The organism is Desulfomicrobium escambiense DSM 10707 (assembly GCF_000428825.1).
GTDB lineage: Bacteria > Desulfobacterota > Desulfovibrionia > Desulfovibrionales > Desulfomicrobiaceae > Desulfomicrobium > Desulfomicrobium escambiense.
On record NZ_KE386803.1, the window covers coordinates 74,542 to 131,003 of the forward strand.

At 65.0% G+C, this 56,462-nt stretch carries 53 protein-coding genes (1 of these 53 running past the window's edge); 25 read left to right on the plus strand and 28 right to left on the minus strand.

Going from position 1 to position 56,462, the window contains the following annotated elements; all coding sequences use genetic code 11:
- Positions 1–211: 211 nt before the first annotated feature.
- The 10 genes from cas2 to G394_RS0116425 all read right to left on the minus strand — a co-directional run bounded on the left by cas2 (position 212) and on the right by G394_RS0116425 (position 10,368).
- The gene (cas2, locus tag G394_RS0116380; protein ID WP_028578568.1) at positions 212–502 is read right to left on the minus strand and encodes a CRISPR-associated endonuclease Cas2; all 291 of its coding nucleotides are present in this window, start codon (positions 500–502) and stop codon (positions 212–214) included.
- Between the two features lie 4 nt (positions 503–506).
- Complete coding sequence (gene cas1c / locus G394_RS0116385; protein WP_028578569.1) at positions 507–1,538, minus strand: type I-C CRISPR-associated endonuclease Cas1c; 1,032 nt, start codon at positions 1,536–1,538, stop codon at positions 507–509.
- A complete protein-coding gene (gene cas4, locus G394_RS0116390; RefSeq protein WP_028578570.1) occupies positions 1,535–2,155 on the minus strand; it encodes a CRISPR-associated protein Cas4 in 621 nt (206 codons plus the stop codon). The genes cas1c and cas4 overlap by 4 nt, the downstream gene beginning before the upstream one ends.
- A 53-nt stretch (positions 2,156–2,208) precedes the next feature.
- A complete protein-coding gene (locus tag G394_RS0116395) occupies positions 2,209–3,084 on the minus strand; it encodes a HEAT repeat domain-containing protein (protein ID WP_028578571.1) in 876 nt (291 codons plus the stop codon).
- 71 nt (positions 3,085–3,155) lie between these two features.
- The gene (gene cas7c, locus G394_RS0116400; protein WP_028578572.1) at positions 3,156–4,016 is read right to left on the minus strand and encodes a type I-C CRISPR-associated protein Cas7/Csd2; all 861 of its coding nucleotides are present in this window, start codon (positions 4,014–4,016) and stop codon (positions 3,156–3,158) included.
- Positions 4,017–4,018: 2 nt separating this feature from the next.
- Positions 4,019–5,764: a type I-C CRISPR-associated protein Cas8c/Csd1 gene (cas8c, locus tag G394_RS0116405; RefSeq protein ID WP_028578573.1), complete on the minus strand. Its 1,746-nt coding sequence runs from the start codon at positions 5,762–5,764 to the stop codon at positions 4,019–4,021.
- Positions 5,761–6,426 carry a type I-C CRISPR-associated protein Cas5c gene (cas5c, locus tag G394_RS0116410; RefSeq protein ID WP_028578574.1) on the minus strand — a complete coding sequence of 222 codons (666 nt, stop codon included), beginning with the start codon at positions 6,424–6,426 and terminating at the stop codon, positions 5,761–5,763. The genes cas8c and cas5c overlap by 4 nt, the downstream gene beginning before the upstream one ends.
- Positions 6,427–6,440: 14 nt before the next feature.
- Positions 6,441–8,639, minus strand: a complete 2,199-nt coding sequence (locus G394_RS0116415; protein WP_028578575.1) for a CRISPR-associated helicase/endonuclease Cas3 — start codon at positions 8,637–8,639, stop codon at positions 6,441–6,443.
- Positions 8,629–9,600 (minus strand): helix-turn-helix transcriptional regulator, encoded by a 972-nt coding sequence (locus G394_RS0116420; RefSeq protein ID WP_028578576.1) that lies wholly within the window; start codon positions 9,598–9,600, stop codon positions 8,629–8,631. Before G394_RS0116420 ends, G394_RS0116415 begins: the two co-directional genes overlap by 11 nt.
- A gap of 558 nt (positions 9,601–10,158) precedes the next feature.
- Positions 10,159–10,368 (minus strand): hypothetical protein, encoded by a 210-nt coding sequence (locus G394_RS0116425; RefSeq protein ID WP_028578577.1) that lies wholly within the window; start codon positions 10,366–10,368, stop codon positions 10,159–10,161.
- Between the two features lie 330 nt (positions 10,369–10,698).
- Between G394_RS0116425 and mfd the strand changes: the two genes are divergently transcribed.
- From mfd to G394_RS0116495, 13 genes are all read left to right on the plus strand, one after another.
- Positions 10,699–14,163, plus strand: a complete 3,465-nt coding sequence (mfd, locus tag G394_RS0116430) for a transcription-repair coupling factor (protein ID WP_028578578.1) — start codon at positions 10,699–10,701, stop codon at positions 14,161–14,163.
- Positions 14,164–14,315: 152 nt separating this feature from the next.
- Positions 14,316–15,236 carry a SurA N-terminal domain-containing protein gene (locus G394_RS0116435; protein ID WP_028578579.1) on the plus strand — a complete coding sequence of 307 codons (921 nt, stop codon included), beginning with the start codon at positions 14,316–14,318 and terminating at the stop codon, positions 15,234–15,236.
- A gap of 37 nt (positions 15,237–15,273) precedes the next feature.
- Positions 15,274–16,209, plus strand: a complete 936-nt coding sequence (locus G394_RS21765; protein ID WP_043776316.1) for a helix-turn-helix domain-containing protein — start codon at positions 15,274–15,276, stop codon at positions 16,207–16,209.
- 33 nt (positions 16,210–16,242) lie between these two features.
- A complete protein-coding gene (recO, locus tag G394_RS0116450) occupies positions 16,243–16,986 on the plus strand; it encodes a DNA repair protein RecO (protein ID WP_028578581.1) in 744 nt (247 codons plus the stop codon).
- A 33-nt stretch (positions 16,987–17,019) separates the two neighbouring features.
- A complete protein-coding gene (locus G394_RS0116455; RefSeq protein WP_028578582.1) occupies positions 17,020–17,889 on the plus strand; it encodes a glycine--tRNA ligase subunit alpha in 870 nt (289 codons plus the stop codon).
- 37 nt (positions 17,890–17,926) lie between these two features.
- On the plus strand, positions 17,927–20,008 hold the full coding sequence (gene glyS, locus G394_RS0116460) for a glycine--tRNA ligase subunit beta (RefSeq protein WP_028578583.1): 2,082 nt from the start codon (positions 17,927–17,929) through the stop codon (positions 20,006–20,008).
- A gap of 110 nt (positions 20,009–20,118) precedes the next feature.
- The gene (rpsT, locus tag G394_RS0116465) at positions 20,119–20,379 is read left to right on the plus strand and encodes a 30S ribosomal protein S20 (protein WP_028578584.1); all 261 of its coding nucleotides are present in this window, start codon (positions 20,119–20,121) and stop codon (positions 20,377–20,379) included.
- 262 nt (positions 20,380–20,641) lie between these two features.
- Positions 20,642–21,781 (plus strand): ABC transporter substrate-binding protein, encoded by a 1,140-nt coding sequence (locus G394_RS0116470; protein WP_028578585.1) that lies wholly within the window; start codon positions 20,642–20,644, stop codon positions 21,779–21,781.
- 62 nt (positions 21,782–21,843) lie between these two features.
- Positions 21,844–22,725, plus strand: coding sequence for a branched-chain amino acid ABC transporter permease (locus G394_RS0116475; protein WP_028578586.1), 882 nt, complete (start codon positions 21,844–21,846; stop codon positions 22,723–22,725).
- 1 nt (position 22,726) lies between these two features.
- Positions 22,727–23,707 (plus strand): branched-chain amino acid ABC transporter permease, encoded by a 981-nt coding sequence (locus tag G394_RS19675; protein ID WP_245578368.1) that lies wholly within the window; start codon positions 22,727–22,729, stop codon positions 23,705–23,707.
- Positions 23,700–24,473, plus strand: coding sequence for an ABC transporter ATP-binding protein (locus tag G394_RS0116485; RefSeq protein WP_028578587.1), 774 nt, complete (start codon positions 23,700–23,702; stop codon positions 24,471–24,473). Before G394_RS19675 ends, G394_RS0116485 begins: the two co-directional genes overlap by 8 nt.
- 5 nt (positions 24,474–24,478) lie before the next feature.
- Positions 24,479–25,207, plus strand: coding sequence for an ABC transporter ATP-binding protein (locus G394_RS0116490; RefSeq protein WP_028578588.1), 729 nt, complete (start codon positions 24,479–24,481; stop codon positions 25,205–25,207).
- Between the two features lie 150 nt (positions 25,208–25,357).
- A complete protein-coding gene (locus tag G394_RS0116495; protein ID WP_028578589.1) occupies positions 25,358–26,644 on the plus strand; it encodes a phenylacetate--CoA ligase family protein in 1,287 nt (428 codons plus the stop codon).
- 169 nt (positions 26,645–26,813) lie between these two features.
- Here the strand turns inward: G394_RS0116495 and G394_RS0116500 are convergent, their stop codons facing one another.
- Entirely contained in the window at positions 26,814–27,338 is a 525-nt protein-coding gene (locus G394_RS0116500) for a universal stress protein (protein ID WP_028578590.1), read from the minus strand.
- Between the two features lie 237 nt (positions 27,339–27,575).
- On the opposite strand from G394_RS0116500, the gene G394_RS19680 reads away from it, so the two are divergent.
- Both G394_RS19680 and G394_RS0116510 read left to right on the plus strand, forming a co-directional pair.
- Complete coding sequence (locus tag G394_RS19680) at positions 27,576–28,613, plus strand: polysaccharide deacetylase family protein (protein WP_051307270.1); 1,038 nt, start codon at positions 27,576–27,578, stop codon at positions 28,611–28,613.
- A 130-nt stretch (positions 28,614–28,743) separates the two neighbouring features.
- Complete coding sequence (locus G394_RS0116510) at positions 28,744–29,097, plus strand: response regulator (protein ID WP_028578591.1); 354 nt, start codon at positions 28,744–28,746, stop codon at positions 29,095–29,097.
- A gap of 124 nt (positions 29,098–29,221) precedes the next feature.
- On the opposite strand, the gene G394_RS0116515 is transcribed toward G394_RS0116510, so the two are convergent.
- From G394_RS0116515 to G394_RS0116545, 7 genes are all read right to left on the minus strand, one after another.
- Positions 29,222–30,913, minus strand: coding sequence for an FAD-dependent oxidoreductase (locus G394_RS0116515; protein ID WP_028578592.1), 1,692 nt, complete (start codon positions 30,911–30,913; stop codon positions 29,222–29,224).
- Between the two features lie 108 nt (positions 30,914–31,021).
- Positions 31,022–31,456, minus strand: a complete 435-nt coding sequence (locus G394_RS19685) for a hypothetical protein (RefSeq protein ID WP_051307271.1) — start codon at positions 31,454–31,456, stop codon at positions 31,022–31,024.
- Positions 31,449–32,423 carry a 4Fe-4S dicluster domain-containing protein gene (locus tag G394_RS0116525; RefSeq protein ID WP_028578593.1) on the minus strand — a complete coding sequence of 325 codons (975 nt, stop codon included), beginning with the start codon at positions 32,421–32,423 and terminating at the stop codon, positions 31,449–31,451. The genes G394_RS19685 and G394_RS0116525 overlap by 8 nt, the downstream gene beginning before the upstream one ends.
- A gap of 67 nt (positions 32,424–32,490) precedes the next feature.
- Entirely contained in the window at positions 32,491–32,994 is a 504-nt protein-coding gene (locus G394_RS19690) for a universal stress protein (protein ID WP_043776323.1), read from the minus strand.
- Positions 32,995–32,998: 4 nt separating this feature from the next.
- Positions 32,999–34,003 (minus strand): arsenic resistance protein, encoded by a 1,005-nt coding sequence (locus tag G394_RS0116535; protein WP_028578594.1) that lies wholly within the window; start codon positions 34,001–34,003, stop codon positions 32,999–33,001.
- A gap of 15 nt (positions 34,004–34,018) precedes the next feature.
- Entirely contained in the window at positions 34,019–34,240 is a 222-nt protein-coding gene (locus G394_RS0116540; protein ID WP_028578595.1) for a hypothetical protein, read from the minus strand.
- 13 nt (positions 34,241–34,253) lie between these two features.
- Positions 34,254–34,538: a hypothetical protein gene (locus tag G394_RS0116545; protein WP_028578596.1), complete on the minus strand. Its 285-nt coding sequence runs from the start codon at positions 34,536–34,538 to the stop codon at positions 34,254–34,256.
- A 218-nt stretch (positions 34,539–34,756) separates the two neighbouring features.
- Here G394_RS0116545 and G394_RS0116550 point away from each other — a divergent pair, with 218 nt between their 5' ends.
- The 3 genes from G394_RS0116550 to G394_RS20440 all read left to right on the plus strand — a co-directional run bounded on the left by G394_RS0116550 (position 34,757) and on the right by G394_RS20440 (position 37,956).
- Positions 34,757–36,121, plus strand: coding sequence for a sigma-54 interaction domain-containing protein (locus G394_RS0116550; RefSeq protein ID WP_028578597.1), 1,365 nt, complete (start codon positions 34,757–34,759; stop codon positions 36,119–36,121).
- A gap of 142 nt (positions 36,122–36,263) precedes the next feature.
- Positions 36,264–37,163: a damage-control phosphatase ARMT1 family protein gene (locus G394_RS19695; protein WP_051307272.1), complete on the plus strand. Its 900-nt coding sequence runs from the start codon at positions 36,264–36,266 to the stop codon at positions 37,161–37,163.
- Positions 37,135–37,956, plus strand: coding sequence for a Rossmann-like domain-containing protein (locus G394_RS20440; RefSeq protein ID WP_084435774.1), 822 nt, complete (start codon positions 37,135–37,137; stop codon positions 37,954–37,956). Before G394_RS19695 ends, G394_RS20440 begins: the two co-directional genes overlap by 29 nt.
- A gap of 349 nt (positions 37,957–38,305) precedes the next feature.
- On the opposite strand, the gene G394_RS0116565 is transcribed toward G394_RS20440, so the two are convergent.
- From G394_RS0116565 to G394_RS19710, 7 genes are all read right to left on the minus strand, one after another.
- Positions 38,306–40,690 (minus strand): FAD-dependent oxidoreductase, encoded by a 2,385-nt coding sequence (locus G394_RS0116565; RefSeq protein ID WP_028578598.1) that lies wholly within the window; start codon positions 40,688–40,690, stop codon positions 38,306–38,308.
- A 14-nt stretch (positions 40,691–40,704) separates the two neighbouring features.
- Positions 40,705–42,339, minus strand: coding sequence for a glutamate synthase-related protein (locus tag G394_RS0116570; protein WP_028578599.1), 1,635 nt, complete (start codon positions 42,337–42,339; stop codon positions 40,705–40,707).
- On the minus strand, positions 42,303–43,433 hold the full coding sequence (locus G394_RS0116575; RefSeq protein ID WP_028578600.1) for a class II glutamine amidotransferase domain-containing protein: 1,131 nt from the start codon (positions 43,431–43,433) through the stop codon (positions 42,303–42,305). Before G394_RS0116575 ends, G394_RS0116570 begins: the two co-directional genes overlap by 37 nt.
- A 731-nt stretch (positions 43,434–44,164) precedes the next feature.
- Positions 44,165–44,452, minus strand: coding sequence for a helix-hairpin-helix domain-containing protein (locus tag G394_RS0116580; RefSeq protein WP_028578601.1), 288 nt, complete (start codon positions 44,450–44,452; stop codon positions 44,165–44,167).
- A gap of 3 nt (positions 44,453–44,455) precedes the next feature.
- Complete coding sequence (locus tag G394_RS19705) at positions 44,456–45,508, minus strand: lytic transglycosylase domain-containing protein (protein WP_051307274.1); 1,053 nt, start codon at positions 45,506–45,508, stop codon at positions 44,456–44,458.
- Positions 45,505–45,882 (minus strand): DnaJ family domain-containing protein, encoded by a 378-nt coding sequence (locus tag G394_RS0116590; protein WP_028578602.1) that lies wholly within the window; start codon positions 45,880–45,882, stop codon positions 45,505–45,507. The genes G394_RS19705 and G394_RS0116590 overlap by 4 nt, the downstream gene beginning before the upstream one ends.
- Positions 45,879–46,346, minus strand: coding sequence for a TlpA family protein disulfide reductase (locus G394_RS19710; protein WP_051307275.1), 468 nt, complete (start codon positions 46,344–46,346; stop codon positions 45,879–45,881). The genes G394_RS0116590 and G394_RS19710 overlap by 4 nt, the downstream gene beginning before the upstream one ends.
- Positions 46,347–46,497: 151 nt before the next feature.
- Between G394_RS19710 and aroL the strand changes: the two genes are divergently transcribed.
- On the plus strand, positions 46,498–47,154 hold the full coding sequence (gene aroL, locus G394_RS19715) for a shikimate kinase AroL (RefSeq protein ID WP_169725583.1): 657 nt from the start codon (positions 46,498–46,500) through the stop codon (positions 47,152–47,154).
- 62 nt (positions 47,155–47,216) lie between these two features.
- Here the strand turns inward: aroL and G394_RS0116605 are convergent, their stop codons facing one another.
- The 3 genes from G394_RS0116605 to G394_RS0116615 all read right to left on the minus strand — a co-directional run bounded on the left by G394_RS0116605 (position 47,217) and on the right by G394_RS0116615 (position 49,628).
- Positions 47,217–48,524: a 4Fe-4S binding protein gene (locus G394_RS0116605; protein WP_028578603.1), complete on the minus strand. Its 1,308-nt coding sequence runs from the start codon at positions 48,522–48,524 to the stop codon at positions 47,217–47,219.
- Positions 48,521–49,150, minus strand: coding sequence for a 4Fe-4S dicluster domain-containing protein (locus G394_RS19720; RefSeq protein ID WP_051307277.1), 630 nt, complete (start codon positions 49,148–49,150; stop codon positions 48,521–48,523). Before G394_RS19720 ends, G394_RS0116605 begins: the two co-directional genes overlap by 4 nt.
- 97 nt (positions 49,151–49,247) lie before the next feature.
- Complete coding sequence (locus G394_RS0116615) at positions 49,248–49,628, minus strand: hypothetical protein (protein WP_028578604.1); 381 nt, start codon at positions 49,626–49,628, stop codon at positions 49,248–49,250.
- A 105-nt stretch (positions 49,629–49,733) separates the two neighbouring features.
- Between G394_RS0116615 and G394_RS19725 the strand changes: the two genes are divergently transcribed.
- The 6 genes from G394_RS19725 to murI form a co-directional block, all read left to right on the plus strand.
- Entirely contained in the window at positions 49,734–49,931 is a 198-nt protein-coding gene (locus G394_RS19725) for a SlyX family protein (RefSeq protein ID WP_169725584.1), read from the plus strand.
- Between the two features lie 16 nt (positions 49,932–49,947).
- Entirely contained in the window at positions 49,948–52,680 is a 2,733-nt protein-coding gene (locus G394_RS20445; RefSeq protein ID WP_051307278.1) for an HDOD domain-containing protein, read from the plus strand.
- Between the two features lie 23 nt (positions 52,681–52,703).
- The gene (locus G394_RS19735; RefSeq protein ID WP_051307279.1) at positions 52,704–54,101 is read left to right on the plus strand and encodes a P-loop NTPase; all 1,398 of its coding nucleotides are present in this window, start codon (positions 52,704–52,706) and stop codon (positions 54,099–54,101) included.
- A 129-nt stretch (positions 54,102–54,230) separates the two neighbouring features.
- Positions 54,231–55,532: a pyridoxal phosphate-dependent aminotransferase gene (locus tag G394_RS0116635; protein WP_028578606.1), complete on the plus strand. Its 1,302-nt coding sequence runs from the start codon at positions 54,231–54,233 to the stop codon at positions 55,530–55,532.
- A gap of 4 nt (positions 55,533–55,536) precedes the next feature.
- On the plus strand, positions 55,537–56,166 hold the full coding sequence (locus G394_RS0116640) for an NUDIX hydrolase (protein ID WP_028578607.1): 630 nt from the start codon (positions 55,537–55,539) through the stop codon (positions 56,164–56,166).
- Positions 56,167–56,187: 21 nt separating this feature from the next.
- Positions 56,188–56,462, plus strand: the 5' portion of a protein-coding gene (gene murI, locus G394_RS0116645) for a glutamate racemase (RefSeq protein WP_028578608.1). 544 nt of this gene lie beyond the right edge of the window; 275 of the gene's 819 nt are visible here — the first part of the coding sequence; its start codon is at positions 56,188–56,190; its stop codon lies off the right edge, out of view.

Genomic DNA, 56,462 nt, shown 5'->3' on the forward strand with positions numbered 1-56,462 from the left:
GGTTTCAATCCACGCCCTCCGCACGGAGGGCGACCGTGAGTTGCGAAATATGTTGGCATCATTGCGTTCCCCAAGACTATTCCGCGAACCATGTCGGAGAAAATACAACCCTTCCGTCCGCCAACAACTCAAATCAATATTAGTCCAGCAAAACCGATTACTCCCGTAATCGCGAACCTCCCAGACAAACCGGGACAGCTTGGGGTTCGCGCTATAAAATCAGGGGGCCTTCCGGGTCGTACTCGGGCTTGGCACCGACATGCTCGATTTTTCGTTTCCAGTTGGCGCCCAGATAGTAGAAGCGCAGGCTGTCCTTCCGCTCATCCATTTCGGTCAGCAGCCGGTGTTTGAGCCTCGCCCATTGCGCCGGATCAACCACGCATTCGAACACGGAGTACTGCACCCGCTGCCCGTAATCCTGACAGGCTTTGGCGATGCGCCGCAGACGTCTCTCACCCCCCGGGTCCTCGAAACTCACGTCGTAGCTTATGAGTACCAGCATGTCGTCATTTTCCCACAAACGGAGGATATCCATCCACGTCGCCGCGAAGCCATCTCGCCATGAGCATGGCCTGTACATGGAAGACGAGCCCCATGGAAATCCGCTCATTCAAAAACGGATGCACGATCTCATCCTGTTTGCGTTTCTGGTAAGCGACCAGCAGCGTTTTTCGGGCGTCATTGGTCATCCTGACCGCACCGGTTTCCAGAATCTCGAAGTCGTCTTTCTTGATCTGTCCCAGATTGATGAGCGAAAGTGCCAGACGGTCACCGACGAAGGCCCTGAACTCTTCCATGACGTCGAGCGCCAGTCCATGGCGTCCGGGCCTGTCCCGGTGCAGGAATCCCACCTCGGAATCCAGTCCGACGCATTCCAGGGCGCTACGCACGTCATGGGCCAACAGGGTGTAGATGAATGACAGCAGACAGTTGACCCGATCCAGAGGCGGACGGCGACTGCGCCCTATAAAGCGGAATTCCGGTTCCCCCGAGAGGATCAGATGGTCGAACACGCCGAAATAGCCGTTGGCCGCTTCGCCCTCGATGCCGCGGGCGACATCGAGGCTGACCGGCTGCTGCAGACGCTGCAGGCAATCCTTCAGATGCGACACCTCTTTGTCCAAGGGCGAACCGTCAATCTTGCCGCCATGGTCTCTCAGGGCCCGCTGGACTATCCGTCGAGCATTGATGATCTTGGCGCTGATGATGGATCTGGCCACCTCGGCGCTTGCCTCTGGAGAATCCGCCCGGCGATACTGCTCTCGTCGAAGCAGGACATTGCCGGAAACAGGCCCCTGCACCCGGGCCAGAAAGCGCCCGTTCTCGGTCAGAAAACTGAAGCCCAGCCCTCGCTCGGCGGCAAATCCCATCAAAAACGGGCTGCACGAGACCTGCCCGAAACAGACGATACCGCCAAGGGTATGCACCGGCACACGCAGCCTGACTTCGTTGTCCATGCGCACGGCCACGCATTCCCCGTCCTTGGCCAGATATGCGCCCTGAGTCGTCACGTAGAGCGTATTGAGCAGCTTCTTCATTCGGTGTCCGCCATGGCAGCCAGATACTTCCTGACGGTCTTGCCCCGTGGAAGTTCCGGCATGCACAGATCGATCAGTGAACAGGCATCGCACTTCGCCTCGTAGAGAGCCGCAGGGGTTTTCCCCGACGCGACAAGCTCATGCAGACGCGCAGAGGCTCCGATCGTTTCCTCACGCAAGACGGCGTCGAATGCGACCACCTCCCTTCGTCTGGTCTTTCCGTAAAAGAGCGCCCCTTGAGCGATGGCCACGCCGAGCATCTCCTCCAAGGCCATGGCCTGGGCGCAGAGTTGAATCCTGTCCCAGTTGGCGGCCTTGCTGCGGCCCCGTTTGTATTCGATGGGGTAGACATCCCCCCTTTCAGGGCCGAACTCGACCACGTCGGCCAGACCGGACAACCCGAGGCGCAAGGAACGCAAGGGCAGACTGCGTGCGATGCGCCGTCCCGCACGCACAAGGTCCACTCCAGCATCGACCTTCTCGTGAAGTATGCGGCCTTCGGCCGTGAACAGATTTTCCTCCCAGACCCGCTCGATATGGATGAGCGCACATTGCCGCTCGCAATAGAGCAGATGCTGCAAGGCTGATATGGGGAGAAGGTCGTCTTCCGTATACACAGGAGCTGACTCCGTTTGCGCTTTGCGACGTCGCGACTCGGCAGGGAAGCGAGTCAACGGCAGCGCCTCAGCTTGCCCATAAGAATTTCACGCATGCTCGGTTTGTCCTCCGGATACAGGGAGATGAGCCGCTTACCCTGCTGCTGATACAGTTGCTGCTTCTTGAGCATGCCGATCTTGTAGTCAGCGGTGTCCATGCCCCAATACTCAATATAGACATCGAACTCGGGCAGATAGAAATCCGGCCGGATGGCGTAGCCGTCGAGGATGCGAAAACGCTCGTCGTACCGATAGCGGATACCCTCGGCGCTCAGAGCCTCGCAGACAAGCCGTTCGCCCTCGGACTGCACCCAACTGCCGTCCTTGGCGCGGATGGTCTTCTGCAGTTCGATTTTGGTCTCGTAGTTGCGGCGCTCCAGAAAGACTTCGTCGAAGCAGTGGTCGCAGAACGGTCTCTGAAAGGCCTTGTGACTGCGCACATATTCGTCGGCCGCCAGTTCCACGCCGCAACGCTGACAGCAGTGCACAACCGCACGGTCCGCGATATCCGAAGCCGCACGGATCAGCTTGCCCGCAGCCAGCACACTGCGCTTGACGTAATCGCGCTCGGCCGGATTGGCATAGAGATCGCGCAGGTCCGACAGCACCGCCCGGGCAGCGGCCCCGTAAGAGCCAAGGGCCTTGGCCGCGTACTGTCGAACCTGCGGATGTTCGTCACGTAACAGTGGATGCAGCGCCTCCACCGCTGGAGCCGACGTCACGATGCCCGCCAGTTTGCCCAGGCCTGAGGCCGCAAGTCTGCGCACCAGCGGCGACACGGATTTGGACAGTTCCAGCAACTCCGGCAGGGCTTGCGGGTCCGCGCTGTTGCCGAGTTCCGTGGAGCGCCGGGCCAGCGTCTTTTCGGTGGAGGCGTTCATGTGTTTCATGACTGATTTCGATTCCGGGGAATCTCCATGGCGTCGCGACAGTGTGTACCGGCGCGATGCCATGTGTGCGGTTAGAGTTTTTCGATAACCTCGACGCCGGAGGGAGCCTGGTCGACTGCCACCGCGTAGTCGGCAAAGGAGCGTGCCGGGCCGGCGGAGCCTTCGGCGCGCCTGACTTGCACCAAATCGAAGAGCTTATGCGCCGGGGCGTTGCCGAGCTTGTTCTCGTGCCGGAAGACAATAAGCTTGCGGCTGCTCATGAGGCCCCGGGCAGCCGAGCGGTCATGTTCGAACATGTTCGCCAGGGCATCCCAGAGCAGATTCAGGTCGTCCTCGGAAAAGCCGGTCTTTTCCGCTAGCGGGGCAGAGACAAAGCCGTGCGCCACATACAGTCCGTAGGGCACGATGTGCTTGCGGCCCATGGTGCGTTCCTTTTCGAGATCCTTCTCGTTGGTCACGGCCATGCGGGTGATGCTGACTTCCTGCGGAATGATCGGCTCAACGCTTTTGGCAAAGGCGAGCTGCACCGGGCCGCGCACTTGGCCGCAGTTGACCTCGGTGGTCATGACCGCGCCGAATGTACGGATGTCGAAGAAGTTGGCGCACATCCAGTCGGTTACTTCTTTCGCCTTTTCGGCATTCTTGGGCAATTTTTTCGCTTCATGAGTCAGTTTGGCTTCAGTGTACGCTTCCAAATGGCTGGTATTCAATACCGCTTTCTCCTGAATATAAATGCGAAAACCCTTAGCGCCTTCCTTGGCCAGGGTCACATGGTTCCTGATCTTGCGCTTCAGGCACACATCCGTGACCAGACCATGCCCTGTTTCCGGGTCGATGCGCGGCATGTTGCCCGCGTCCGGGTCGCCGTTGGGGTTGCCGTTCTCGACGTCAAAAAGCAGCACGAATTCGTAGCGGTTGGCGATGGCGGTCATGGTTAGTTCTCCTTGCTCTTCTTGGTGAAAAAGTCTCTGCGCTGGTGGTAGTAGCCGATCATGAACAGGCCTTGCTCCTCGGATGCCATGGTAGTCGGGAAGTCGCTGAAGGCGCTGATAATGTCCTGCATCATGGCTTCGTAATGGAAGGCCATCCCTTTCTTCTCGGGGTCCTTGCGAAGTTTGGCCGTGTGGTTGGCCGCATTCTTGAGCAGCATGTGGAAGACCTGTCCCGGATTGGCTGACGCGGAGGCCAGATAGCGGTCCTTGATGGTCGCGCCGGCTCCGGGAATCGCCTCTTCCTGGGCTTTTTCCAGGACGGCGAAAAGTCGGCCAAGCAGATACGGGCGGTCTGTTCTTGCGGGGTCGAGTGACACGGGTACCTCCAACTGTTTGTTTCGCGTGAGAAATGCCTTGATGAGTGCGGCCCGGTAATACGTCACCGCGTGTTCGGCACGGATGCGGCCGAGCACCGCCGGCAACAGGCTCTGCGGGTACTGCCCACCGGTGAGCATGGCCCTGGCCACGCCTCCGGCCAGCACGGGCGAGATGTTCTCGCTCTTGTTCAGCGTCGCGGTCTGGCGAAGCAGGAGCCAGAGCGGCGGAAACTCGGGCTCGTTGTCGTACTGCCGGATGATTTCCAGATCCCGGAAATGCCTGCCGATCTTGTGCAGCAGACCGCCTACGGTATCGACCTCCCAGAAACGTATGGACAGACGGGCCGCGTTTGGGGCCAGGGCCAGCACATAGAAGCGAACGGATTCATCCAGATCGGGCACGATATCGACGGCGTGCTTGCCGGAACGGATAGCCTGGAGCAGGTCGTGCAGCTTGATTGCGGTCTGATGGTCGACAGTGGTTTCCGGCTGCGACGATTGTGATGAAGGGTCAAAGAGATCAGCCAGGAAATCTTCCGCAGGGCTGGTGCACTCGGCCCAGAAGACGATGGTGGCGTCGCCGATGGTGATTTTTTGGCGACTGCCGCGTGTCAGCAATGCGTTGAGCGCCGTGGTGTAGGCAAAGGCGGATATTTCCCCGACATCCGCCTTGTCCTTGTCATAGGAGACAAAGGCGCTGGCATTGTATGAAACGATGTAGCCGCCTGATGTCTGACCGCCTGCGACACCCTTGATGGGAGTATGCACCCGCGCCTGGGCGACATCTTGCTCACCCGTGATCAGACACTGCACTCGCGGGGCGGCGTCGGACTTGCCGCAATGCGTGAGCCATACCTTTTGAATCGGCAACCGATTGTGAATGAAGCCCTTGGTTCCTTCGAGGCGAAAGACGAGATTTGCTGCAGCGATATCGTGCCAGTTCAGAAAAGCGGCGACATTCTTTTCCGCCTGCTCCGGGTCCCAGCTGTCCAGAAATCTTTTTATCGCCAAGAGCCCGGCGTCATCGAGATCTTCGCAAATTGAGCAAAGCAGCTCTTTGAAGGCGGCAAAACGCTCCGCATTGTCTTTTGCCCCGTTCTTGTCATTACCCAGGGCGTACGCCGCTTTGTCCCAGCAAAAGTTGGCCTTTACGCCGGAAGTCCTTGTCACAGCGGCAGGAACGGCCATCTTCCGAGGCCGCAACTTCCTGCCATCCTGCTCCCGCAGGTCCTCGATGCCCCGCAAATTCCCATCCCCATCCAGCACCAGTGCAAAAGAGATGTTCTCCAGGCTGGTGCCATACGGCGGCATGCCTGAATCCGGGTCCTCGCTCATGCGTTCGTAATATCCGTGCAGTGCTTGCAGAATCATGTCCGCACCTCCGGGGACAGGCGTGACGGCGGAGCTATCACCCCGTCCTGCATGATGGCATTGAAGAAGAGTGGGGTCATGTCGCGCTCGAAATCGATGTCCAGCAGCATGTAGCCCAGTTCTCGCTTTTCCCCGGCGTAGCAGGACGGCGGGACATCGCCTTCAAGCAGTTCGAAGGACGCCGGGAACTCACGGCAGCCCAGACACGGCTGGTGGAAGAACTGTCCGCTGCGCGCGCGGCGGTTGAAGATGTCCAGATGCTTGCCCTCGTTGTCCGCCGCTCCGGCCTTGTCGGTCAGTTCGAAATGGGCCTCGATGACGTACTCGACGTTGCGCAGCAGGGTTGCGGCACGCTGCTGGCGGTTGCCGCCGTCATCGACCAGAAAATAGAGCGGCTTTCTGTCGCGCATGGCCGTGACCGGGTTGGGTTTGGGGATCTTGGAACTGACCTCGTTGCGGCGCACGTTGTCGAAAACGATGGGCCGCAAGACATGGATTCTGTCCACCACCCAGCGGATGGCCGGTTTCCAGTGAATGGCCTCCAGAATGCCCCGGGCGGCGGACGGGGTCATGACGTCATAAGACACCCGCTCCACCTTCATTTCCGGCCTGGTGAAGCAGGCATAGTCGCCCCAGACCCGCAGTTTGATGCCAAATGCCATAGGCTCCTCCTTATTCAGGCTATTAAACCTTCAGCTTCCCAAACCCCGCCAGCATCCACGCAGAGGCCGACATTGTCGCTGTACGCAGCCATATTGCGCAGCACGGGGTACGTGTCCCGGATCATTTCGATGGCGCCATCGGACCTGAGCCGTGCCAGATCCCTGCTTCTGGCCGTCACGGAATACTGTTGCAGCCTGCGCAGGACAGGACGCGGGAACTCGGTGAAGCGCAGTTGTCGGACCAGTTCTTCCGCCTCGTCTTCCTTGGGGACGATCAGGGCGGTTCCTTCATCCTCGATGAAGCGGAACTCCCCCGCGATCTCCCTGAACGGAAAGAGCAGATCCTTGCCCACGGAAGCGTTCAGGCGTTTGACGATCTGTTTTTTGTCCAACTCCTGCACGTCATAGAGCAGCCCAAAATACCGGCGCATGGCCGTCAGCCCGAGCGGATCCTCTTCAGGCAGGGAGCGCAGGGTTTCGCCCGCGCGGCTGGCGCAACGCTGCAGCCACGGCATCCTGGGCGGATTTTCGGGTTCGTACACGACAACCATGCCCAGTCCGTCCAGTCGCCCCTCGCGGTTGCAGCGCCCGGCGGCCTGGGCGATGGAATCAAGCCCAGCCATGGCCCGATACACGACCGGAAAATCCACATCCACCCCGGCCTCGATGAGCGAGGTCGATATGACGCGGCAGGGGCGGTTGTCCTTGAGCCGCCGCCTGATGTCGTCAAGCGTGCGCCGCCGGTGTTCGGGATACATGTTCGTTGACAGATGGAACGCGCCTTCCCGTTCGTGCAGCAGGTCGAACACCGCTCTGGCCTGGGCCTTGGTACCGACAATGCAGAGTACCTGCGTCAGGCCGTCGAGTTGTCCGGCCAGCGCCGCGTCGGTCAGTCTGCCCGCAAAAGTGACTTCGGTTCGTCTGAGATCGGTGTAGAGCATTGACGGGTCGGCGATGATCTCGCGCACATCCGGCAAGCGGGTGCGCAGACTTTCGTCATCCACGGCGGGCTGGGTGGCCGTGCACAAGACCACCGAACACCCGTAGTGATCCACCAGCTCTCGCAGGGCGCAGAGGCAGGGTTCCAGATACTCCGTGGGTATGGCCTGCGCCTCGTCGAGGACGATGACGCTGCGGGTGATGTTGTGCAGCTTGCGGCAACGCGACGGTTTGTTGCTGAACAGGGATTCGAAGAACTGCACGTTGGTGGTCACGACCACCGGCGCGTCCCAGTTTTCGGCGGCCAGGCCGCGCCACCTGTCATACCCGCGCTCTTCGGGCTCGTCCTTGCCCATGTAGTTGCAGTGATGCTCCAGCACATTTTCCTTTCCCAGCAAGGCGCTGAAGACACCGGCGTTTTGTTCAATGATGGAAGTGAACGGAATGGCATAGATGATCCGTCGAAGACCGTGCGTCACGGCATGATCAAGGGCGAAGGCCATGGACGAATAGGTTTTGCCCCCGCCAGTCGGCACGGTCAGGGAAAAGAACCCCGGCTCGTCGCCGGCCCTGGTCCGACAATCGGCAAGAACTGTCTGGCGCAGTCTGTTCACCCGGGACGGCGCTGCGTCGCGGGCAAGTTCAGCAAGCCGTCCATTCAAGGCATCGCGCAAAATCCCGAGGTCGGAACGATGGTTGCCGCTGCGCACGCAGGACTGGCCTGGGTTACAGAATGCCTCGGTATCCAGAAAATCCGCGTCCGTAAGGCAGGAAAAAAGCATGCGGGTAAAAAAAGACAGAGAAAAACCGGGATTCGCCGGCCGTTTTGAAAAAGGCAATTGCAACGCGGCGGGGCAGGTGACACCAGGCAGAATCGCGACATCCGCCGGAATCCGCTCATGCCGGAGGCGATAGTGAAGTTGGCCGTCCTGTATCCCGCCGTCGGGAAGGCCGCCGTGGTGCCCGGCGATGATGTACGATAACATTTGGCCGAGCCTGCCGCCCTCATCCCGGCCAAGCCTGGCTCCGAAAATGGAATGATTGACCCTCAGTGGTTTGCCTTCGAGGCGCCAAATGAATTCTTGAGAGGCCTTTCCGGCGTCGTGCAAAAGGCCGGCAGCCTTTCCCCAGTCGCTTGCGCCGAAGGCTCCGGCAAACCCTGAAGCCAGGCTGGCCACGTTCCGAAGATGCTCCTCCAGCCCCTGCCAATCGGACTTGTCCGAATTGTCCGTCGAGTGGGCGTAGTATTTCATCTTTCCGCGCTCATATCCCATACCTCCCCATCATCCCCCTCACCTTCTCCATCGCCTCCGCCCTCAACCACCCCGGTTCCAGCACCTCGAAATCCGCGCCCCAGCGCATGGCCCACCAGAGCACTTCTTTGGGTTCCGTGGCCCGAACTTCGTAGACCAGCGAGCCGTCGGGGTTGTCCGTGAGGCGCTGGCTGGGGTTGTGGTACTCCTCGCGGATGTACGGGGCCGCGAAGGGCGAGAACCAGATCCGCACCGTCTCTGGCTCGCGGTCCACGGCGAAGACGCGAAACGAGTTCTGGCGGCGCTCGTCGTAGGCGTAGCCCCGGTTGTTGGTGAACGTGATCCCCGTGAGCCTGGCCCTCGCGATGCGGCACGCCTTGAAGCATCGCACGGCTCTGCGCCCCCAGTGGTAGCCGTCCAGGTACAGGGCCCCGTCCAGGACGTAGAGTTGGTACGGGTCCACCTCGAACTCCTCGGGTTCTGCGTGGGGCTTGGCGTAGGAGACCTCGACCCGTCGGCGTTCGGTGACCGCCCGGAACAGGGTGTCCACGACTTGACCCCGGCCGCCGACGTGCGCCGGCATTTCTGGCCCGCTCAAGAGGGCCGAGCAGGCGGCGGCGACCGGCGCCTCGTTCACGGCCAGGAGCTTGGTCGCAGCCTTTCTTGCCCGCGAGGCCAGGAAAGACTCCTGCAGCCCGCCGAGCCGGCCCACCGCCAGGATGATGGCTAGGCGCTCGTCAAGGGTCATATCCGGCGCGGTCAGGAAGGCGTCCTTCTCGATGATGTGCCGGCGGGCCTTGCGGTCGAAGCGGAACTCCACGCCGAGCCCCTTGAGCAGCGCGCAGTATCTGCCGTAGGCCGATTTTTCGATCCCCAACTCCTGTCGAAGCGCGCCCGGCGATATTGCGGGAGTCGCCTTGATCGCCATGTAGAGGTGGAGAATCCGCTCCAATTTCGAGGAGTCAAAGACCTTTGCGCCCATCTTCTGCCCCTTTGATTCGTTATCAGGCAAGTGCAGTGACCGGGATCTTCCCCGACAGTGGGGAAGATCCTTGAACGTGATGCGTTGTGCTGCAACAAAATTTTACAGCCGTTGTTGCCGAATATTTCCGGGGAAAACAAGGAAGAAGAACTGTAAGACAAAAAACAATCTTTTGAGTAAGAGGTATTCGTCAAAAAATCAGTGCGGTTGTATATAAGATGCTGATTTTTGTATGGCAGGGTCGACAGTACTGTAGTGAAGCGTGTGGCGATCAGTCTTTCGGGCCGGGAGGGGTGATGGATTGATCGGATCGAAGGCTGTCCGGCGGCGCAAGAGTGCAGGTCTGCTTCGGAGGGTTGGAATCCGGTGATGAACGCTGCGGATGCGGGGATGTCGGTGCGTGGATGAGACGGCATCCAGGCCGGAGCGGGCCGGAATCCGGGCGGCAGAACTGAAAAATCCTCCCGGCTGAGGAGGCGGGAGGATTTTTGCGTTGGCGCCGTCTGTTCGGAGCCTGGCGGACCGGGCGGGCGTTTTGGCGCTGAGTATGCTTGGGTGCTAGATGCGGCCCATGGAGTGGCGCAGTCTGAGTTCGTTCAGGATGGCGTTTTCGTAGTGGGCCGAGGGCGGGCACTCGTGTTCGGGGGTTTCGAGGTACTTGTCGAGCATCTGGCTTTCTTCCCAAAAATCGAGCAATTCGTCGTTGCCGAGGATCTTGAGCTGGTCTTCCAGGGTGAAGGGATCCTCATTGGGAAGGAATCGTGCCATCGAGTATGCTCCTTGGACAGGGTTACGGGGGCCGCAAGCCCAGTCCTTACCCATACCAACCTGGGCTGTCCATCCTTTTTCAGGGTGTCCCGGAGGGCGACGGAGCGCAGGGAGAGGCCGCGGAGTCCCGCCCCGGGAATGGACTCGGAGAGGCCCTTCATCGCGAGGGGCGTTTCCCTGCGCATGCTTGACCTGAGGCGTCTTTTGGGCAACGTAGGGTTGCCGCAGCTTGGGCCCAGCCCGGCCGCGCATGGCCGAAACCCGATGCACAAGCCGCCTCCCGACGGGGGGCGGCCTTTCCCCGTTCCTCCAACCCGTGACCGGTACCGCGTGTTCATTCCCCCCGCCCTGCAGAAGCTCGTTTCCGGCGCCGACCGACAGCAGCGCATTTTCAAGAGCGGCCCCGCGGCCCAGATGTACCTGGCGCACGCTTTCATGGAACAGGGCCAGAACGTCGTGCTTGTCCTGCCGCCAAGCGCCGACATGCCCCTGTACGCCTCCCTAGCCCGCATCCTGTCTCCGGGCGATCAGGAGCGGAACTTTTGGGAGCGCCGCTGGCTGCGCTTTCCGCACTACAACATCGAGGACCCGCGTCGCTCCCCCTGGCCCGACCGCTGGCGGGCCCTCTTCACCCTGGCCCACAAGGGCAAGGGCAGAGGCGTTCTCCTGCCCCTGGAAAACCTGATCCAGAAATGGCCGCATCCGGACCTGCTGCAGCGTGAGCACCTTTCCGTAGCGCAGGGTGACGAGATCGACCAGGATGACCTCCTCGAAACCCTGGTCAACTGGGGGTACACCCGGGTGTCCATGGTCACGGCCATGGGCGAGGCGTCCCTGCGCGGCGACATCATGGACATCTTCTGCCCGGGCTACGAGCATCCCCTGCGCCTGGAGTTCTTCGGCGACGCCCTGGAGCGCATCCGTCTCTTCGAGCCCATGACCCAGCGTTCCCGGGCAGAGCTCAAGTCCGCCGTGGTCCTGCCCGTTGCCGGCTGCATCGGCGCCGAGACCTACCGTGAGGCGGCGCGGGGCATGTTCGACGGGTGGATGCGTCTGGGTGAAATTTCCAAGGGGACGCGTGCCGATCTGGAAAAGGAACTGCTGCAGCCCCACCCGCACCTGCCCCCGAGCATGTACTATCCCGACACCGTGGGCCTGGAGTCCTGGCTGCCCGAGGGGTGCGTCTTCCTCATGGCCGAGGCCCAGGACCTGCGCACCAAGCTGGAGGAGACGAGCTGGGCCTGGCAGAACCATTTTCGCGACGAGGAGCGCCTGTGGCCCCGGCACGGCCTGATCCAGACCCCCGGCGACGTGCGCCGGATCTGGGAGCAGGGCCGGCAGATCTTGTGCGAGAGCCTGGTCATGGGCGTCAGGGAGGAGGGCGCGGATCTGCCCGAGGAGGCGGTCAACGCCTTCGAGGACCTGTTCTGGACCCCCGAGAGCCGCAACCGCCCCTGGCGGGCCCTGATGCAGGAGGTCGACGCCTGGCGGCGCGAGTGGCGCCAGACCCTGCTGTGCTTCCATTCCGAACAGTCGCGCCGCAAGTTCATGCAGCTCGCGGCCCAGGACGACCAGGTCTTCAAGACGGCCTACGCGCCCGGCGAGTCGGGCATCTTCGCCCTGGTCGGCTCTCTTGGCCACGGTATGCGCCTGCCCTGGGCCGGCGTGCAGCTCCTGCCCGAGTCCGTGCTCCAGCCCGGGGCGCCCAAGGCCCAGCGCGCGGCGAGCAAGGCCTTCAAGGGTCTCGACGCCTTCGACGAACTGGAGCAGGGCGACCTGCTCGTGCACCGCGACTACGGCCTGTGCCGTTTCGGCGGCCTGCAGCGCATCAAGTTCGGCGACGTGGCCAACGACTATCTCCTGTTGCAGTACGACGGCGAGGACCGCCTCTACCTGCCCGTGGACCGCCTCGGCCAGGTCCAGCGCTACAAGGGTCCCGACGGCGCGGCCCCGGCCCTGGACCGTCTGGGCGGCACGGCCTGGTCCAAGGCCCGCGAGCGCACGCGGCAGTCCATCGCCAAGATCGCCCGCGACCTGGTCGAGATGTACGCCTTCCGCAAGATCGCCAAGGGCTACCGTTACAAGCCCGTCTCGGAGCTGTACTGGGAGTTCGAGGCCAGCTTCGGCTTCGAGGAGACGCGCGACCAGGAGAAGGCCATCGCCGACGTGCTGGCCGACATGGAGAAGGCCGAGCCCATGGACCGCCTGGTCTGCGGCGACGTGGGCTTCGGCAAGACCGAGGTGGCCCTGCGCGCGGCCTTCCGCGCCGTCCTGGACGGCAAGCAGGTGGCCCTGCTGTGCCCGACCACGGTCCTGGCCGAGCAGCACTACCAGACCTTCCGCCAGCGCATGGAACCCTTCTCCATCAACGTCGGCCTGCTGAGCCGCTTCGTCCCGGCGGCGGGGCAGAAGCGGGTCCTCGAAGCGACGCGGCGCGGCCAGGTGGACGTGCTCATCGGCACCCACCGCATGCTTTCCAAGGACGTGGAGTTCGCCAACCTGGCGCTCATGATCCTCGACGAGGAGCAGCGCTTCGGCGTCAAGCACAAGGAGCGCCTGAAGAAGATGCGCTCGACCATCGACGTGCTGACCCTGACGGCCACGCCCATCCCGCGCACCCTGCAGCTGTCCCTGTCGGGCATCCGGGGCTTGAGCGTCATCGAGACCCCGCCCCGCGACCGCAAGCCCGTCGAGACCTCCCTCATGGAGCGCGACCCCGAGCAGCTGCGGGCCATCCTGGAGCGTGAGCTGGCCCGCGGCGGCCAGGTCTTCTGGGTCTACAACCGCGTGCAGGGCTTGGAGCGGGTGGCGGAGTTCGTGTCCGGCCTGGTGCCTGGGGCGCGGGTCGGCATGGGCCACGGCCAGATGAAGGCCCACGACCTCGAGGAGACCATGCACAAGTTCTGGCACGGCGAACTCGACGTCCTGGTCTGCACGGCCATCGTCGAGTCTGGGCTGGATTTTCCGCGGGCCAACACCCTCATCGTCGACCAGGCCCAGCTCTTCGGCCTGGGCCAGCTCTACCAGCTGCGCGGCAGGGTGGGGCGCTCCAGCGAGCAGGCCTACGCCTATTTCATCATCCCCGACCTGGACCGCCTGCAGGAAACATCGCGCAAGCGCCTGAAGATCATCCTCGACATGGACTACCTCGGCGCCGGCTTCAAGGTGGCCATGGAGGACCTGCGCCTGCGCGGGGCCGGCAACATCCTGGGCGAGGCCCAGTCCGGGACCATCGGCAAGGTCGGCCTGGACCTGTTCCTCGAAATGCTCGAGGAGGAGGTCACGAGGCTCAGAGGCGGCAAGGTCGAGACCGAGATCGAGCCGGAGCTCAACCTCGGCTTCCAGGCCCTCATCCCCGAGGAGTACGTGTCCGACCCCAAGGAGCGCCTGCACTACTACAAGGCCCTGTCGTCCTGCCGCGACGAAGGGGAGATCGCCGAGATCGTGGACGACATGCGCGACCGCTTCGGCTCCCTGCCCGACGCCCTGAAGACCTTCGTGGCCGTGCTGATGATCAAGATCGACGCGCGTCGGCTGGGTGCGGTGCGCATGGACCTCTTCGAGGACCGGGCGCTGGTGCACTGGGACGAGACACGGCACAACCTCGACCCGGTCCGCCTCATGGCCTGGGTGGGCGAGAACGCAGCGGCGGCCAGGATCCTGCCGCCGGCCAAGCTGGAACTGCGCATGCCGGGACATGGTGCCGTCACGGCGGCCATGCAGGCCCTCAAGGACATGCTCCTGGGCCTGCGGGACAGGTTGGGTGCCGGCGCCGCGGAGGCGGGACAAGATTGAACTGGACTCGGCCTGCGCTCAAGGTTAGTACCGTGAACGCGTTTGACGTTCGCGCGCCCTGGCCCCGCGCTCTTTTCGATGCGCCGGTTGGGCCGTGCGCGTTCGTCGAAGACGTGCCCTTCAGCGACATATTCAAAGGATAAGAGCTTCCGATGATCAAAAAAACGTGTTTCCGTGTTCTTCTGGCCCTGTCTCTTCTGCTCGCCGTCATCGGCCAGGCGCAGGCCGCGCAGGTCCTGGACCGCATCGTCGCCGTGGTCAACGGCGAGATCATCACCTACGTCGACCTGCAGCAGCAGATCCGCCTCATCGCGGGTCAGACCCCGCCGGCCGAGGAGGCCGCCAAGATCGCCCCCCAGGTGCTCGACGGGATGATCGACGACATCATCATGCGCCAGGAGGCGGCCAGGCTCCAGGTCGAGGTCTCCGACTCGGAAGTGGACAACGAGATCCGGCAGTTCAAGGCACGGCACCGCATGACCGAGGACGACTTCGAGCGTTCCCTGCGCCTGCAGGGGCTGACGGCGGAGCAATTCAAGGAACGCAGCCGCCAGGACATCGTCAAGCACAAGATCATCAACTACATGGTCCGGCGCAAGGTGGTGGTCACGCAGGAAGAGATCGACGCCTACAAGGAGCGCAACAGTGCCGAACTGACCACGGAGCGCACCGTTGACCTGCAGATCCTGGCCGTGATGGACTCCGCCCAGGCCGAGGAACTCTGGACCAGGATCGGTGCGGGCGAAATCGGTTTCGCCGAGGCTGTGGACCGGTATTCCGTGGGTCCCAAGGCCGACGACGGCGTCATGGCCGGCGTGCGGTGGCGCGACCTGGCCGAGCCCTGGCGTCAGGCCCTGCGGGACCTTTCCGTTGGCGACATGAGCCGTCCCGAGCTGATTCAGGAGCGCTGGGTCATCCTCAAGCTGCTGGACCGCAAGGACGAGGCGCGGCAGGAGCAGGGCACCGTCGAAGATGAGGTGCGCGAGGCCATCATGCGTCCCAAGCTCGAAGAGCGTTTCAAGGAATACATGGCCGGGCTGCGCGCCAAGGCCGTGATCGACAAGCGGCTCTAGGCCTCTTTTTCCAATCCACGACGGAGTGACGCGGAATATGGATCTGATCGAAATCGGAACGTTGCTGCGCGAAACGCGGGAGCGAAAGGGCCTGAGCATCGAGGCGGTCGAGGAGAAGACCAAGATCGCTCCCTCGGTCATTTCCGCCCTCGAAGAGGGCAACCGTGAAAGATTTCCCCACCCGGTCTACGCCAGGGGCTTCGTGCGGAGCTACGCCCTGCTGCTCGGCCTCGACGCGCAGGACCTGTGCGCGCATTTCAGCCGCGAGTATCCCGTGCCCACTGAGGCAGACCACCCCGAGCACCATGCGCCCAAAATCAGGGTCCGGACCCATGATGCGGACCACGTGAACACCATCGTGCGCGTGGTCGCCATCGCCGGCATCCTGGCCCTGGGGGCGCTTGGCTGGTACGTCTTCGACGTCTACCGTTCGCGCCAGGTCACAGAGTCCGCGCCGGCCGTTCAGGAGCCCGCGCCCGCCCCGGCGCCGCAGGCCCAGACCCTGCCGCCCGAGAATGTGCCCGCCCCCCTGACGCAAATGCAGGAGGTGGCCGCCGAGCCGCAACTCCCGGCAGGAGCCGAGGCCGTGCAGAACGCCTCTCCCGCCGATGCCGGCAATGCCTCCGCCGCCCCCGCCGCCGGGCAGGTTCCGGCGCCTGCGGCCGCGAAACAGCCCGAGGCCTCCGTCGTCGCCCCCGCGGTGACCCGCGAGCAGGCGCCAAGCGCTCCCGCGGCCACCGGCGGCGAGCGGACGCTGCGCATCAGCGCGAGCTCGGCCAGTTGGCTGCAGGCTCGGCCCGACGACAAGGTCGTGGACTATTTCTTGCGCAAGGGGGAGTCGGCGACGATCACCTTCCGCGACTCCCTGAGCGTCAAGTTCGGCAATGCCGGCGGCGTGGCCCTCGAACTCGACGGCAAACCCTACCCCTTCGAGGCCAAGCTCGGGGAGGTCAAGACGCTGGTCGTGCAGTAGGCCGGCGCCGGAAGCGTCGGCGAGGATCGGAGCGTGGAATTTTCCGAACAGGTTCTTGTGCTGCGGGTGGGCACGTTTCGTGAAGCGGACTGCTGGGTCCGTTTTTTTTCACCCACCCACGGCCTGCTGACGGGCTTCGCTTTTGGCGGACACCGCAGCCGCCGGCGCTTCTGCGGCTGTCTGGACCACCTGAGCGTGGTCCACTTCCGGGTCAGCCGGGGCCGTCAGGAGTATTACTGCCTGGAGGAGGGGACCCTCATCAACGGCTTCCCGACCCTCAAGCGGGACCTCAAGAAGTTGGGGATGATCAGCAACTGCGTGCGTTTCTTCGAGTCCCTGTCCTTCACCCCGGACGGGTACGCGCCGGCCTACGCCCTGCTGCGGGAGACCCTGGAGGCCCTGGACCGGGAAGAGCCGGGGTCGTGGTTCATCCCGCTGCTGTTTCGGGCCAAGATGGCCTTTTCCCAGGGCTACCAGCCGGACCTGCGGCGCTGCCGCCAGTGCGGCGGCCCCCTCGACGCCCATCACCGCTCGGTCTTCGCCGTGCAGGAGGGCGGGCTCTATTGTCTGCGCTGCCCGTCTGGGGGCGGCGCCAAGATTTCCACCTCCCGCGAGACCCTGGGGCTGCTGGACCATCTGGCCCGCACGGGCCCCAAGGAATGGGCCGGCCTCATGCCGCCGGCCAGGGTGCGGGAGGAATGCGCCCACCTCGTGGACGCCTTTGTCCAATGCCATCTGGGCCTGACCTGCGAGGGCAACCGCTTCGTGCGGTGCTGACGCGGCCGGGCATATCGTTCTAAGGAGCTTCGCATGAATTTTCAGGACGTCATCAGCAACCTGCAGCGTTTCTGGGCCGGACAGGGCTGCGTGCTGCAGTTTCCATACGACATGGAGGTCGGGGCCGGGACCTTCAACCCCTCGACCTTCCTGCGGGTCCTGGGCCCCGAGCCCTGGAAGGTGGCCTACCCCGAGTCCACCCGCCGCCCCACGGACGGCCGCTACGGCGAGAATCCCAACCGCCTGCAGCACTATTTCCAGTTCCAGGTCATCCTGAAGCCGTCCCCGGCCAACGTGCTGGAACTGTACCTGGACAGTCTCGGGGTGCTGGGCATCGACAAGCACGTCCACGACATCCGCTTCGTCGAGGACGACTGGGAGAGTCCGACGCTGGGCGCCTGGGGCCTGGGTTGGGAAGTGTGGCTCAACGGCATGGAGGTCACGCAGTTCACGTACTTCCAGCAGGTCGGCGGCATCAACCTGGAGCCCGTCAGCTGCGAGATCACCTACGGCGTGGAGCGGCTGTGCATGTACCTGCAGGAGAAGGAGTCGGTCTACGACCTGGCCTGGAACGACCACGTGACCTACGGGCAGGTCTACCACCAGGCCGAGGTGGAGCACTCGAAGTACAATTTCGACCACTCGGACCAGGACATGCTGCTGGGCTTCTTCAACGCCTGCGAGGCTGAGTCCCGCAAGCTCTGCGAGGCCGGGCTGCCCTGGCCGGCCTACGACTTCTGCCTGAAGTGCTCCCACACCTTCAACCTGCTGGACGCCCGCGGAGCCATCTCTATCACCGAGCGGGCCAAGTACATCGCCCGGGTCCGGGCCCTGGCCTCGGCCGTGGCCAGGCTCTACGTCGAACAGCGCGCGGCGATGGGGCATCCGCTTTTGAAATCCTGACCTTCCCGTTCACGGGTTCTGCATAGGGAGTTTTTTCATGAGTCATTTCGTTCTTGAGATCGGTGTGGAGGAAATGCCGGCGCGTTTCCTGCCCCTGCTGGACCGGGAGCTGCGCGAACGCTTCGAGGCCCTGCTCGGCGAGTCCGGGCTCGAATTCGGCGCCGTGGCCTCCTTTTCCACGCCCCGGCGTCTGGTGGTGGACATCACGGGACTGGCCGGCGTGCAGAAGACCGAGGAGATCGTGGTCTCGGGCCCGCCCGTGCGCATCGCCCTCGACGCCGACGGAAAACCGACCAAGGCGGGGCTGGGCTTCGCCAAGTCCCAGAACGTTGAGTTCGACCAGGTCTACGTGGAGAAGACGGACAAGGGCGAGTACCTGGCCCTGAAGAAGACCGTCGGCGGCCGCGTCGCGGCCGACATCCTGGCCGAGACGTGCGCGGCCGTGCTGCCGTCCCTGACCTTCCCCAAGAAGATGCAGTGGATCGGCAAGGACTGCACTTTCGGCCGCCCCGTGCGCTGGCTCCTGGCCATGCTGGACGACAGGGCGGTGCCCTTCGACTTCGCGGGCCTGACGGCGGGCTCGGAAACACGCGGTCACCGTGTCATGGGTCCCGGCCCCTTCGCCGTGCCCCACGCCGACGACTACGCCCGCGTCCTTCTTGAGCAGGGCAGGGTGGTCCTCGACGCCGCGGCCCGCAGGTCCGCCATACGCGCCGACGGCGACCGCCTGGCCGCCGAGGTCGGCGGTACGGTGGAGTGGTCCGAGTCGCTGCTGGACCAGGTGGCCAACCTGGTGGAGGCGCCCAGGGCCATGCTTGGCGGCTTTCACGAAAAATTCCTGGAACTTCCGGCCGAAGTCCTGCTGACGAGCATGGAAACCCACCAGAAGAGTTTCGGCCTGCGCGGTGCGGACGGCAAGCTCCTGCCGTATTTCCTGACCGCCGCCAACATCGAGTCCCGCGAGCCCGCCCTGGTCCGTAAGGGCTGGGAGAGGGTCCTGCGGGCCCGCCTGGAGGACGCCCGCTTCTTCTGGGAGGCAGACTGCGCCGCCACCTTCGAGCAGTGGCTGGACAAGCTCGACAAGGTCATCTTCATCGGCCCACTCGGCACCATGGGCGACAAGACCCGCAGGCTCGAAAAGCTCGCCGCGTCCATCGCCTCGCGCATCGCCCCGGAACTGTCCGCGGACATGGGCCGGGCAGGCCGCCTGTCCAAGGCCGATCTCGTATCCGAGATGGTCTACGAGTTCGACGACCTGCAGGGCAAGATGGGCGGCATCTACGCCCGCATGAAGGGCAAGGGCGAGACCGTGGCCCGGGCGCTCTACGAGCAGTACCTGCCCGCGGGCCAGGATTCCCCGCTGCCGGGGAGCATGGCCGGCGTCATCCTGTCCCTGGCCGACAAGCTTGACAACCTGGCCGGCTGCTTCGGCCTGGGCATGATGCCCACGGGCGCGGCCGACCCGTACGCCCTGCGGCGCAACGCCCTGGGCGTGTGTCGCATCGTGCTCGAAAAGGGGCTGACCCTGGACCTGGCGGAACTCCTGCGCGAGGCCCAGGTCGGGTACGTCGGTGTGGAGTGGAAGCTGCCGCCCGAAGAGGCGCTGGACAAGCTCATGGATTTCTTCGGCCAGCGTCTGCGCGCCTACTGGAACGCCCAGGGCGTCCCGACCCTGGTCCTCGAGGCTGCCATGGCCCCCGGCTTTGGCGACATCTTCGAGACTTGGCGGCGGGTGGAGGCCCTGGCCGATTTTAGCCGCGAGGCGGATTTCGAGGCCTCGGTCCTGACCTTCAAGCGCGCAGCCAACATCATCCGCAAGCAGGCCGGTCAGGAACTCTCGGGCGAGATCCGCGAGAACCTGCTCGAAGGCGACGCCGAGAAGGCCTTCTGGGCCGCGCTGCAGGCCGTCGAGCCCGAGTGGGCCCGTCTGGCCGAGGCCGGCGACTACCCGAAGATGCTGGCCCTCCTGGGCACCCTGCGCCCGGTGGTGGACGCCTTCTTCGACGGCGTCATGGTTATGTGCGACGACGCGGCCTTGCGCACCAATCGCCTGAACCTGCTGCAAAGGCTGGTCTCGACCCTGGGACGGGTGGCCGATTTCGGAAAATTCCAGGTCTGATGCCGTCTGCGGGCTTGACAGCGTCCAAAAGCATCGGCTACAGCCTTCGGATTGCAGAGACATCTTCTTACTGACTGAAACACGCGTATATTTTTGAAAGGAGTTTTATCTTGGCCAATCACAAGTCTGCCCTCAAGAGACACCGCCAGAGCCTCAAGGCCCGCGAGCGCAATAGAATGATGAAAACCCGTGTGAAGAACGCCATGAAGGCCGTGCGCACCGCCATCGAGTCCCAGGACCAGGATGCCGTGACCACCGCCCTGAAGGCCGCCACCACGGTTCTGGACAAAGCCGCGAGCAAGAAAGTCGTGCACTGGCGCACTGCCGCCCGGAAGATTTCCCGTCTTTCCCTGGCCGCGAACAAGATCTAGCCATACGCACCCGATTCAGTCACGAAAGCCCGTCATGATGCTGCATGACGGGCTTTTGCATTTTCGGCCCCCGTCTGGGACCACGCCGTTTCCTCCGTATTTCCGCCTCCCCGCGCCCCCTGCGCCTCGGATCGCCTCGAGGCCCGGAACCCCTGCATTCCCGGTCGTTCCTCGATTGACAGGCCTTGTGTCATCAGGTTATCGATTATCGTTCAAATTGTCCGGTTTTCCGGGTTCACCCTCACACGTTTCGGAGGTCTTCATGAAAGCGGCGAAGTGGGTCGTTGCCCTCGTTTTCACCCTGTTGTCCTGCGTCCCGGCCCTGGCGGCCGACACGATCAGGATCGGCGCCATCTTCTCCGTGACCGGCCCGGCCTCCTTCCTGGGCGAGCCCGAGAAGAACACGCTCCTCATGCTCAAGGACAAGGTCAACTCGGCCGGAGGCGTGAACGGGAAACAGGTCGAGGTCATCGTCTACGACGACGAGTCCGACGTGAACAAGTGCGTCATGGCCGCCAAGAAGCTCCTGGACCAGGACGGCGTCAGCGTGGTCATCGGCCCGAGCATTTCCGGCAATACCCTGGCCATCTCCAAGTTCTTCTCCTCGGCCGAGGTGCCGCTGGTGTCCTGCGCGGCCGCCGAGAAGATCGTCAAGCCCGTGGACCCGTGGGTCTTCAACACCCCGCAGCTGGACCGCCATGCCGTGACCAAGATTCTCCAGAGCGCCAAGGCCAGGGGCTTCTCCAAGCTGGCCATCCTGACGGTGTCCGACGGCTACGGCCAAGCCGGCCGCGGGGTCCTGAACGAGCTCATCCCGGCCGGGGGCTTCCAGCTCGTGGCCGACGAGGTCTACGGGCCCAAGGACACGGACATGACCGCCCAGCTGACCAAGATCAAGGGCGCCGCGCCCGACGCCATCATCTGTTGGGGCACCAACCCCGGCCCGGCCGTAGTGGCCCGCAACCGCGTCCAGCTGGGCCTGACCACGCCCTTGTACATGAGTCACGGCGTGGCCTCGGACAAATTCATCGAACTGGCCGGCGACGCGGCCGAAGGGCTCGTTCTCCCGGCCGGCCGCCTGGTGGCCGTGGACCTGGTCCCGGCCGACCATCCCCAGAAACCGGTGCTTGAGGCCTACGTGGCCGATTACGCCAAGGCCTACAACTCCCCGGTCTCGTCCTTCGGCGGCTACGCCCACGACGCCTTCGCCCTGGTCCTGGAGGCCGTCGGCAAGGGCGGCTCTGCCAAGCCCGCCGACATCCGCGACAACCTGGAGAAGATCGCGAAGTTCCCCGGAACGTCGGGGGTGTACACCTACGGCCCCGACAACCACAACGGCCTTGACGAGAGCGCCTTCATCATGGTGACCATCAAGAACGGCACCTGGAACGTGACCGAGTAGAACCGCAACGTCCGAACAGGCCGACGGATGGAAGCGTCCGCCGGCCTTTTTCTTGGGAGCACATGGACCCGTCGAGCCTCCTGCAGTACCTCATCACCGGCCTGACCCTGGGTAGCACCTACGGCCTGACGGCGCTGGGGTTCACCATCATCTTCAACACCACGGGCGTCATCAACTTCGCCCAAGGCGAGTTCGTCATGCTCGGCGGCATGATGAGCGTCTATTTTACCCGCGTCCTGGGGCTCGGAGAACCGGTGGCCGTGATTCTGGCCGTGGTCGGGGCCACCGTGGCGGGTGCTTTGGTCGAGCGCCTGGCCATCCGCCCCGTGCGCGACTGCCCGACCATCAACCTGGTCATCATCACCATCGGCGTGTCCATCCTCGTTCGCGGCCTGGCCATGCTGGCCTGGGGCAAGGACACGCACGTGCTCGAACCCTTCTCGGGCGACCGGCCCATCATGGTCCTGGGCGCGGCCGTCATGCCCCAGGCCTTGTGGGTGCTGGCCGTGAGCCTCCTGCTCCTGGCGGGCCTCAAGGCCTTCTTCTCCGGGACCATCCACGGCAAGGCCATGCTGGCCTGCTCCCACGACCCCAAGGCCGCGTCCCTGGTGGGCATCGGCGTGCAGCGCATGGTCCTGCTGTCCTTCATGATCTCGGCGCTGGTCGGGGCCGTGGGAGGCGTGATTCTCGCGCCCATCACCATGACATCCTACGACGTGGGCATCATGCTCGGCCTCAAGGGCTTCGCGGCCTGCATCCTGGGCGGCCTGGGCAACCCCTTCGGGGCGGCGGCGGGCGGGGTCATCCTCGGCGTGCTGGAATCCCTCGGTGCAGGCTTCATCTCCTCGGCCTACAAGGACGCCCTGGCCTTCGTCATCCTGCTGGCCCTCCTCTTCGTCAAACCATCGGGGCTGTTCGGCCTCAAAGACAGCAAGCGGGTGTGACGTGAGCTACCGCAAGGACATGATCTGGCTGGGCTGCTTCTTCGCGCTGCTCATGCTCGCGCCGGCGGCGCTGCCCAACAACTATTTCCTGACCATCCTCATCCTGGGCTGCCTGCACTCCCTGAACGCCGTGGGGCTGTGCCTGCTGGTGGGGCACGCCGGGCAGATCTCCCTGGGGCACGCCGGATTCTACGGCCTGGCCGCCTACGCGAGCGCCTGGCTGAGCGCCACGGCCGGCTGGCCCGTGGAGGCCTCCATGCTGGCGGGCGTGGCCCTGACCGTGGTCGTGAGCGTGCTCATCGGCATGCCGTCCCTGAAGCTCAAGGGCCACTACCTGGCCATGGCCACCCTGGGCTTCGGCATCATCCTGTCCATCCTTTTCACCGAGACCGTGGACATCACCGGCGGCCCCTCGGGTTTTGTCGGCATCCCCCGCCTGTCCTTCTTCGGCCACGAGGTGAAGAAGGACCTGGCTCTGTACCGCGTCGTGGCGGGCGTGCTGTGCCTGGCCGTGTGGCTGGCCTTCAACCTGCTGCACAGTCGCATCGGACGGGCCCTGCGCGCCCTGCACACCTCCGAGAAGGCGGCCCAGGCCATGGGCGTGGACATCGCCCGCTACAAGCTCTTCGTCTTCGTCCTCTCGGCCGCGTTCTCGGCCGTGGCCGGCGTGCTCTACGCCCACTACCTGACCTTCATCGCGCCGTCGTCCTTCGGCTTCATGTTTTCGGTGGAACTCATCGTCATGGTCGTGCTGGGCGGCATGGTCAGCGTGCCGGGGGCCATCGTCGGCGCCTTCTTCGTGACCGTCCTGCCCGAGTTCCTGCGCGCCTTCGAGAACGTCGAGGTCGTGCTCTTCGGGGCCATCCTCATCTTGTGCATGATGTTTATGCCCGACGGCATGGCCGGGGGCTGGAACAGGCTGTGGGCCCGGGTCAGACGGGCCTGGGCGGCGCGCAACGCCTCGGGGGCCGCCCATGGGTAGCGCGGTGCTGGCAACGCGCGGCGTGTCCGTACGATTCGGCGGGGTGCACGCCCTGGCGGAGGTCGATTTCGAGGCCGAAGCCGGGGCCATCACGGCCATCATCGGACCCAACGGCGCGGGCAAGACTACGCTTCTGAACGTCATTTCCGGCATGGTGTCGCCCAGCGGCGGAAGCATCCTTTTCGACGGACGTGACATAACCGCCTGGCCGGCCCACGCGCGGGCCCGGGCGGGCATGGTCCGGACATTCCAGAACCTGGAGATATTTTCCAACATGACGGTGCTCGAGAACGTGGCCATGGGCTGTCACGGCCGCCTGAGCGTCCCGGCCTGGCACAGCATGCTGCGCACGCCGCGTTCGCGCAGGATCGAGGCGGACATCCGGCGCGAGGCCATGGACGCCCTGGAGTTCGTCGGCATGGCCGAGTACGCCCAGGCCACGGCCAAGGATCTGGCCTTCGGCCGGCAGCGGTCGCTGGAGCTGGCTCGGGCCCTGGCGGCGCGGCCCCGGCTCCTGCTGCTGGACGAACCGGCCGCCGGTCTGAACATCGCCGAAACCCAGGCCCTGGCGGCCATGATCGTGCGCATTCGCGACACCTACGGGCTTTCGGTCATCCTGGTCGAGCACGACATGGAACTGGTCATGGGCATCAGCGACGCGATCATGGTGCTCTGTTTCGGCCAGACCATCAGCCGCGGCACGCCGGCCCAGGTCCAGAAGGACCCCAGAGTCGTGGCCGCCTACCTCGGGGGGGACGAGGAATGAAGACCCTGCTGTCCCTCAAGAACGTCGACGTGTTCTACGGCCGCATCCACGCCGTGCGCCGCGCCACCCTGCACGTGCGGCAGGGCGAGATCGTGGCCCTCATCGGCGGCAACGGCGCGGGCAAGACGACCATGCTCTGCACCATCTCGGGCCTGAACCGCCCCGGCCAGGGCAGCATACTTTTCGGCGATGAGGAACTGACGCGCAGAAGCCCCGAGCAGATCGTGCGCGCCGGCATCTCCCACGTGCCCGAGGGGCGCCTGGTCTTCAGCCCCCTGTCGGTGGAGGACAACCTGCGCCTGGGGGCCTACACCCGGCCGCGCTTCCGCGAGCGCGCCGCCATCGCCGAGGACATGGAAACCATGTACGCCATGTTCCCGGTCCTGCGCGAGCGCCGGGCCCAGGCCGCCGGGACCCTGTCGGGCGGGGAGCAGCAGATGCTGGCCATCGGCCGCGCCCTCATGGCCCGGCCGCGGATGCTGCTGCTGGACGAGCCGGGCATGGGCCTGGCCCCGCTGGTGGTCCGGGACATTTTCCGGCATATCGTGGAACTGCGCGACAGGCTGGGCCTGACGGTCCTGCTCGTGGAGCAGAACGCCAAGAGCGCCCTGAAGATCGCCGACCGCGGCTACGTCCTGGAGAACGGCCGCGTCATCCTGCAGGGCACCGCGGCCGAACTGCTGGCCAACCGCGACGTCCAGCGCGCCTACCTGGGCCGCGAGCAGGAAGCGTGAAAAGGCCCGATTGTCGCGTTGTTGCGGCCAAAACGGGCCCTCATGTATGTCGCGATACACTTCGGCCCCGTTTTGGCCTTGCGCCTTGCACTCGAACCTTTTCACGCGTCCTGCGAATGGTCGGGAATTTAGGGATATAGGGGGAGAAAGATGTACTGGCAGAGCGAATATGAATGCATGGACCGCGGCGACCTGGAGCTTCTGCAGCTGGAGCGACTGCAGGCCACCCTGAACCGCGTGGCCCGCAACGTGCCCCTGTACCGGCGGCGGTTCGCGGAACTGGGCATCGACCCCTACGACGTGCAGTCCCTGGCTGACGTGCGGCGTCTGCCCTTCACCACCAAGGCCGACCTGCGCGAGAACTACCCGTACGGGCTCTTCGCCGTGCCCCTGCGCGACGTGGTGCGCATGCAGGCCTCCATGGGCACCACGGGCAGGCCCACGGTGGTGGGGTACACCTCGGGCGACGTGCGCCGCTGGTCCGAGCTGGCCGCGCGAATCCTCACGGCCGGCGGCGTGACCAAGGACGACGCCGTGCAGATCGCCTTCAACTACGGCCTGTTCACCGGCGCCTTCGGCATCCACTCCGGGGCCGAGCTCATCGGCGCATCGGTCATCCCCAGCTCGGGCGGCAACGCCCGGCGCCAGATCTCCATCATGCAGGACTACAGGACCACGGCCCTTATCTGCACCCCGAGCTACGCCCTGCACCTGGCCGACACCCTCGACGAGATGGGCATCAACAAGACGGCCTTGAGCCTGCGCTTCGGCCTTTTCGGCTCGGAGCCCTGGACCGAGGATGCACGCCGAGAGATCGAGGAGCGCCTGGGCGTCCAGGCCACGGACAACTACGGCTTGAGCGAGATCACGGGTGTGGCCGGGGAATGCCTGGAACGCTGCGGACTGCACATCAACGAGGACCATTTCCTGGCCGAGGTCGTGGACCCGGAGACCGGCGAGGTTCTGCCCGAGGGGCGGAAGGGCGAACTGGTACTGACCACCCTGACCAAGGAGGCCTTCCCCCTGGTCCGTTTCCGCACCGGCGACCTGACCACCCTCATCGGCGCGCCCTGCGCCTGCGGTCGGACCTTCAGGCGCATGACCCGCATCCCGGGCCGCAGCGACGACATGCTCATCATTCACGGCGTGAACATCTTTCCGGCCCAGATCGAGACGCTCATCGCCTCCACGGGTCTTGCGGACCCGCACTACCAGGTCGTCCTGGACCGCCAGGGGCACATGGACCAGGCGACGATCCTTCTGGAGGCGCCGGAGTCCTTCTGCACCGATTCCATCAAGCAGTCCCAGCGCATCCTCGAAAACGTGCGCATCCGCCTGCAGACCGAGCTGGGCGTGTCCTTCGAGGTCCGCCTGGTGGAGCCCCGCACCCTGCAGCGCGAAGGAGGCGGAAGGATCGTGGATCGCCGCAAAATCTAGCGCCGAGCGATCAATAACAAAACGCCCGCGGCAGAGATGCCGTGGGCGTTTTGTTTTGACGCGCGGGTGCAGGAGCGCTCTCACGAGCCGTGCGTTTTCGTGAGGCCTGGTCAGCGGAATACGCTTCCGCGCCTGGTCGGGCTGGGCGTTGCGGCCGCCGGAACCCGCCTCAGCAGGCGCACATGTCGTTCTGCAGGTTCGGGACGGGTTTGAAGCCCAGACGGCGCAGGCAGGACCCGCCGCAGGAATTGGCGCAATCGCATTCATCGCCCACGACGGCCACGGGCACGGAACTGCGAGCGCTGACCCTGTCGGACAGCGAGCCGAGGAACGAACGTACGCCGGTCGCGCCGCCGGAGCCCATGATGATCATGTCGCAGCGGTTGGCGCGGGCGGCGTCGACGATGGCGTCGGCCGGAGTGCCGTGGCCGATGACCGTCTTGAACACCACGCCGGCCTCGCGACAGCCGTCCTCGTACAGGCGCAGGACCTTGGAGATGCGCTCCATGTCCTTCATGTTGATCTTCTTGCGGGCCTCGGGGCTGATGCGGGCGCTGACGAGGCTCAGGGCGTGAAAGAGCACGACCTTGCCGCCGCACTGCTTGGCGAGGCCGATGGCGTAACGCTTGGCGCGACGGGACGCTTCGCCGCCGTCAACGGGAACAAGAAATGTTTTGAGACCTGGCAGTTCCATATATGCTTCCTCCGAAAGTTTTAGGTTGGTCAGTCAACCAATTTGTGACACGGCTCACAATGTCCGTCAAGAGGAAAGTTGCTCCATGGACGAGGGGCTGGGAAAATGGGGGGTCGCGAACGGCATGGCATTGCTTGCGCTTGCGTGTGGAGGGACGCCGTGCGATCGTCCGCACGTTTCGTCGGGCGGGAATCGCCGTCTGCCCGGCACGGTCTTCCAACAAGCGGGGCAGGTTCCATGCAGGTGTTGCGTCACGCGGCCGGGTTCATCCTTCTCTTCATGGCATCGGCAGGGCTGGTCCAGGCCGGACAGGGCTCACGCGTCCTTCTGGACGGGCTGTGGACCCGGGCGCAGCTGGCCGGGACGCCGGCCGACCATGTGGTCAGCCGCCCGTATTCCAAACCCGCGGACATCACGCCGCCTCTGCGGCTCGAACCCGTCGCGCGTCTGGCCGAAGTCCCGGCGGGCTCGCGCGGCGTCATCCGTCGCGTGCATGTCCCGGCCGGGGACAAGGTCCTGGCCCTGACCTTCGACCTGTGCGAACGGGCCAGCAACCGCACGGGCTACCGCACCGAGATCGTCAATTTCCTGCGCGGCCAGGGCATTGCGGCCACGTTCTTTGCCGGGGGCAAGTGGATGCGTTCCCACCCGGAGCAGACCATGCAGCTCATGGCCGACCCGCTCTTCGAACTGGGCAATCACTCCTGGACCCATGCCAATTTCGCCCTGACGGACGAGGCCGAAACTCGCGACCAGGTGCTCTGGACCCAGGCCCAGTACGAACTGCTGCGCGAAGAGCTGGCGCGCCGGGCCGACGGGCGCGGCCTGGGGGCGGAGATGGCCGCGGTGCCTGCTTCCATGACGCTTTTCCGCTTGCCTTACGGCCGCAACGCGCCCGAAACCCTGGAGCGTCTGGCGGTCATGGGGCTGCCCGTGATCCAGTGGGACGTCTTGGGCGAAGGCGGGGCGGGCACGGCGCGGGATATGGCTCTGCGCGCGGCGGGCGAGGTGCGCCCCGGCTCCATCGTGCTCATGCACGCCAACGCCGTGCCGCGCCACACGCACGAAATCGTCCCGGTCTTCGTGGACGAACTGCTGCGCCGGGGCTGGCGTTTCGTGACCGTGAGCGAACTTCTGGCCATGGGCCGGGCCGAGACCGTGCAGGACGGCTACTTCGAGCGGCCTGGCGACAACCGGCAGTTCGACACGGGCTATCCGGGCAAGGGGACCCTGCATCCCGCACCCCGGCCCGAGGCCGGGAAGGCGGCGCAGTGACGTTGCGCCGCACCCGTTTGTGCGTGCCGTTCCCGGCTTTGCGCTCAAATCCGGTTTTGTCGCGCAGAAGACAAAGATTTCTTTCAACGCCCTTTTGAATCTGCTAGGACATCGAAAAAGGGAGGCAGCCATGGACCGCAAGAAGGTGCTGGTCATCGACGACGAAGAGCACGTGCGCATGCTCTATGACGCGGAGCTCCGGGCGCAAGGCTACGACGTGGCCGTGTCCGACGGCAGCGAAGACCCTCTGGAACTCGTGCGGCGCAATGCCCCCGACCTGATCATTTTGGACATCAAGCTCGGCAGCAGATCGGGGCTCGACCTGCTGCAGTCCATCCGCCAGAAGCATCTGGACCTGCCCGTCATCCTCTGCACCGCCTACGACAGCTTCCGCTGCGACCTCAAATCCATCGCCGCCGACGCCTATGTGGTCAAATCCTACGACAGCACGGAATTGATGAACAAGGTCAAGGAACTCATCTAACTACGCGAAAAGGCTCCGTTGCGTACGCGGTGGCGGAGCGCTCTTTCTGAATTTTCTCCGAAGCGTCGAAAGCCCCCGCACAGAATGGCTGTGCGGGGGCTTTCGACGCTTTCAAGGAGGGAAGCTATTGTTCCCTGGCGAAGGGCCAGGCCATGAGGCCGCCTTCCATGACGCGCACGTCGGTGTAGCCTTCCTTTTCCAGGATGCGCTGGGCCTCGTAGCCGCGCATGGAGACCTTGCAGAAGGACAGGATGGTCGCGTTCTTGTCCTCGGGCAGTTCGGACACGCGCTTGCGCAGCTGGCCCAGGGGGATGAGGGTTTCGCCGCGTCCCAGGCGCATCTCCTTGAACTCCTCGGGGCCGCGCACGTCGAGGACATACAGGGGGCCGCCCGCGTCGAACAGGGCCTTGGCCTCCACGGCGGAGATGCCGGTCATGAGCCCGCGCATCTTGTTCTGCAGGATGTGCGCCGTGGCGATGGCGTGGTCGATGGCCTGCGAATAGGGCGGGGCGTAGGGCAGGTCGGCCATGGCCATGTCGTCCACGGTCCAGCCGGCGGCCACGGCCACGGCCATTTCCGAAGCCTGGCGGTTGACGTCGCCCTGGCCCACGCAGGCGAAGCCGAGGATGCGGCCCGTGGCGCGATCGGCAATCATCTTGGAGACCAGGGGTTTTGCGTTCATGAAACCGGGCTTGTCGGGGCTGGCGTTGACGGCCGTGACCACGTCGAAGCCGGCTTCGCGGGCTCGGCGCTCGGACAGGCCCGTGGAGGCGGCGGTGAAGTCGAAGACCTTGCAGATGCCGCTGCCGATGGTGCCGGGGAAGCGCACCGTGTCGCCGAGCACGGCGTTTTCGCCGGCCACGCGGCCTTCGAGGTTGGCCAGGTCGCCGTAGGGGGCGAACATCTTCGCACCCGTCAGCCGGTTGGTGACCTCGACGCAGTCGCCCGCGGCGTAGATGTCCGGGTCCGAGGTGCCCATGAAGTCGTTGACGACGATGCCGCCGAACCGGCCGATCTCAAGGCCGGCCTCCTTGGCCAGGGCCGTGTTGGGGGCCACGCCGATGGCCATGACCACCAGGTCGCAGGGCAGCTCGCGGCCGTCGGCCAGGCGCACGCCCGTGACGTGGCCGTCTTCACCCGTGATCGCGGCGATGCCCGTGCCGGTCAGGATGTCCGCGCCCTTGGAGCGGGCGTGGTTCTCCACCAGCAGGGCCAGTTCCGTGTCGAGAAAGCCCAGAACCTGTGGCAGGGCCTCGACCACGGTGACATGAACGCCGGATTCGTGCAGGGCTTCGCAGGCTTCCATGCCGATGAGGCCGCCGCCGACGATGACGGCGCGCTTGCCCCGGCCGTGTTCGGCCCAGGCGCGCATGCGGTCGGCGTCGGCCATGGAGTTCAGGGTGGTCACGCCCTGCAGGTCGCGGCCCAGGATGGGCGGCATCTTCGGCACCGAGCCGGTGCAGAGGATGAGCTTGTCGTAGGCCAGCATGCCGGTCTCGCCGGCGGCGTTGATCCAGTTCACGACCTTGGCCTCGCGATCGATGCGCACGGCCTCTGTGTTGACCATGGCCGTGATGCCCTTGGCGCCGGCGAAGAATGACGGGTCGCGGACCACGCCGGCCGGGGTGCACAGCAGCTTTTCGCGTTCCTTGAACATCCCGGAGACGTAGTAGGGGTAGCCGCACGAGGCCATGGACAGCTCCGGGGCCTTCTGCAGGAGGATGACCTCCGCGCTCTGGTCCAGGCGGCTGGCCCTGGCCGCGGCCTTGGGTCCGGCGGCAGTGCCTCCGATGACGACGATACGCTTGGGAACCATGAGAAACTCCTTGATGATGAATTTTTGTGTTGATCGAGGTCCGGTCCGGCCGTGTCCGCGCGCCCGACGAGAGTCGGCAACGGGCGGCGGGAGGGCCGTCGGGAAAAGTTACTGCGCTGCGTCCGCCTTGGTGCGGGCCGCCAGGGCATGGCCCAGGCTGACGGCTCCCAGCAGCATGACGAAGCCCAGGTGTGCCCAGTCCACGGCCATGACGAGGTTCGGGGAAAAGAACACGTCGGGCTGGTTCTTCATGACCCGCACGAGGCCCGTGGCCACGACGCCGGCCCAGCTCAGGGTTAGGAGCAGTCCGCCGGAAGTCCACCTTCGCTTCATGGCCAGGGGCAGCCGCCAGCCCAGGAAGACCAGCAGGACGGCGGCCAGGCCGTAGTGCAGGATGTGGTTCAGGTAGTAGTCGGCCGTCCAGGCGAAGCCCGGCACGTCGGCCAGGTAGTAGCGCGCGAAGATGGGCATCTGCGCGAAGCCCGTGAAGAGCAGGGCGAAGACCGTCAGGCGGAAGATCAGATTCAGGCCGCGCTTATTCATGGTCGTCCTCCGAAGCCGCGCCGCGGATCAGGTGCAGCGCTCCGGCGACCAGACCGGCCAGGGGCGCGGCGTAGACGGCCCGGGCAAGGGTGTCCTCGGTGGTGAAGGGATTGCCGACGGAGGCCAGGTGCGGCCGGCCCGGCCCCTTATCGATGGCCTGGTTCACGACGTCGAAGGGCACGGGCGAGACGTAGAACGTGTTGGTCCCGCCGTTTTCCGTGTCGCCGTAGAGGAAGCCGCCGGTCTCCTCGGCCAGCTTGCGGGCCTGGGCCAGGATCTTATCGCGCGGGCCGATGGTCTGCACGCCCTCGGGGCAGACCTCGATGCAGGCGGGCGTGCCGCCGGCTGCAACGCGGTCCTGGCAGCGGTCGCACTTGTACATGACGCCGTTGCCCGCGAAGCTGGGGGCCAGCTTCAGGTACAGGCCCACGCCCGTCTGGCGCTCGGGGATGTGCCACGGGCAGACGTCCTTGCACTTGGAGCCGCCCAGGCAGATCTCGTCGTTGATCGCCACGATGCCACGCCCGTCCTTGGACGCCGCGCCCCAGGGGCAGAGGTTGGCGCAGGGCGGGTTCTGGCAGTGCAGGCAGCGCCGCGGGATGTTCAGTTCGAAGGTCCTACCGTTGTACTCACCAGAGGCCGTCTGGATGTAGAGCCAGTTGTAGGGCGTCAGGCGGTCATTCACGTCGCGCTTGTCGCTCCAGTCTGCGGCCTTGACCCGGGACGGGTACATCTTCGGGAAGGGTTTGACGGGTTCGGGATACCTGTGTGCGTTCGCCTCGCGGCAGGCCTCCACGCAGGCCCCGCAGCCGATGCATTTGGACAGGTCGAGCAGGGTGGCCAGAACGACTGCTACGCTCGAGGCCGAACTGGATCCTTCCGCGGCTCTGCCCTGCGCAGGTCCGGCCACGGCTCCGGCCGCTGCGGCCAGACCCGTGGCGAGGAAAGATCTGCGGTTGATTTTCATGCATTTCTCCAAATGGTTCTAAGTGTAGCGATCCATGCCTTTTCCGGGTTTGCAGGCCTGCTCATCCTCACGCCTTCTCCCCAGGCAGCCGCACGGTCAGCACCGGCACGGGACTCAGTCGCACGACCTTGCGGGCCACCGAGCCCAGCAGCATGTCGGCGAACACGCCCCGGCCGTGGGCGCCCATGACCACCAGATCGTGGCCCGGGATTTCCTCGAGGATGCGTTCGGCCGGATCGCCAGTCAGGATCTTCACCTCCGCCCCTGCCACGGGGCAGGCGGCGTGGTTCGTGGCGCACTCGGCGGCCATCTCGCGCACGCGCTTCTCGGCCTTGTCCTTGGCCCGCGTCGTGGCGGACGCGTTGAGGTCCTTCCAGCCGGCGGCCTCGAAATGCGTCTCGATGTCGAACCCGGCGTCCTCGCTCATGAGGTCCACGAGGTCCGGAACCACGTGCAGGATGGTCATGGCCGCTCCGTAACGGGTGGCCAGGGATACGGCGTGGCGCAGGGCCAGGCGGGCGCTTTCGGACAAGTCGGTGGCGTAGAGGATGCGTCTGTATTCGGGCAGCATGGTTCTAGCTCCTGCCGGCGGGTTGGGGTGCGGTGAATCCCGGCGCCTGGGCCGGGCCGAAGAGGCGGTCGGTCAGCCGGACGTACCAGGCCGCGCTCTGGACCTGGATGATGTAGGCCATGGCCACGACCAGGGCCGCATCGGAGCCGCCCGCGCCGAAGGCGTTCATGGCCACGGCCAGGGCGATGGACAGGTTGCGCATGACCGTGCCGTAGACCATGGCGATGGCGTCGCCGCGCGGCAGGAGCATGCGCCCCAGGATCGTGCTGAGGATGAAGTTCGCCCCGTAGATGACGGCCAGGGGGACGAGGATCTGCAGCAGCACGGCGGGCGCGCCCATGATGGTCTTGGCTTTGAGGGCCAGGGCGATGAAGACGATGCCGAGCACCCCGACGGTGGACAGGGCCGGGAATCGCGGGCCCAGGCGTTCGGCGAAGGCCTTCTGGCCGTAGACGCGAACCAGAACCCGCTGGGTGGCGTACCCCAGGGCCATGGGCAGGAAGACGATGAGCACGATCTGGGAGAAGACGGCCGAGACATCCATCTCGATGCTGGCTCCCAGCAGGCTCCGGACGTAGATCGGCGTGGCCAGGGAGCCCAGGGTCAGCCCGATGACGGTCATCTTCACGGCCGCGGCCACGTTGCCCTTGGCGAAGCCCGTCCAGGAGATGGTCATGCCGCTGGTGGGCACCAGGCCGGCCAGGACGACGCCGAGCATCATGTAGGGCTGTTCGCGGAAGAAGACCCAGGCCACCCCGAAAGCCAGGAAGGGCACAAGGCCGAAGTTGACGAGCTGGGTGATGATCTGGGCCTTGATGTCGCCGCCGGAGAAGACCTGGTTGATCTTGAGGGTGACCATCATGGGGTAGACCATGAGAAAGGTGAACGGCACGATAAGACCCTTGAGCCACGACACGTCGCCCAGCAGGCCGCTGATGAAGCCCAGGACCATGACCGCCGGGATGGCCGTGACCAGATTTTTCGAGATGGTTTGCAGTACGTTCCACATGGTGTCGTTCCCGCTCTATTCTTCGCAGGTCGCGCTGGTTTCGACTTCCCGGCAATCCGGGTTACTCATGCACGGGGCGTCGGCGACCTTCATGACCCTGAGTCCGCCGGCACGTCTCTCGGCGATGAAATTCTTCCCGCACGAGGGGCATGGGTGAAACTGTGGTGCGTAGTCGTCGGCTTGGGTAATGGTTGTTTCGGCCTGACAATACGGACAGGTGACGGTGATGGCGGACATGTTGGCCTCCTGATTACTGGTTTTCGACCTTGGGAACGGTTCTGGCGACACGGACGAGGTAGTCCGCATTCTCTTCGAAGCCCATGACGCAGGATACGGTCTCGAAGGTGCAGTCGGGGTGCACTCGCTGCAGGTCCGCGAGGAAATTCCTGTCGTTGGCCAGGACGTGTACGCTCTCGCCGGGGTGGAGCCGTTTGATCAGGGCGCAGGTCTTGAGCATGCAGAAGAAATCCATGCTGTTGCGCATGTCGATCCGGGCCGCTGCGTCCTTGCGCTCAAACTGGTCGTGGCACTTCATGCGGCCTATAGAGCGAAGGCCATGCCACCACGGGAACTTGAGCGGCGCCGCGATGATTTTTTATGTTTAACTATATGAAATGTAGAGAATAAATTGTCATTAATCCTGAGGTGCGCGCTTGCTCGAAGCGGAGTTCCTTGAACTTTTCATGTTCATAAAATAAACATCTGAACGGCATGGTGTTCATAAAAATAACGTTTTGGTTGACAGGTGAACAGATGGAAGAAAACCTGAATCAGTACTGGAAGACCGTGGTCAACACCATCCAGGACGGGGTCATGATCGTCACCCCGGACGGGCAGATCGTGTCCGTGAATCAGGCTCTGGTGGACATGACGGGCTATGCCCGGGAGGAGCTCATCGGCGCGCCGTGCTCCATCCTCGGTTGCTCGACCTGCGAGTTGGCGCGGGGAATCCCCCAATGCCATTTCTGCGTGATGTTCGAGAAGGGCGAGCTGCGCCGCCAGAAGTGCGGCCTGGTCAGGAAGGACGGGACGCGGCTGCCCGTGGTCAAGAACGCCTCGGTGCTGCGCGACGCCGACGGCTCGGTCATCGGCGCGGTGGAAACCATCACGGACATTTCCGACCTCGTGGACAAGGAGGCGCAGATCGAGATTTTCCGGCGAGAACTGTCGGCCGAGGACAGCTTCCACGGCATCGTCGGCCGCGACGCGCGCATGCAGCAGGTCTTCGACCTCATCGACGGCGTGGCCCAGACCGACGCGCCCGTGGTCATCTACGGCGAGAGCGGCACGGGCAAGGAACTGGTGGCCAAGGCCATCCACGACGCCGGGCCCCGGCGCGATCAGCCGTTCATCAAGGTCAACTGCGCGGCCCTGAACGAATCGTTGCTGGAGAGCGAGCTTTTCGGGCATGTACGTGGCGCCTACACCGGGGCCCACAAGGACAGGGTCGGCCGGTTCGAGAGCGCGGCGGACGGCGACATCTTTCTCGACGAGATCGGGGACCTGCCCATGGCCACCCAGGTCAAGCTCCTGCGCGTTCTGGAAGAGAAGGTCATCGAGCGCGTCGGCGACCACCGGCCCATCCCGGTCCGCGCACGCATCATCACGGCCACCAACCGCGACCTGCCGGATCTGGTGGCCAAGGGCCAGTTCCGCCAGGACCTCTACTACCGCATCAACGTCATCCCCATCCGCATCCCGCCCCTGCGCGAACGGCGGGAGGACATAGCGCTCCTGGCCGCGCACTTCTTCCGTCGCAGCCAGATGAAGTCGGGCAAGCAGGTCCGCGGCATCTCCCGCGAGGCCATGGATCAGATTCTGCGCCATCCCTGGCCCGGCAACGTGCGCGAACTCAGGAGCGCCTTCGAGTACGCATTGGTGGCCTGCAAGACGGACATGATCGAACCCCGCGACCTCCCGGCCGAGGTCTTCCGCCAACCCGAAGTCTGCCTCCCCGGCGAGGTCTCGGGCCGCAGCCTCGACGAAATCAAGAAGGAGCGCCTGCGCAAGGCCCTGGAAGAGGCCGGGGGCAACCGGTCCGAGGCGGCGAGGATATTGGGCATTTCTCGGACGAGCGTGTGGAGCCAGATGAGGCGGTATGGGATTGGGAGCGAGTGAGCCGGCGCGTGATCGGTCCGGACTCCGGTTGCCGCCGCATCGTGCGCGCGCTACGTGCAGTGCGCGGGGGAACCCGGAAACAGTGGAACCTCGGGATGCAGGATCGATCCCGTGCCACGCAGCACTTCAAAGAGGAAATATAATGAGGACATCTCTCGACTGCCTGCCGTGCATCGTCCGCCAGGCGGCGGACGCATCCAGGATGGTCACGGACGACGATGGGGTCGTGCTGGAGATCATGAAGATCGTTTTCGACAGGCTCGCCCGGGCGGATCTTTCGGTCACGCCTCCGGAAATCGTGCGGGCCGTCCATGCGGTCATCCGCCGCGAACTTCATGACGCCGACCCGTTCCTGTCCATCAAAAGGAAATCCACGCAGCGGGCCCTGGACATCGCTGCCAGCGCCAGAGAAGCCATCCGGAACGCCGGGAATCCTTTTGCCGCGGCGCTGGCGTTTTCCATTGCCGGCAACATTCTGGATTTCGGCATGCGGTCCGAGTGGAACGAGGCGATTATTACGGATTCCTTTTCGAAGGCTCTGGAGCGGTCCACGGCATTCGACGCCGAGGCGCTGGCGCGGCTTCGTGACGAGATCGCCGCGGCCGACACGGTTCTCGTGCTGGGGGACAACGCGGGGGAAGCGGTCTTTGACAGGCTGCTCATCGAACATTTTCCGCGGCGGAAGAACGTGCACTACGCGGTCAAGGCCTCGCCGGTCATCAACGACGCCACCTGGGAGGACGCCGCGGCAGCCGGCATCGACGAGGTGGCGGCAATCGTCAGCAATGGCGCGGACATCCCCGGCACGGTCCTCTGGGAATGCTCCGCCGAGTTTCAGCGGATTTTTCACGCCGCGGACGTCGTGATCTCCAAGGGGCAGGGCAATTTCGAAACCCTCAACGAGGACCCGCGCAAGATCTGGTTTCTGTTCCAGGTCAAGTGCCCGGTCATCGCCAATCATTATTCCTTCAGCGTCGGAGACTGGATGCTGCTTGAGAAGAACGGGAGTTGCAATGAGCAAGACGGTCTGCACTCATCATGAGAATGTAAAAGTCAAGTCACGTCCTCCCTTGCAGGGCGGGGAGCTGCGGCTGGCCGAGGAGATGGTCCGTTCTCTGGCACGGCCCGAGGCAGTGGTCGAGCGGGTCGTCGTCGGCGACAAGTTTCTGGCCGTCGTTGCCGGCAGCCGCGTGGGGCTTTCCTCCCTGCTCGGGGCCAGGGCCGACGACGAGGGCTTGCGGCAGGTCCATACCGCCGAAGGTCGGACCGTGGCCGAACTTGCCCGGAACATCATGTCATGCTCAGCGTTCTGCGTCAGCTTGGGTCTGGCGGCGGTCAACGCGGCCAACGCGCCGGGGCCCGAGAGCGCCTCGGCCGCCCCGGGCGGGCCTGCCGACGAGCTCATCGTCGCCCTGGGGCAAAACGGCAAGGTGGGGCTGGTGGGCGAGTTTCCGTTCGTGTCCTCGCTGCGCGAACGGGTCGGTGAAATGCATCTCTTCGAGTTGCGCGACGTCCCGGGCGCAGTCCCGCCTCAGGCATGGGACGAGACCCTGGCCGGGCTCGACGTGCTCGCCGTGACAGGGACCGCGCTGTTGACCCGCCGGATGGCCTACTTCCTGAGCCGCGCCCGGCAGGCCACTGTTCTCGTGCTCGGGCCGAGCACCCCGCTGTCGAACTCCCTGTTCGAATTCGGGGCCGATTACCTGTGCGGTTCGGTGGTCACGGACCCCGAGCCCGTCCTCGACGGCATCCGCGCCGGCCTGCCCTTTCACCAGGTCAAGAAGAACGGCGGCATCCGCTTCACCCGCTGGACCCGCGAGGACCTGCCCGGTTGAGGCTGTCCTGCGGATTGCGCGGCTTCAGCCGGCTGCCAACCTTTCCTCCATCGTGCGGCGAAGACTTCGCACAATCGCCGCATGATACGCGGAGAATAACGCTACATCCGACAACAGGGGGCGTGGCCGCGGCGGGCTTGTGACCCGAAGCGGCTGTTGCCGCCGCTCGTGGGCGCATCGGGCCCGGGGTATGCGTTGGGACGGTTGCGTGATGTCGGCCAAGAGCTGCCGTCGCCGCATGCCTCATCGTCGCACTTCGCGATCAGTCACGAAAAAAGGGGGAAAGTCGCCTTTCCCCCTTCGATATCGTTGAGTGACCTCGCCGTTCTTCGTCCGGAGTTGCCGCCGGTTATCCCAGCGGCGTGTTCGGGATCAGCGTCCAGATGCCGCATGGGCAGGCTCCGGCGCAGAAGCCGCAGCCGATGCACTTCTCGCTGTCGCAGACCATTGCGAACTCGTTGTCCGGCAGGGCCTGGCGGCTGATGGCGCCGCGGGGGCAGATGGCCTCGCAGATGCCGCAGTCGCGGCACACGCCGCACGACGAGCACTCCTCGGCGCACTGGTCCAGGCTCTCGAAGCCGCCCAGGCGCGGGTCGAAGTAGGCCAGGTTCATGCGCGAGTAGTCGATGGTCTCGGACATGTGGTTGCCCGGGTCCATGTACTCGATGCGCGTCTTGAGCTCCTCCATCATGTCGGCCGTGACGGACAGGGGCCGGCGGCCGGCCACGATGTCGTCGATGGCCTGGGCCGCGCGGCGGCCGTCGCCGATGGCCTGGGTGAGTAAGCCCAGCTTGACCAGGTCGCCGATGGCGAAGACGTGCGGGTCCGTGGTCTGGTTGACCTCGTTGACGGTGATGAAGCCGCGTTCGCGGGCGATGTTCTCGGGGAAGGCCTCCAGGTCCGGCGTGTCGCCGATGGAGATAACGACCGTGTCGGCCGGCAGAACCCGCCCGTCCGTCAGGACCACGCCTTCGGCCGTGATCTCCTTGGTGAAGCAGGGCCACATGAACTGGGCCCCGGCCTTTTCGGCCTCCTCGCGCTCCTTGCCGAAGGAGGCGGGCTTCTGCACGTCGATGAGGGTCAGGCTCTTGGCGCCCAGGCGGGCGGCCTCGGTGGCCACGTCGCAGCCCACGTTGCCGGCGCCGATGACGACCACGCGCTCACCGACCTTGCCGTCGCCGTGCTTGGCGGCCTTGAGGAAGTCCAGGGCCGTGACGAGCCGCTCGTTGCCGGGTACGGGCAGGGTGCGCGGGCGCTGGGCGCCGGTGGCCAGGACGATGAAGTCGTAGTCCTTCCTGATGGCCTCGAAGTCCTCGCGGGTCAGCTTCTTCTCCAGGCGAACGTGGGGGATGACCTCGCGGGCGCGGTCAAGTTCCGCCGCCAGCACCTCGGGCGGGATGCGGTTGGCCGGGATGGAGGCCTGCAGCTTGCCGCCGAGCTTCTCGTCCATGTCGAACACGGACGCCTTGTGCCCTTTCAGGCGCAGCTGCCAGGCCACGGAGATGCCGGCCGGGCCGCCGCCGATGACGGCCACCTTCTTGTCCGAGGACAGGGGCAGCATGGGCGGGTGGGCGTTGATGCCCTCCTTGCCGAGCATCTTGGCGTCCACGGGCTTGAGGCTGCCCAGGCCGCGCGTGCAGCCTTCCATGCACAGGTTGGGGCAGAGGTAGCCGCAGACCGTGGCCGGGAAGGGCGTGAACTCCAGGGACAGGTCCACGGCCTCGGCCAGGCGGCCTTCGCGGATGAGCTGCCAGCGCTTCTGCACCGGGATGCCCGAGGGGCAGCTGGCCTGGCAGGGAGGCATGTACTTGCAGTTTTCCCAGACGGGCACGTTGCGGCGCAGCTCGCCGGTGGTGATGAGGCCGATGGGCGATCGGTCGACGGAGGTCAGGTCGCCGACCAGGCCGCCGCGGCCGAGCTCCATGTCCCAGACCTTGGCGTGGAACTCGGACATGGACTTGCGCTTTCTGGTGATCTTCTCGTGCGGCGTCTTGGCCCGGGCCAGATGCCACTCCTCGCGCACGGCAAGCGTGGCGAAGAGGTCGTCCTTGCCCAGTTTGTTCAAAAACTGCTTGAGGTTTTCGGTCAGCCAGGCCCAGTCGTCGTCGGTGATGGGGGCGTGGATGGCGTCGGCCGCGCTGACTGTCTGCTCCTGGCCGCGGTAGAAGATGCGGCCGCCGACCATGCCCACGCAGGGCCGGTAGCCCAGGGTGCAGGCCTGGTCGATGGCGTCCACGCCGCAGACCACGGCCACGCCGCCGGCCATGAACTCGGCGAAGTAGTCCCCGGCCTGGCCCAGGACCCACAGTTCCGGGGCGGGGAAGCGCGGGTTCTGCTTGGTCATGGTCATGGAACGGGAGCCGACGTCGCCTCCGACGAAGACCTTGCCCTGGGCCATGGCGTTGCAGGTGCCGTTGCCGGCATTGCCGTGCACCACGACTTCGGCGCCGGCGTTGAGCCAGCCCGTGTCGTCGGAGGCCGGTCCCATGACCTCGATGAAGGTGCCGGGCACGCCCAGGGAGGCCATGCGCTGGCCGGGCGCGCCGGTGATGGTGACGTGGATGGGTTCTTCCTTGGCCACCCACAGGCGGCCGCCCAGGCCGTGCTGGCCGCAGGCCTCGATGGTCAGTTCGCGCGCTCCCTGACGCACGGCATCCTGGATGCGTTCCTCCAGGATGCGCGATTCCAGGCGCACGCCGTTTTCCTTGCCCGCAATGAATGTGTTGTTCTGCATATCCGCTTCTCTCCCTACACCACGTACTTGATGGCCAGTCTGTCAGCCGCGTCCTTGTCGGCGATGCCCAGGGCGTCGGACATGCCGATGGGCAGCGAGGTGGAGCGGCCCAGGGGGGCGACGATCTTCTTCAGTTCCGTGTCGAAGCTGACGTAGAGGTCCACCAGCCGTTCGGCGACCTTCTCCGGATCGAGGCGGCGGTAGACGCGCGGATCCTGCGAGGTGATGCCCTTGGGGCAGACGCCGATGTTGCACACGTTGCAGCGGTCGGACTCCGAACCCACGCACCCGGCCGCGGCCTGCATGGCGTACTTGCCGATCTGCACGGCCGAGGCGCCGAGCATGATCAGGGCCGCGGCGTTGGCGGCCAGGTTGCCGTTCTTGCCGATGCCGCCGCCGGCGATGAGCGGGACCTCGTTCTGTTTGCCGATCTTGCACAGGGTCAGGTAGGCGTCGCGGATGTTGGAGGCGATGGGGCTGCCCATGTGGTTCATGGACACGTTGTAGGCCGCGCCGGTGCCGCCGTCCTCGCCGTCCACGGCCAGGCCCGCGGCGTAGGGGTTGCGGCAGAGGTTGTTGAGCACGGCGTTGGTCGTGGTCGTGGCCGAGATCTTGGGGTATACGGGCACGCGGAAGCCCCAGGCCATGGACATGGACTGGATCATCTTGGCCACGGACTCCTCGATGGAGTACTGGGTCTGGTGCGTCGGCGGGCTCGGCAGGCTCACTCCCGGAGGCACGCCGCGGATGGCCGCGATGAGCTTGTTGACCTTGTGCCACATGAGCAGGCCGCCGTCGCCGGGCTTGGCGCCCTGGCCGTACTTGATCTCGATGGCGCAGGGGTCTTCCTTCATGTGCGGGATGGCGTGGATGATCTCGTCCCAGCCGAAGTAGCCCGAGGCGATCTGGAGAATGACATATTTGAGGAAACGCGACCTGAGCAGGCGCGGCGGGCAGCCGCCCTCGCCCGTGCACATGCGCACGGGCATGTTCAGTTCCTCGTTCAGGTACGCCACGCCCATCTGCAGGCCTTCCCACATGTTCGGGGACAGGGCGCCAAACGACATGCTGCCGATCATGAGCGGGTAGATCTCGCGCACGGCCGGGGCCCAGCCCTGCTCCTTGAAGGTGGCCAAGCCTTCGGCCGGGGACTGGATGCGGCCGATGAGGGTGCGCAGGTCGAACTCGTGGCGGCCCGAGTCCAGGGCCGGGTCCGTCAGCATGGAGATGCGGATGAACTTGATCTGGTCGAGCACCGAGCCGCTGTCGTTGCGGCGGCCGCCGCGGGTGCGGGGCTGTCCGCCGAGGTTGACGTGCATGCGCAGTTTGTCCTTCTCGTCGGAATGCATGGGCATGATGGCGTCATTGGGGCAGACCATGGTGCAGGTCGCGCAGCCGATGCAGGCCTGATGCGGGGCCGTGCGCTGGCGGATGCCGTAGTAGACGGTGTGCTCGTTCTCGGGCTTGCTCTTCAGCCCGGCCGGGACCTTGACGATGCGCTTGCGGAAGGTGCCCAGTTCCAGCGTCTGCATGGGGCACACGGCCGCGCACTGGCCGCACAGGGTGCAGCGGTCCTTGTCCCAGCGGATCTGCCAGGGCAGGTCCTTGAGGCTCAGTTGGGAAGGGGTAATGGCTGCGACTGCCGACATACTCTGACCTCCTGGCGGTCCGGGCCAACGATGGCCGAATCCAGATGCATGGGTTGGAAATCCTGGGACTTGTCACGATCGGGGATGGCCAGGTCCAGGCCGCAGATCTCGGACGAGAACGCGTACAGGCCGGGACGGCCACCGACCACGCCGGGGCGCAGCTTCTTGCTGTCCTGGACCATGAACATGGACTTGTCCGGCAGGCAGCCGATGACGCAGTTGGGGCCGTCGATGATGAGGCGCCGGCAGATCTGCTTCAGCTTGGACAGGAAGGCCTGGTCGGGGTGGCCTTTCATCTCGTGGTCCTTCAGAGGCGTGATGATATGCTTGTACGCCTCGAAGGGCAGCCCCAGCCTGCGGATGGTGTAGTGCAGGATGTGCGTGAAGACCTCGGAGTCAGAGTTGTAGCCCTCGTAGCCGGGCACGCCCTGGCCCATGAGGTAGTCGCGGATGGGCACGAAGGCCGTGTTCTCGCCGTTGGTCATGGTGCTTAAGCCTTCGATGAAGAAGGGGTGGCAGGCGTAGAGGTTGATGGCGTAGTTGGTGTTCTGCCGGCCCTGGGCCAGGATGAGGCGGCTCATGATCTCGGGGCGGTCCAGGCCCAGGTACTCGCCGACCTGCAGCGGGTCGCCGATCTCCTTGATCATGACCGTGTCGGGCCAGAAGGAGAAGACGGTCATGCTCTCGTCCTGCAGGCCCATGTGCTTGAGTTCCAGACGGGTCAGCAGGTAGCCCTGGCCCTTTTCGGCGTCGCTCAGGTCCTTCCAGGCGGCGGGGATGTCGTAGGCGCGGACCACGTAACGGTCACGCTTGGGCGTCCAGGTCGGCAGCGGCCCCTTGGGCGTGATGGGCATGTCGTACCTGAGGGTGAAGCCCTTGGCTTCCATGAACTCGTCGAGACGCTTCATGCCCAGGTCGGTGAAGATTCCGGACAGGACGGGGCTGTCCTTCATGGACTCGAACGGACCGGCCAGATCCGACAGGTACAGGCCGACGCCCGAGCCGTCGTGTCCCTCGCGCATGACATCCAGGGCCCGGATGGCATCCATGGGGGAGACGGGGTCGCTGCTGGTCAGCGCAAACAATCGACACATAGCGCGCTACTCCCTGATGAGTGTTCTTTCCCCGGCGCCTTTGAGAAGTGGAGATTTATATGACAGAAATGTCATATTTTCCCAGGGCGACAAGGCTTTTAATGACAAAATTGAAGAAAAATACTGCTCTCCGGCCTGAAATTCGAGCCGGGGAGTTGAAATAAGCAAGGAAGAGGCCAAAAAATCGATTATCGGATGGGAAAACGGGCGGTCAAGTAGGAAATATTCCCGGTATCGCTGGGAAGATTTCCTGTTGTCGAGGATGCCCGGTATTGATGGACGAAACCGGCACTGATTACGTGTGCGGGACCATACAAGATTCGCGCCTGTGCGGCCGCCATCCTGACCGGTCCGGGCGAGGCCCGTCGACTGTCTGACTGAGCCAGGCATCGTTCGTTTTCCCGTCGCCCGCCGCCCGAAGTGACAGCCTCGGTCCGAAGAAGCGACGGGAAAACGTTACGAGGCCAGCGAAGGAGTTTCGACGGGCCTCGCCCGGACCGGTCAGGATGGCTGGGGGTGGCGCTTGGAGGAGAGGTCGGGAAGAGGAAGCCGGAGGAAAAGCGTGGATCCCCGCCTTCGCGGGGATGACGCGAGACGATGCGTATGGCCATCGCCTGAATGGTCCGCCGCTTTCCGCAATATCACCACGTCATCCGCGCGAAGGCGGGGATCCATTCTTTCGGAAGGCTGGCGGCTTCAAGCAGGGTCTGAACACGTGCGAAGGGACCGGCTCAGACAATGGTCCGGTTCTTCCTCTCCGGCGTGTAGTGCCACCACGGCCTGGGCTCCTCGCCGTCCATGAATCTGGTCACGGAGACGAGGACGTCCAGCACGCACGGGTCCTGGCGGCCGCCGGTCAGTTCTCCGAGGCGGTCGTAGAGGGCCTGCGGGTCCTGGCCCGCGAGCTGCGCGGGGTGGTCGAAGCCCAGCAGGCGCAGGTCGGCGGCCATGGCCGGGCCGATGTTGGGCAGGTCGGTCAGGGTTTCGAGACGGTCGCGGCTGACTTTGGACGGGTTCATGGCCTAGCCCATGCGCCGGGTGATCTCGTAGTGATTGACGAGGATCTTGCTGACGTAGTCCACGGTTTCGGCGAAATTGGGGATGCGGCCGTAGGGTTCGTAGATGCCGGCCTTGGCGTAGTCCGTGCTGCCGAGGCCCGCGTTGTAGCCGGCGGTGGCCGCCAGGATATTGCCGCTGCGGGAACGCAGGTTCTCGGCCATCATCCTGACCATGGCGTCGATGCAACGCTCGTAGAGGACGCGCTGGTCGAATTTCTCGAAAAAGGCCGCATCCTGGGGGTTGAAGATGGAGCGGCCCCGGAAGTTCTCCTCCATGAACAGCCGGCAGTTGTCCCGGGCCATGGCGTAGCTGGACTGCAGGAGGTCCATGCGGTCCAGGGCCAGGGCGTAGGTCCCGGCCGAGGGGATGGCCTTGCCCGCAGTCTGGGCGTTCAGCAGGGTGCGCAGGAGCTTTGCGGGGTTGCCGAAGAGGTCGGGTTGCTCGCGGCGCAGGGCGCGCATCTGGTCGCGGCGGTCGGCCATGTTCGCGAATTCCGGTTCCAGGTCCGGGCGTCGGGCGAAGCCGGCGGGCTGGCCGTGGGCGTCGGCGCAGACCATGCCGTACCCCCGGGCCGTGGCGGAAATGAACTGGCAGGGCCCCACGGCCAGGGCCGAGGACACGGCGAACTCGCAGAAGAAGGATTCGGCCATCATCTGGCCCATGATCCAGCACGGGTCCACCGGATGGATGGCGGCGTGGCGGATCACGCCGCGCACCACGTGTTCGCAGATGAGGGGGATGCGCGTGTTGAAGTCCACCTCGGCCAGGGGCTTTTTCCAGACCGGGAGGTTGCCCTTGGGGTAGCCCTCGATGATGAAGGCCAGCACGGACTGGGCCAGGGCGTGGGCGTAGCCCGGGGCGGACACGCGTTCCAGGGTCCGCGCCGGGTCCTTGGTCTGGATGACGCGTATTTCGGACACTTCGGACACGGCCGTGGCCCGGGCCTCTCCGCCCAGCAGGGGCAGGAGCAGGGGGGCGAGGGCGGCCTTGAGCAGGGTGCGGCGATGTGGGTTCATGATGTGGTGTTCAGGGTGGTTCGGGCCACCACTTTTTGAAAGTACGCCTCGTTTTCCTCCTGCAGGAGGCCGCCGTGGCGGATTTTGGCGCGGGCCAGGAAGAGCTGGACCTTTTGGATCTGGCGCATCTTGCGCGACTCGTCCGTCTCGTTCTCCAGGCATTCGATCAGGGAGCGGATTTCACGCTGGGACTGGATGGCTTCGGGCACGTAGCCGGAGTTCTTCAGGACCTTGTAGGCCATGCGCAGGGCTTCGGGCATGAACGGGTCCGACTGGTCGGGCAGCGGCCGCCCCTGACCTTCGAGCCCATCGAACTCGCCGCGCAACTGGGCCTCGATGATCGCCCTTTCGGCCAGTTCCGCCAGAATCTTCATGGGGTTCCCAGCAGTCGCGCCACCACGTGGCGGAAGCTTTCCTCGGGGATGAACCCGAGGTGGTCGAGAATCTTCTTGCCCTGGCGGTCGTAGATCAGGGTGCGCGGGATGGAGCCGATGTCCATCATCTGGCCGATGGAGCCGTCATCGAGGAAGATGGGGAAATTGACCTTGTTCTGCTTGATGAAGTTCTCGACGAGCTTGGGGTTGTAGTCCACGGAGATGCCGACGATGCTCAGGTCGCTCTCGGCGAATTCCCTGCGTACGTTCATGAGGCCCGGAAACTCCTTCACGCATGGGCTGCACCAGGTGGCCCAATAGTTGACGATCAGGACACGCCCCTTGCTCGAATCGATAAGGTTCCGCAGGCCCTGCACGCCGATTTTCTCGACGCCCTGGGCCATGAGGATCGTGGGTGCGCAGAGGAGTAGCAGGGTGGCGAACAGGGTTTTCAGGGCCTTCATGGGCGATCCTTGTTGGGGTGGTTGGTGGTGAATCATGAATGCTAGCCCGAGTTGCGATTGGCCGTCAACGTACGGAGCAGTCGGTATTGCGCGTTGCATTTTGGCCCTTTTTGAATGATTCGGGATGCCGTCAACGACGAGGAGGACAACCATGACGACATTCATCAAAAAGAAAACCGAGATCGAAGAGTCCGACGCGACCATGACTTTCCGTCCCGGCCAGTTCAAGCGCGCCCCCTTCTCCCTGGCGGAGAAGAATATCTACCTGCTCGGCATGCGCGGTAGCGGCAAGACCACCGTGGGCGCGGTCCTGGCCGCCGCTCTGGGCTGCGCCTGCATCGACACCGACGTCCTGGTCGTCGAAGCCGCGGGCAAGACCATCGAAGCCATTGTCGCCGACGCGGGCTGGGACGAGTTCCGCCGCCTCGAGTCCGAAGCTCTGGCCCGCGCCGCGGAACTGCCCGGCAAGGTCGTGGCCACGGGTGGCGGCATTGTCATGTCCCAGGCCAACCGAGACCTCATGTACCGCACGGGCGTGAGCTTCTACCTGGCGGCCGACGCGGCGCTGCTGATTGGCAGGCTTCTGCGTGACGGCAACGCGGCCCAGCGCCCCGCCCTGACCCCCCTGGACCTGCACGACGAGGTGGCCGCGGTCATGGCCGAGCGCGAGCCCCTGTACATGGCGGGCATGGACCACATGCTCCAGGCCCACCGCAGTGTGGACGAACTCGTCGACGACATCCTCGTGGCCCTGGGCCTCAAGGAATGGGATTTTACCGAGAAGGAGCGGGTTCTGGACAGGTATTAGGACGGTTCTGGGCCGGGGCGTTCATGTCAATTGGGTTGATTCATTGATGATTCACAAGATTGTCAGATGCGGGCGACGGCCAGGAAGACTGCGTGCAGGGCGATGACCAGAGTGATGAAGACCTGGCGCGCCCGGTCCCGCCCCAGTCCCGGAAAGGCGTAACCCAGATGCCCGTGGGGGCAGCGCGGCAGACAGTCGCCGCACAGGGAGCAGGTCAGGCCGGGGCGCTTTCGTTCGAGATCGGCCCTTGTCAGGGCGTTGTAGCGGCAGGCCTTGGCGCACAGGCCGCAGCCCGTGCAGGAGCTGTCGATGGACACGCGCCAGGGCAGGACGCGGCCGATCAGGTTGTTCAGGAGGCCGATGGGGCACCAGGCCGTGCAGTGGACCATGGTGCCGCTGCGGCGCGAAACCAGGGCCATGACCGCCACCCCGGCCAGACCGAACACCGCGGCCAGGCCAAGGCCCCACGCCCAGCCCGCGCCCAGGGCGCGCAGGACCAGGGGCGCGGCCACGGCGGCGGCCAGGAGGGCGACCCGCAGGCGCGGCGCCCAGGCCGGCAGGGCCTTGGGTTTGCCGTCGTGGAGACGGGCCAGGCGGTCGTCCCAGGCGCCGATGTAGCAGAGGTGGCTGCACCAGGCCGGACCGACCAGCAGCAGCGACACGGCCAGCAGGATGGGCATGAAGAAGCCTTCGCCGCGGAACAGGGGGCCCGAAACGATCAGGGCCGGGACGGGCAGGTGGAGTTTCCCGGTCATGAGGAACTGCTCCCACCCCGACAGGCCGAGCAGCAGCTGGCCGAAGAAGACGGCCGAGAAGAGGGTCCAGATGTGTCCGCGGATCTTGGCCGAAGGCCCGTCCAGCATCCAGCCGGCCACGAGGCTGCCGTAGACGGCGAAGAGGGCGATCCAGAGAGGCCCCGAGCCGGGGAGAAACCGTTCGCCCAAGAGCAGGGGAAAGGACGTTTTGGACACGGCCAGGGCGAGGGTGCCGGCCACGAGCAGGGCCACGGCCGAGGAGACCATGTCCTGCGGGCGCAGGCTTCCGAAGATGCGTCGACCGGGTCCGCCCGCAAGCAGCAGCGCGGCGGCCGCGTGGGCTAGGCTGACGGCGCCCAGGATCAGGGCCAGGCGCACCCAGGGCAGCCCGAAGCTCATGCGCCAGGCCACCAGGGATTGGGCCTGGAAGGCCCACAGGGCCGTCCCGCCGACGGCGGCCAGGATGAGCAGGGGGCGGGGCAGGAATTTCGGGAACCAGACCGCGGGGGCCAGGATGAGCGCAGGCAGGGCTTCCCACAGGGTGCCGAAGCGCAGAAAGTGCGCGGCCGAGGTCAGGGCGCAGAGGGTGAAGAGGACGCGGGTGGAGGTCTTCATGGCCGCACCGCCGCGTCGAAATTTTCCCGGCCCATCCTCTCGACGAAATCCCCGAGGCGCAGCCCGGGCCGACCTTGAGTCATGAGCGTGCGCAAGACCCGCTCCAGGATGCCCATGGCTTCGGGCAGACCGTAGACACCCAGTTCGTGGGCCAGGCGCGGGTGCCGGCCGAGCTTGCCGCCCAGGACCACGCGCCAGCCTGTTGCGGCGGTTTGCAGGGCTCCGGAGGGGCAGGCCCGGACGCAGGCCCCGCAACCCAGGCAGCGCGACGGGTCAAGACTGATCGGGCCGCCCAGGGTCAGGGCCTTTTCGGCGCAGGCGTCGACGCAGAGCCCGCAGGCCGTGCATGCGTCCGGCTCGACGCCGACCCGGCCGAAGGCGATCAGGCCGAAGTCTGCGATGTGCGGCTGGGAGCATCCGTTGGGGCACGAGGCCACGGCGAGACGGAATTGATGGTGATGGCGGATGGGCTTCACGCCGGCGGCAAGGAAGGCGTTCCAGCCGGAACGGGCCATGACGGCGTCGATTTCCTTCGAGATGTCCCGTCCGATGACGGCATGGGGGCATCCGGTCGCGCCGCGGCAGACCTTGAGACTGTGCGTGGGGAGAGTGTCGGGTGTGGTCATGCCGTCATCCTGGTGCAAAACGATCCGGGAATCCTTGACCTGAGTCAAAAATTCCCGAATTGCACACGCCGGCGCGTGAGGAAATTGTTGCTGTCCGTCAGGCGATCCTGATGGTAAAGGGTATGACGTGCAGGCTGCGCGAGATTTCCCGGGTGGCGCCAAGGGCCCACGAGGCGGGGGTTTTGCCGATGCGTTCGCCGAGGGTCTGGGCCAGCTTGGCCAAGGCCAGGACCGGGTGCCGGGTGAAAACCTGGGGCAGGCCGTAGGTCAGGTTGCAGGCCAGGCACATGCCCGGGCGCTGGTGCAGCTGAAAGGCGAAGGCGAGCTCGTCCGGAGCGTGCTTTTCGAACCGCAGACGGATGTCGTAAGCCCCGTCCTCGGCGTCGCCGAAAAGGGCCTCGAAGAAGGCGTCGGTCCGCGACTGGGGGAAGACCTCGTCCAGGAAGTCCGGAGTGAAGATCTGGGCGGCGTTGGTCATGGGGCGTCTCCTGTGGGTGCCGGATTGATGGCGATTCCCTATCGGCGCCCCCCGCTTCAGGTCAAGGGAGATGACCGACAAACCATCCCGCTGCCGGAGGAGCACATGCAGGAAAGATTCGAAGACATTGAGATCAAATACCTCTATTTACAAAAAACGGTTGATGAGCTGAGCTCGGTTGTCATAGAACAGCAGAAGGAAATCCGGGAGCTTCGGCATCTGGTGACGCTCTTGGGCAGGAAGCTGAAGGACGTCTCCGCCATGCCTCCCTTCGATCCAGATGAAAAACCGCCCCACTACTGAACAGGCCGGAGTTGCCGTGGACCCCACCCCCTCCCGAAGCGAGACCGTGCCCGGAAAGACCGCACCCACCGCCGGAGCCGACCGCTCCCTGCACGCCATCCTCCAGCGCATAGAGGCCCTGCCTTCGTTGCCGTCGGTGGCCAACGCCATCCTTGGTCAGGTCCTGACCCAGGATTTCGACCACGCAAAGCTCGCCCGCATCATCGAGACGGACCAGGCCCTGACCATGAAGATCCTCGACCACGCCAACAGCGCGACCTACATCTCCAGGGGCATGGTCTCGCAGGTGGAACAGGGGCTCAACCGTCTGGGGAGCAGAGTCGTCCAGACCCTTATGCTCTCGGTCCTGATCAAGGACTCGCTGATCAAGGGCGACAGAAGCGGCGTGGCCGCGCACAAGACCCTGTGGCGGCACAGCCTGGCCACGGCCGTCTACGCCTCCCTCATCGCCGGCAGGAGCTATCCGTCCCTGGCCGGCGAGGCCTTCGGCGCGGGCGTCATGCACGATCTCGGCCGTATTTTCCTGCAGTTGCACGTGCAGGACGAATACGTCCATGTCACCGAGCGCATGGAGGAATTGTACGAGGCGGTCCTGGACGCGGAGCAGGAGGTCTTCAAGACGGACCATACGGCCGTGGGCCGCTGGATTGCCCAGAAATGGAAGCTGCCGCCGTCCATGACCGACGCCATCTGGCTGCACCATCACTCGGCGCCTGCGCTGGGCGCCATGAAGGACAACGGCCCCCTCGTGGCCATCGTGGCCCTGGCCAACATTCTGGCCCATTTCACACTGATGGACGTGCCCCAGAGCATGAGCCGGGATAAGCAGCGCCAGGCCGGCCTGCAGGACATGCTGGGACTGGGCGAGAAGGAGATCCAGGACATCCACCGCGCCTTCGCCCCGGCCTTTGCCGAGCGCGCCGAACCTTTCGATCTGGACGGGGACCAGGTGACCCTCTTCCTGTCTTCCCTGCAGCAGGCCAACCAGCAGCTCATGCGCATGGGGCTGGACCTGGAGCAGGCCGTGGGCCGGCTGGAGGACGCCAACCGCTTCACCAACCTGGGCTCCACCGTGGGTCTGAAGATGAGCACGGCGACGAGCGTCGACGAGATTTTCGAGGCCGCGGCCGTGAGCATGCAGGGGGAGGTCGGCGTGCGCGGTGGGTTCGCCTACTGGATGGTGCCGTCAGAACGGCTCATGCAGGGGCTCATCTGGGGCGGCGGCAACCGCCGCAGCGTGTCCTACGCCCTTGACGGCGACGGCCTGCCCCTGACCTCCGACGGCCCGCCCCTGCCCGAGAGCCTTCTGGTCATCCTGCGCAGCCATCACGAGCGCCACGAAGGCGCCTTCGCCATGGACCGCGAACTGCGCCTCAAACAGTTTTTCGTGGTCCAGGGTTACTGCATCTTTCCCCTCGTCGGCAGCGACTTCACCGGCGAACTGTGCATCCTGCGCTCCCAGGACCGCCCGCCCAAGATGACCCCCCAGGAGTACATGGGCTATTCGCAGGTCTCCTGCGTGGCCTCGGCCACCCTGGACCGCCTGCGCCTTTTCGACAGCCTGCAGATGCGCGCCGACGAGCTGTCCCGGGCCCTGTGGAAGAACCAGCAGATCAACCTGCAGCTCCTGCAGACCGAGCGCCTGGCCGCGGTGGGGCAGCTGGCCGCCGGGGCGGCCCACGAGATCAACAATCCCCTGGCCATCATTTCCGCGCGCACCCAGCTTCTGGAGAGCCGCGAGGACGACGAGAAGAAGCGCCGCGACCTGCGCCAGATCTCCGAGCAGATCGAGCGCATCTCGTCCATCCTGCTGAGCCTCATGGGATTCGCCCGGCCCAACGCGCCGCAGGTGACCAAGGTGGACCTGAACACCCTGCTGCAGAAGATCGTCGGCCTGGTCGAATCCATTTTCCATACCCACCGCATCCCCATCGTGCAGAATCTGTCGCCGGAAATGCCCCTGATCCTTGCCGACGCCAACCAGCTCGAACAGGTTTTCCTTAACCTGGTCATCAATGCCCAGCACGCCATGGAGAACGGCGGCGGGGTCCTGACCATCATCTCGTCCTTCCTGTCCGACGGCAAGCGCGTCTGCGTGACCGTGAAGGACACGGGCTGCGGCATCCCTCCGGAAAACCTGTCGCGCATCTTCGACCCGTTCTTCTCCACCAAGTCTGAGGGCAAGGGCACGGGCCTGGGGTTGTCCACGGCCTACGGTATCGTCACCAACCACTACGGCGAGATCAAGGTCCTGAGCGAGCCGGGGCGGGGCACGGAGATGGTCGTCATCCTGCCGGTGTCCACTCCCGTGACCATGCCCGAGAAGCCCGCGGCCGTGACCGCTCATCAGTGCGTCCCCCTGCCGGAGAACGAGGGCCGGATTCTGGTCGTGGACGACGAGGGGCATATCCGCGACATCCTGGCCGAGACCCTGCGCGAGGCCGGCTACGCCGTGGAGGCGGCCGCCAACGGCGAGGAGGCCGTACGCAAGCTGCGTGTCGGGACGTTCGACCTGATCCTTCTCGACATCCGCATGCCCGTGCATTCGGGCCTCGACGTGCTGAAGCTCCTCCGGCGCAAGGGCGGATTCCCGCCGGTCATGGTCATCACCGGTCTTGCCTCTTCCGAGGAAATGGACGAGGCCCTGCGCCTGGGCGCGGCCAAATGCGTGCGTAAACCCTTCCAGCTGAAGACCCTGCTGGCGGACATCTCCTGCCTGCTGCAGGGACATCGCTCAGGCCAGGCCTAGATTTTCGACTCATGGAGCAGACGTTGAACACAGCTCGCCACAGGCACACCCGCATCCTGGCCCTGGCCAGCGGCAAGGGCGGCACGGGCAAGACCACCGTGGCCGTGAACCTCGCCCTGGCCCTGAACCGCGCCGGGCACACGGTCTGCCTGCTGGACGCCGACTTCGGCCTGGCCAATGCCGAAGTGCACCTCGGGCTGCCCGCGCCCGCCAGGACTCTTGAGCACGTCCTCTTTGACAACCTGCCCCTGGAGGAGTGCCTCGTCCCGGTTCGGCCGGGCCTGGACCTCATTTCCGGCAGCAGCGGCGTGGCGCGCATGGCCGAACTGGACACGGCGGCACGCAAGCGCCTCATCGGCGAGTTTTCGGGCCTTTCGAACTACGATTTCCTCATCCTGGACAATTCGCCGGGCATTTCGGCCCAGGTCGTGTCCCTCTGCCTGGCCACGCGGGAGATCATCCTCGTGGTCAACCCCGAGGCCAGTTCCCTGGTGGACGCCTACGCCCTGATCAAGGTCCTGAAGGAGAACGGCCTGTGGTGGCCGCCGCTGGTCCTGGTCAACCGCGCCGAGTCCGGGGCCCAGGCCCGTCAGGTCTTCGCGCGCTTCCAGGAGACGGTGGTGCAGTTCCTGGATCTCAAACCGCTTTTTCTCGGCGCCATCCCCATGGATGACGCCGCCCGGCGCATTTCCGCCGCGGGCAAGCCTTTCGTGGCCCTGCGCGAGGACTTGCCCGCGAGCCAGGCCATTCTGTCCGTGGCCAAGCTGCTGGCCGAACGGCTGAACAAGGACTGGACCAGGAACGAACCGGCCGGCTTTTTCGAGAACGTGGTCGTACGCATGAAGCAGCGCCCGGATTTCGGCCGTCTCGTGTCCCATTCCGGAAGTGTCGGGAGCGACGCGTCCCAGCCGGACACGTACATGGAGTTGGTGGCCACCCTCGACAAGGCCGCGGGTCTGTGCGAGCGCCTCCTCGAGAATCCGGCCTACGCCTTCGTGCGCGAGCGTTTCGGGCTGGTCCGCCTGGCCATGGAGAATTTTCTGCAGCCCCTGGACCGCATGCGCAAGCCGCGCGGCGCCCTGAAGCCGCGCATCCTGGTGCTCAGCAACCACGAACAGATGCGCACCATGCTGCGCGAGATCGTGACCGAGGTGGGCTACGAGGCCGAGGCCTGCGTACCGGGAAGCGGCGATTTCCTGAAGTTCAGGGACACATGCAACCTCGTCCTCGTGTCCTGCGACCGGCCAGAGGCGCTCATCCGCTCCTGCCTCCAGCAGTTGCCCGAGACGCCGCTCATCCTTCTGACGGGTTTCGGCAGCTCGGCGCTGGAGACGGAGTTCCGCCACCGCACCGTGGCCGTGGTGCCAAGACCCTTCCATGTCAACGAGTTGCGCGGCATCCTGCAGTCCGCGCTGAAGTAGGCTCCCTGCCTATTTACAATCCCTGGGCCGTGGAATAAGCATTTTTCCTTTATTTCATGCCCCTTTCGCGGGGCGCATCATCTTCCTGCGCGGTTTTAGACCGGACCGCGCGGCAATCGGGACGTTTTTATGCGCAGAGACATCGAACATGTTGGCTGGGGAAAGCTGACCTACGAGATCAGGGCCATCGTGGCCGTGGCCCAGGACCTTCGCAACCTGGGTCTTCAGATCACCTGGGAGAACATCGGCGACCCCATCGAGAAGGGCGAGCAGGTGCCGGGCTGGATTAAGGAAATCATCGCCGACCTGGTCATGAACGACAAGACCTACGGCTACTGCGCCACCCAGGGCGTCCTGGAGACGCGTGAGTTCGTGGCGCAACTCGTCAACCAGCGCGGCAGCTACCAGGTTACGGCCGACGACATCATCTTCTTCAACGGCCTGGGCGACGCCGTGGCAAAGATCTTCGGCTTCCTGAAGCGCGAGGCCCGCGTCATCGGGCCCTCCCCGGCCTACTCGACGCACTCCTCGGCCGAGGCCGCCCATTCGGGCTATGAGCACCTGACCTACGAGCTCGACCCGAACAACGGCTGGATGCCCGACCTCGTCGACCTGGAGAACAAGGTCCGCTACAACGACTCCATCGCCGGCATCCTGTTCATCAATCCCGACAACCCCACGGGCGCGGTCTACCCCTGCGAGCTCATCGAGAAAATCGTGGACATCGCCCGGCGCTACAACATCTTCATCCTGGCCGACGAGATCTACGCCAACATCGTCTACAGCGGCCACCCGACCTGCAGCCTGTCCGAGGTCATCGGCGAGGTGCCGGGCATGGCCCTGCGCGGCATCTCCAAGGAATACCCCTGGCCCGGGGCGCGCTGCGGCTGGATCGAGGTCTACAACAAGGACAAGAACCCGGATTTCAAAGCCTACATCAAGAGCCTCTTAAACGCCAAGATGCTCGAGGTCTGCTCCACGAGCCTGCCCCAGCTGTCCATCCCCCCGGTCATGGGCGACCCGCGTTACGCCGCACATCTCGACGCCCGGCGCAGGATGTTCGAGCACCGCGCCCAGGAGGCCTGGGAGGCCTTTCAGGGCGTGAAGGGCGTCAAGGTCATCAAGCCCCAGGGCGCGTTCTACATGTCCGTCATGTTCGAGGACGGGGCCCTGAATCCGGACCAGACCCTGGAGATTGAGAACCCCAAGGTGCGCGAGTACATTGAGGAGATCGTCAAGGGCGTGCAGGTGGACAAGCGCTTCGTCTACTACCTCCTGGGCGCAACGGGCATCTGCGTGGTCCCGTTGACGGGCTTCTGCTGCAACCGTAAGGGCTTCCGCGTCACGCTCCTGGAAACCGACGACGCCAAGCGGCAGCGCACCTGGCGCACCATCGTCGACGCCATCACCCGGTACTTGGCCTCGGCCTGATCCCATGGTCGACGACCCCACGCCGCGCTGGCTGGAATGGGCCCGGGAGATCCAGGCCCTTTCCCAGACCGGCCAGGCCTTCACCAAGAGCCATTACGACCGGCTGAGCTTTGGGCGTCTGGAAATGATCGCGGCCGAGATCGTGGCCGAACACTCCTCGCTCGAAGCCGCCGAGGCGGCCCGCGTCTTTTCCCTGGAGCCGGGTTACGCCACGCCGAAGGTTGACGTGCGCGCCGCGGTGGTTCAGGACGGGCGCATCCTCCTGGTGCGGGAGACGGCCGACGGCAAGTGGGCCATGCCCGGCGGCTGGGCCGACGTGGGCGACCGTCCGTCCGAGACGGCCGAGCGCGAGACCAGGGAGGAGAGCGGCTTCGAGGTCCGCGCGAAGAAGCTCGTCGGAGCCTTCGACGCCAACCGCGGGGCCAAGGCCAGTATGTTCTTCCATGCAGTGAAGCTGGTGTTCCTCTGCGACCTCCTTGGCGGGGACGCGCGGCCCAGCATGGAAACGCTGGAGGTCGGCTTCTTCGATTTCACCGATCTGCCGCCCCTGTCTGAACATCGCACCAACCGGCGGCACATCGATGAAGTCCGAGCCCATCTGCGCGATCCGTTGCGGCCGGCCGCTTTCGACTGACATTCAAATAAAGTTCACAAGATGTACGATCCAGACTGCACCCTGCCCATCGGGGTTTTCGATTCCGGCATAGGCGGCCTCACGGTTCTGAAGGCCCTGACCGAGGCCCTGCCGCGGGAAAGCTTCGTCTATCTCGGCGACACGGCGCGCCTGCCCTACGGCACCAAGAGCGCCAAGTCCGTGACCCGTTACTGCCTTCAGACCACGAGCCTTCTGAAGGAGCGCGGCATCAAGCTTTTGGTCGTGGCCTGCAACACGGCCACGGCCGTGTCCCTGGAAGCCCTGCAGGAGGCCTA

Bases quoted from the DNA above. Each gene is read 5' to 3' on its own strand.
- cas2 (WP_028578568.1), bottom strand. From the start codon at position 502: ATGCTGGTACTCATAAGCTACGACGTGAGTTTCGAGGACCCGGGGGGT.
- cas1c (WP_028578569.1), bottom strand. From the start codon at position 1,538: ATGAAGAAGCTGCTCAATACGCTCTACGTGACGACTCAGGGCGCATAT.
- G394_RS0116395 (WP_028578571.1), bottom strand. From the start codon at position 3,084: ATGAAACACATGAACGCCTCCACCGAAAAGACGCTGGCCCGGCGCTCC.
- cas7c (WP_028578572.1), bottom strand. From the start codon at position 4,016: ATGACCGCCATCGCCAACCGCTACGAATTCGTGCTGCTTTTTGACGTC.
- cas8c (WP_028578573.1), bottom strand. From the start codon at position 5,764: ATGATTCTGCAAGCACTGCACGGATATTACGAACGCATGAGCGAGGAC.
- cas5c (WP_028578574.1), bottom strand. From the start codon at position 6,426: ATGGCATTTGGCATCAAACTGCGGGTCTGGGGCGACTATGCCTGCTTC.
- G394_RS0116415 (WP_028578575.1), bottom strand. From the start codon at position 8,639: ATGGGATATGAGCGCGGAAAGATGAAATACTACGCCCACTCGACGGAC.
- G394_RS0116420 (WP_028578576.1), bottom strand. From the start codon at position 9,600: ATGGGCGCAAAGGTCTTTGACTCCTCGAAATTGGAGCGGATTCTCCAC.
- G394_RS0116425 (WP_028578577.1), bottom strand. From the start codon at position 10,368: ATGGCACGATTCCTTCCCAATGAGGATCCCTTCACCCTGGAAGACCAG.
- G394_RS0116435 (WP_028578579.1), top strand. From the start codon at position 14,316: ATGATCAAAAAAACGTGTTTCCGTGTTCTTCTGGCCCTGTCTCTTCTG.
- G394_RS21765 (WP_043776316.1), top strand. From the start codon at position 15,274: ATGGATCTGATCGAAATCGGAACGTTGCTGCGCGAAACGCGGGAGCGA.
- G394_RS0116455 (WP_028578582.1), top strand. From the start codon at position 17,020: ATGAATTTTCAGGACGTCATCAGCAACCTGCAGCGTTTCTGGGCCGGA.
- glyS (WP_028578583.1), top strand. From the start codon at position 17,927: ATGAGTCATTTCGTTCTTGAGATCGGTGTGGAGGAAATGCCGGCGCGT.
- G394_RS0116470 (WP_028578585.1), top strand. From the start codon at position 20,642: ATGAAAGCGGCGAAGTGGGTCGTTGCCCTCGTTTTCACCCTGTTGTCC.
- G394_RS0116475 (WP_028578586.1), top strand. From the start codon at position 21,844: ATGGACCCGTCGAGCCTCCTGCAGTACCTCATCACCGGCCTGACCCTG.
- G394_RS0116485 (WP_028578587.1), top strand. From the start codon at position 23,700: ATGGGTAGCGCGGTGCTGGCAACGCGCGGCGTGTCCGTACGATTCGGC.
- G394_RS0116495 (WP_028578589.1), top strand. From the start codon at position 25,358: ATGTACTGGCAGAGCGAATATGAATGCATGGACCGCGGCGACCTGGAG.
- G394_RS0116500 (WP_028578590.1), bottom strand. From the start codon at position 27,338: ATGGAACTGCCAGGTCTCAAAACATTTCTTGTTCCCGTTGACGGCGGC.
- G394_RS19680 (WP_051307270.1), top strand. From the start codon at position 27,576: ATGCAGGTGTTGCGTCACGCGGCCGGGTTCATCCTTCTCTTCATGGCA.
- G394_RS0116510 (WP_028578591.1), top strand. From the start codon at position 28,744: ATGGACCGCAAGAAGGTGCTGGTCATCGACGACGAAGAGCACGTGCGC.
- G394_RS0116515 (WP_028578592.1), bottom strand. From the start codon at position 30,913: ATGGTTCCCAAGCGTATCGTCGTCATCGGAGGCACTGCCGCCGGACCC.
- G394_RS19685 (WP_051307271.1), bottom strand. From the start codon at position 31,456: ATGAATAAGCGCGGCCTGAATCTGATCTTCCGCCTGACGGTCTTCGCC.
- G394_RS0116525 (WP_028578593.1), bottom strand. From the start codon at position 32,423: ATGAAAATCAACCGCAGATCTTTCCTCGCCACGGGTCTGGCCGCAGCG.
- G394_RS19690 (WP_043776323.1), bottom strand. From the start codon at position 32,994: ATGCTGCCCGAATACAGACGCATCCTCTACGCCACCGACTTGTCCGAA.
- G394_RS0116535 (WP_028578594.1), bottom strand. From the start codon at position 34,003: ATGTGGAACGTACTGCAAACCATCTCGAAAAATCTGGTCACGGCCATC.
- G394_RS0116540 (WP_028578595.1), bottom strand. From the start codon at position 34,240: ATGTCCGCCATCACCGTCACCTGTCCGTATTGTCAGGCCGAAACAACC.
- G394_RS0116545 (WP_028578596.1), bottom strand. From the start codon at position 34,538: ATGAAGTGCCACGACCAGTTTGAGCGCAAGGACGCAGCGGCCCGGATC.
- G394_RS0116550 (WP_028578597.1), top strand. From the start codon at position 34,757: ATGGAAGAAAACCTGAATCAGTACTGGAAGACCGTGGTCAACACCATC.
- G394_RS19695 (WP_051307272.1), top strand. From the start codon at position 36,264: ATGAGGACATCTCTCGACTGCCTGCCGTGCATCGTCCGCCAGGCGGCG.
- G394_RS20440 (WP_084435774.1), top strand. From the start codon at position 37,135: ATGAGCAAGACGGTCTGCACTCATCATGAGAATGTAAAAGTCAAGTCA.
- G394_RS0116565 (WP_028578598.1), bottom strand. From the start codon at position 40,690: ATGCAGAACAACACATTCATTGCGGGCAAGGAAAACGGCGTGCGCCTG.
- G394_RS0116570 (WP_028578599.1), bottom strand. From the start codon at position 42,339: ATGTCGGCAGTCGCAGCCATTACCCCTTCCCAACTGAGCCTCAAGGAC.
- G394_RS0116575 (WP_028578600.1), bottom strand. From the start codon at position 43,433: ATGTGTCGATTGTTTGCGCTGACCAGCAGCGACCCCGTCTCCCCCATG.
- G394_RS0116580 (WP_028578601.1), bottom strand. From the start codon at position 44,452: ATGAACCCGTCCAAAGTCAGCCGCGACCGTCTCGAAACCCTGACCGAC.
- G394_RS19705 (WP_051307274.1), bottom strand. From the start codon at position 45,508: ATGAACCCACATCGCCGCACCCTGCTCAAGGCCGCCCTCGCCCCCCTG.
- G394_RS0116590 (WP_028578602.1), bottom strand. From the start codon at position 45,882: ATGAAGATTCTGGCGGAACTGGCCGAAAGGGCGATCATCGAGGCCCAG.
- G394_RS19710 (WP_051307275.1), bottom strand. From the start codon at position 46,346: ATGAAGGCCCTGAAAACCCTGTTCGCCACCCTGCTACTCCTCTGCGCA.
- aroL (WP_169725583.1), top strand. From the start codon at position 46,498: ATGACGACATTCATCAAAAAGAAAACCGAGATCGAAGAGTCCGACGCG.
- G394_RS0116605 (WP_028578603.1), bottom strand. From the start codon at position 48,524: ATGAAGACCTCCACCCGCGTCCTCTTCACCCTCTGCGCCCTGACCTCG.
- G394_RS19720 (WP_051307277.1), bottom strand. From the start codon at position 49,150: ATGACCACACCCGACACTCTCCCCACGCACAGTCTCAAGGTCTGCCGC.
- G394_RS0116615 (WP_028578604.1), bottom strand. From the start codon at position 49,628: ATGACCAACGCCGCCCAGATCTTCACTCCGGACTTCCTGGACGAGGTC.
- G394_RS19725 (WP_169725584.1), top strand. From the start codon at position 49,734: ATGCAGGAAAGATTCGAAGACATTGAGATCAAATACCTCTATTTACAA.
- G394_RS0116635 (WP_028578606.1), top strand. From the start codon at position 54,231: ATGCGCAGAGACATCGAACATGTTGGCTGGGGAAAGCTGACCTACGAG.
- G394_RS0116640 (WP_028578607.1), top strand. From the start codon at position 55,537: ATGGTCGACGACCCCACGCCGCGCTGGCTGGAATGGGCCCGGGAGATC.